Annotated in this window: 46 protein-coding genes, 1 pseudogene and 1 riboswitch (2 of these 48 running past the window's edge); of the genes and pseudogenes, 16 read left to right on the plus strand and 31 right to left on the minus strand. The window is 72.1% G+C overall.

Going from position 1 to position 57,671, the window contains the following annotated elements:
* The 3 genes from pulA to C1729_RS06810 all read right to left on the minus strand — a co-directional run.
* Positions 1-2,687, minus strand: the start of a protein-coding gene (gene pulA / locus C1729_RS06795) for a pullulanase-type alpha-1,6-glucosidase (protein WP_242493745.1). 4,573 nt of this gene lie to the left of the window's left edge; 2,687 of the gene's 7,260 nt are visible here — the first part of the coding sequence; it begins with the start codon at positions 2,685-2,687; its stop codon lies off the left edge, out of view.
* Positions 2,688-2,962: 275 nt separating this feature from the next.
* Positions 2,963-3,955: a malate dehydrogenase gene (locus C1729_RS06805; RefSeq protein ID WP_102509270.1), complete on the minus strand. Its 993-nt coding sequence runs from the start codon at positions 3,953-3,955 to the stop codon at positions 2,963-2,965.
* Between the two features lie 140 nt (positions 3,956-4,095).
* The gene (locus C1729_RS06810) at positions 4,096-5,313 is read right to left on the minus strand and encodes an NADP-dependent isocitrate dehydrogenase (RefSeq protein WP_102509271.1); all 1,218 of its coding nucleotides are present in this window, start codon (positions 5,311-5,313) and stop codon (positions 4,096-4,098) included.
* 235 nt (positions 5,314-5,548) lie between these two features.
* Between C1729_RS06810 and C1729_RS06815 the strand changes: the two genes are divergently transcribed.
* The gene (locus C1729_RS06815) at positions 5,549-6,505 is read left to right on the plus strand and encodes an MIP/aquaporin family protein (RefSeq protein ID WP_102509272.1); all 957 of its coding nucleotides are present in this window, start codon (positions 5,549-5,551) and stop codon (positions 6,503-6,505) included.
* Positions 6,506-6,712: 207 nt separating this feature from the next.
* Here C1729_RS06815 and C1729_RS06820 read toward each other — a convergent pair whose 3' ends face one another.
* Complete coding sequence (locus C1729_RS06820; RefSeq protein ID WP_129590685.1) at positions 6,713-7,156, minus strand: DUF3017 domain-containing protein; 444 nt, start codon at positions 7,154-7,156, stop codon at positions 6,713-6,715.
* An 84-nt stretch (positions 7,157-7,240) separates the two neighbouring features.
* Here C1729_RS06820 and C1729_RS06825 point away from each other — a divergent pair, with 84 nt between their 5' ends.
* Positions 7,241-8,680: an FAD-dependent oxidoreductase gene (locus C1729_RS06825; protein ID WP_102509274.1), complete on the plus strand. Its 1,440-nt coding sequence runs from the start codon at positions 7,241-7,243 to the stop codon at positions 8,678-8,680.
* A 557-nt stretch (positions 8,681-9,237) separates the two neighbouring features.
* On the opposite strand, the gene purH is transcribed toward C1729_RS06825, so the two are convergent.
* Positions 9,238-10,857 (minus strand): bifunctional phosphoribosylaminoimidazolecarboxamide formyltransferase/IMP cyclohydrolase, encoded by a 1,620-nt coding sequence (gene purH / locus C1729_RS06830; protein WP_102509275.1) that lies wholly within the window; start codon positions 10,855-10,857, stop codon positions 9,238-9,240.
* A 35-nt stretch (positions 10,858-10,892) separates the two neighbouring features.
* Positions 10,893-10,983, minus strand: a riboswitch (ZMP/ZTP riboswitch).
* A gap of 110 nt (positions 10,984-11,093) precedes the next feature.
* On the opposite strand from purH, the gene C1729_RS06835 reads away from it, so the two are divergent.
* Positions 11,094-11,612, plus strand: coding sequence for a ferritin (locus tag C1729_RS06835; protein ID WP_102509276.1), 519 nt, complete (start codon positions 11,094-11,096; stop codon positions 11,610-11,612).
* Between the two features lie 168 nt (positions 11,613-11,780).
* Here the strand turns inward: C1729_RS06835 and C1729_RS06840 are convergent, their stop codons facing one another.
* The 9 genes and pseudogenes from C1729_RS06840 to C1729_RS06885 all read right to left on the minus strand — a co-directional run bounded on the left by C1729_RS06840 (position 11,781) and on the right by C1729_RS06885 (position 22,554).
* Positions 11,781-12,326 carry a hypothetical protein gene (locus C1729_RS06840; RefSeq protein WP_102509277.1) on the minus strand — a complete coding sequence of 182 codons (546 nt, stop codon included), beginning with the start codon at positions 12,324-12,326 and terminating at the stop codon, positions 11,781-11,783.
* 258 nt (positions 12,327-12,584) lie between these two features.
* On the minus strand, positions 12,585-13,244 hold the full coding sequence (gene purN, locus C1729_RS14945) for a phosphoribosylglycinamide formyltransferase (protein ID WP_102510569.1): 660 nt from the start codon (positions 13,242-13,244) through the stop codon (positions 12,585-12,587).
* A gap of 1,229 nt (positions 13,245-14,473) precedes the next feature.
* A pseudogene (locus C1729_RS14950) lies at positions 14,474-15,775 on the minus strand (acyltransferase family protein); the annotation flags it as partial.
* Between the two features lie 203 nt (positions 15,776-15,978).
* Positions 15,979-18,498, minus strand: coding sequence for a DNA helicase PcrA (pcrA, locus tag C1729_RS06855; protein ID WP_102509279.1), 2,520 nt, complete (start codon positions 18,496-18,498; stop codon positions 15,979-15,981).
* A gap of 120 nt (positions 18,499-18,618) precedes the next feature.
* Complete coding sequence (locus C1729_RS06860) at positions 18,619-19,101, minus strand: DUF456 domain-containing protein (RefSeq protein WP_102509280.1); 483 nt, start codon at positions 19,099-19,101, stop codon at positions 18,619-18,621.
* A gap of 56 nt (positions 19,102-19,157) precedes the next feature.
* Entirely contained in the window at positions 19,158-19,787 is a 630-nt protein-coding gene (locus C1729_RS06865) for a hypothetical protein (protein WP_165375444.1), read from the minus strand.
* Positions 19,788-19,985: 198 nt separating this feature from the next.
* On the minus strand, positions 19,986-20,348 hold the full coding sequence (locus tag C1729_RS06875; protein ID WP_102509283.1) for a hypothetical protein: 363 nt from the start codon (positions 20,346-20,348) through the stop codon (positions 19,986-19,988).
* A gap of 77 nt (positions 20,349-20,425) precedes the next feature.
* A complete protein-coding gene (locus tag C1729_RS06880; protein WP_102509284.1) occupies positions 20,426-21,097 on the minus strand; it encodes a LuxR C-terminal-related transcriptional regulator in 672 nt (223 codons plus the stop codon).
* A gap of 104 nt (positions 21,098-21,201) precedes the next feature.
* Positions 21,202-22,554 (minus strand): ATP-binding protein, encoded by a 1,353-nt coding sequence (locus C1729_RS06885; protein ID WP_242493746.1) that lies wholly within the window; start codon positions 22,552-22,554, stop codon positions 21,202-21,204.
* A gap of 136 nt (positions 22,555-22,690) precedes the next feature.
* Between C1729_RS06885 and C1729_RS06890 the strand changes: the two genes are divergently transcribed.
* Together C1729_RS06890 and C1729_RS06895 are read left to right on the plus strand one after the other, a co-directional pair.
* The gene (locus tag C1729_RS06890; protein WP_102509285.1) at positions 22,691-24,082 is read left to right on the plus strand and encodes a PspC domain-containing protein; all 1,392 of its coding nucleotides are present in this window, start codon (positions 22,691-22,693) and stop codon (positions 24,080-24,082) included.
* Positions 24,079-24,504 carry a hypothetical protein gene (locus tag C1729_RS06895; RefSeq protein WP_102509286.1) on the plus strand — a complete coding sequence of 142 codons (426 nt, stop codon included), beginning with the start codon at positions 24,079-24,081 and terminating at the stop codon, positions 24,502-24,504. Before C1729_RS06890 ends, C1729_RS06895 begins: the two co-directional genes overlap by 4 nt.
* 77 nt (positions 24,505-24,581) lie before the next feature.
* Here the strand turns inward: C1729_RS06895 and C1729_RS14955 are convergent, their stop codons facing one another.
* The 3 genes from C1729_RS14955 to C1729_RS06910 all read right to left on the minus strand — a co-directional run bounded on the left by C1729_RS14955 (position 24,582) and on the right by C1729_RS06910 (position 27,549).
* Positions 24,582-25,181: an aromatic ring-opening dioxygenase LigA gene (locus tag C1729_RS14955; protein ID WP_242493747.1), complete on the minus strand. Its 600-nt coding sequence runs from the start codon at positions 25,179-25,181 to the stop codon at positions 24,582-24,584.
* 318 nt (positions 25,182-25,499) lie between these two features.
* Positions 25,500-27,077 (minus strand): glutamine-hydrolyzing GMP synthase, encoded by a 1,578-nt coding sequence (guaA, locus tag C1729_RS06905; protein ID WP_102509287.1) that lies wholly within the window; start codon positions 27,075-27,077, stop codon positions 25,500-25,502.
* A gap of 49 nt (positions 27,078-27,126) precedes the next feature.
* Complete coding sequence (locus tag C1729_RS06910) at positions 27,127-27,549, minus strand: DUF3817 domain-containing protein (protein ID WP_242493748.1); 423 nt, start codon at positions 27,547-27,549, stop codon at positions 27,127-27,129.
* Positions 27,550-27,607: 58 nt separating this feature from the next.
* Here C1729_RS06910 and C1729_RS06915 point away from each other — a divergent pair, with 58 nt between their 5' ends.
* Both C1729_RS06915 and C1729_RS06920 read left to right on the plus strand, forming a co-directional pair.
* Positions 27,608-29,374 carry an ABC transporter ATP-binding protein gene (locus C1729_RS06915; protein WP_102509288.1) on the plus strand — a complete coding sequence of 589 codons (1,767 nt, stop codon included), beginning with the start codon at positions 27,608-27,610 and terminating at the stop codon, positions 29,372-29,374.
* A complete protein-coding gene (locus C1729_RS06920; RefSeq protein WP_102509289.1) occupies positions 29,371-31,113 on the plus strand; it encodes an ABC transporter ATP-binding protein in 1,743 nt (580 codons plus the stop codon). Before C1729_RS06915 ends, C1729_RS06920 begins: the two co-directional genes overlap by 4 nt.
* A 155-nt stretch (positions 31,114-31,268) precedes the next feature.
* On the opposite strand, the gene C1729_RS06925 is transcribed toward C1729_RS06920, so the two are convergent.
* The gene (locus C1729_RS06925; protein WP_102509290.1) at positions 31,269-32,168 is read right to left on the minus strand and encodes an SURF1 family protein; all 900 of its coding nucleotides are present in this window, start codon (positions 32,166-32,168) and stop codon (positions 31,269-31,271) included.
* A 398-nt stretch (positions 32,169-32,566) separates the two neighbouring features.
* Here C1729_RS06925 and pta point away from each other — a divergent pair, with 398 nt between their 5' ends.
* Both pta and C1729_RS06935 read left to right on the plus strand, forming a co-directional pair.
* A complete protein-coding gene (gene pta, locus C1729_RS06930) occupies positions 32,567-34,648 on the plus strand; it encodes a phosphate acetyltransferase (RefSeq protein WP_242493749.1) in 2,082 nt (693 codons plus the stop codon).
* A 38-nt stretch (positions 34,649-34,686) separates the two neighbouring features.
* Entirely contained in the window at positions 34,687-35,913 is a 1,227-nt protein-coding gene (locus tag C1729_RS06935; protein ID WP_102509292.1) for an acetate kinase, read from the plus strand.
* 105 nt (positions 35,914-36,018) lie between these two features.
* Here C1729_RS06935 and C1729_RS06940 read toward each other — a convergent pair whose 3' ends face one another.
* Both C1729_RS06940 and C1729_RS06945 read right to left on the minus strand, forming a co-directional pair.
* A complete protein-coding gene (locus tag C1729_RS06940) occupies positions 36,019-37,692 on the minus strand; it encodes a succinic semialdehyde dehydrogenase (RefSeq protein WP_102509293.1) in 1,674 nt (557 codons plus the stop codon).
* 132 nt (positions 37,693-37,824) lie between these two features.
* On the minus strand, positions 37,825-38,949 hold the full coding sequence (locus C1729_RS06945) for a GuaB3 family IMP dehydrogenase-related protein (protein WP_102509294.1): 1,125 nt from the start codon (positions 38,947-38,949) through the stop codon (positions 37,825-37,827).
* A 75-nt stretch (positions 38,950-39,024) separates the two neighbouring features.
* Between C1729_RS06945 and C1729_RS06950 the strand changes: the two genes are divergently transcribed.
* A complete protein-coding gene (locus C1729_RS06950) occupies positions 39,025-39,504 on the plus strand; it encodes a nucleoside deaminase (protein ID WP_102509295.1) in 480 nt (159 codons plus the stop codon).
* 104 nt (positions 39,505-39,608) lie between these two features.
* Here C1729_RS06950 and aceB read toward each other — a convergent pair whose 3' ends face one another.
* Together aceB and aceA are read right to left on the minus strand one after the other, a co-directional pair.
* A complete protein-coding gene (gene aceB, locus C1729_RS06955) occupies positions 39,609-41,255 on the minus strand; it encodes a malate synthase A (RefSeq protein ID WP_102509296.1) in 1,647 nt (548 codons plus the stop codon).
* A gap of 65 nt (positions 41,256-41,320) precedes the next feature.
* A complete protein-coding gene (gene aceA / locus C1729_RS06960; RefSeq protein WP_422917655.1) occupies positions 41,321-42,655 on the minus strand; it encodes an isocitrate lyase in 1,335 nt (444 codons plus the stop codon).
* A 232-nt stretch (positions 42,656-42,887) separates the two neighbouring features.
* On the opposite strand from aceA, the gene C1729_RS06965 reads away from it, so the two are divergent.
* Both C1729_RS06965 and C1729_RS06970 read left to right on the plus strand, forming a co-directional pair.
* Positions 42,888-43,676 carry an exonuclease domain-containing protein gene (locus C1729_RS06965; RefSeq protein WP_422917643.1) on the plus strand — a complete coding sequence of 263 codons (789 nt, stop codon included), beginning with the start codon at positions 42,888-42,890 and terminating at the stop codon, positions 43,674-43,676.
* Entirely contained in the window at positions 43,673-44,827 is a 1,155-nt protein-coding gene (locus C1729_RS06970; protein WP_102509297.1) for an SGNH/GDSL hydrolase family protein, read from the plus strand. Before C1729_RS06965 ends, C1729_RS06970 begins: the two co-directional genes overlap by 4 nt.
* 71 nt (positions 44,828-44,898) lie before the next feature.
* Here C1729_RS06970 and C1729_RS06975 read toward each other — a convergent pair whose 3' ends face one another.
* Both C1729_RS06975 and C1729_RS06980 read right to left on the minus strand, forming a co-directional pair.
* A complete protein-coding gene (locus C1729_RS06975; RefSeq protein ID WP_102509298.1) occupies positions 44,899-45,549 on the minus strand; it encodes an SAM-dependent methyltransferase in 651 nt (216 codons plus the stop codon).
* Between the two features lie 46 nt (positions 45,550-45,595).
* A complete protein-coding gene (locus C1729_RS06980; protein WP_102509299.1) occupies positions 45,596-46,423 on the minus strand; it encodes a GPP34 family phosphoprotein in 828 nt (275 codons plus the stop codon).
* A gap of 173 nt (positions 46,424-46,596) precedes the next feature.
* Between C1729_RS06980 and C1729_RS06985 the strand changes: the two genes are divergently transcribed.
* On the plus strand, positions 46,597-47,307 hold the full coding sequence (locus tag C1729_RS06985; RefSeq protein ID WP_102509300.1) for a hypothetical protein: 711 nt from the start codon (positions 46,597-46,599) through the stop codon (positions 47,305-47,307).
* A 6-nt stretch (positions 47,308-47,313) separates the two neighbouring features.
* Here the strand turns inward: C1729_RS06985 and C1729_RS06990 are convergent, their stop codons facing one another.
* The 3 genes from C1729_RS06990 to C1729_RS07000 all read right to left on the minus strand — a co-directional run bounded on the left by C1729_RS06990 (position 47,314) and on the right by C1729_RS07000 (position 50,941).
* A complete protein-coding gene (locus tag C1729_RS06990) occupies positions 47,314-48,186 on the minus strand; it encodes a pseudouridine synthase (protein WP_242493750.1) in 873 nt (290 codons plus the stop codon).
* Positions 48,187-48,259: 73 nt separating this feature from the next.
* Positions 48,260-49,786 carry an IMP dehydrogenase gene (guaB, locus tag C1729_RS06995; RefSeq protein ID WP_102509302.1) on the minus strand — a complete coding sequence of 509 codons (1,527 nt, stop codon included), beginning with the start codon at positions 49,784-49,786 and terminating at the stop codon, positions 48,260-48,262.
* Between the two features lie 72 nt (positions 49,787-49,858).
* Positions 49,859-50,941 (minus strand): MerR family transcriptional regulator, encoded by a 1,083-nt coding sequence (locus C1729_RS07000; RefSeq protein WP_102509303.1) that lies wholly within the window; start codon positions 50,939-50,941, stop codon positions 49,859-49,861.
* A gap of 275 nt (positions 50,942-51,216) precedes the next feature.
* Between C1729_RS07000 and C1729_RS07005 the strand changes: the two genes are divergently transcribed.
* Positions 51,217-51,510: a WhiB family transcriptional regulator gene (locus C1729_RS07005; protein WP_102509304.1), complete on the plus strand. Its 294-nt coding sequence runs from the start codon at positions 51,217-51,219 to the stop codon at positions 51,508-51,510.
* Between the two features lie 101 nt (positions 51,511-51,611).
* Here C1729_RS07005 and C1729_RS07010 read toward each other — a convergent pair whose 3' ends face one another.
* From C1729_RS07010 to C1729_RS07020, 3 genes are all read right to left on the minus strand, one after another.
* Positions 51,612-52,274, minus strand: a complete 663-nt coding sequence (locus C1729_RS07010) for a GNAT family N-acetyltransferase (protein WP_102509305.1) — start codon at positions 52,272-52,274, stop codon at positions 51,612-51,614.
* Positions 52,275-52,386: 112 nt separating this feature from the next.
* On the minus strand, positions 52,387-52,683 hold the full coding sequence (gene groES / locus C1729_RS07015) for a co-chaperone GroES (RefSeq protein WP_102509306.1): 297 nt from the start codon (positions 52,681-52,683) through the stop codon (positions 52,387-52,389).
* Positions 52,684-52,911: 228 nt separating this feature from the next.
* On the minus strand, positions 52,912-53,709 hold the full coding sequence (locus tag C1729_RS07020; RefSeq protein ID WP_102509307.1) for a magnesium transporter: 798 nt from the start codon (positions 53,707-53,709) through the stop codon (positions 52,912-52,914).
* A 349-nt stretch (positions 53,710-54,058) separates the two neighbouring features.
* Here C1729_RS07020 and C1729_RS07025 point away from each other — a divergent pair, with 349 nt between their 5' ends.
* Positions 54,059-55,315 carry a class I SAM-dependent methyltransferase gene (locus tag C1729_RS07025; protein WP_102509308.1) on the plus strand — a complete coding sequence of 419 codons (1,257 nt, stop codon included), beginning with the start codon at positions 54,059-54,061 and terminating at the stop codon, positions 55,313-55,315.
* Position 55,316: 1 nt separating this feature from the next.
* Positions 55,317-56,453 (plus strand): glutamate--cysteine ligase, encoded by a 1,137-nt coding sequence (locus C1729_RS07030; RefSeq protein ID WP_102509309.1) that lies wholly within the window; start codon positions 55,317-55,319, stop codon positions 56,451-56,453.
* Positions 56,454-56,863: 410 nt separating this feature from the next.
* Here C1729_RS07030 and tsaD read toward each other — a convergent pair whose 3' ends face one another.
* A protein-coding gene (tsaD, locus tag C1729_RS07035; RefSeq protein ID WP_102509310.1) for a tRNA (adenosine(37)-N6)-threonylcarbamoyltransferase complex transferase subunit TsaD crosses the window boundary here: on the minus strand, positions 56,864-57,671 show its 3' portion. 236 nt of this gene lie beyond the right edge of the window; 808 of the gene's 1,044 nt are visible here — the last part of the coding sequence; its start codon lies off the right edge, out of view; it ends in the stop codon at positions 56,864-56,866.

The following is a 57,671-nucleotide window of genomic DNA, read 5'->3' on the forward strand; positions in this document are numbered from 1 at the left end:
GGGTCGAAGAAGAACGTCACCGGACCGCCGGCGTGCGTGTAGGAGTAGTTCTTCTGGCCCCCCTGCGCGCCGCCGGGACCGTAGTCGTTGCCCCACGTGGTGCCGTACGCGAACTTGAAGTCGTACGTGCCGGCAGCGATGTCGAACGTGCCCTGGAACGTGCCGTCGGCCTGCAGGGTGAGCGCGGTCGACTCGCAGCCGGGCGTCCAATCCGCGCAGCCGCCGATCTCGGTGCCGTGCGAGCCGGGGATCGTGAGCCGCTGCAACTCGTCCGAGCCGGCCGCGTAGCCGAGGCCGTGGTCGTCGCCGACGACCGCGGTCATGACGGTCTGCGTGAGCTCGCCCGCGGCGTCGCGTGCAACGGCCCGCAACTCGAGGAGCGAGCCGGGCGCGTAGTCGTCGGTGTCGAGGTAGATCCGCGGCGTCGTCGTGTCGTCCGTGCCGAGCAGCGTCCACTCGTCCGCACCCGCGAGGCGCGCCCAGAACGTCGTCTCCGCATAGCGGTCGGTGCCGAGGTCGACAGTGATCGCACCTTCGTCGCGGACGCCGCCGCCGGCGGCGGGCGACGTGAAGACGGGCACGACGGGAGCGTCGTCGGCGACGACCGGGGTCGTCGCGCGCAGGACGATCGCAGACAGGGCGGGGACCGTCACCGTGACGGTGCCGTCGGAGGCCGACGTGACGTCCGTCGTCGTGCCGGAGAGCCCGGCGAACGTCGCGCCGGGAGTGAGCGCCGTGAACGTCGCGCTCTTCTCCGTCGTCGCGTTGTTGACCGCGACGACGTACTCGTGCGGCGCCGCCGCGGTCTCGTCGACGCGCGAGAACGCGTAGATGCCCGCGGCCGAGTCGGCGTGCTGCTCGATCTGCGCGCCTGCGGACAGGGCACGGTGGTCGGCGCGGAGCTTCGCGAGGTCGGCGATGTGCGTGTAGAGCGCCGCGTCCGTGTCGTAGCGGTCGACCGAGCCGGCCACCGTTCCGTCGAGCAGCTTCTGCGTCGTGAACTCCTCGACCTGGGACGCGAAGAGCGACTGCCGCGCCGCCTTGTCCTTGCCGTCGTCCCCGGAACCGACGAAGCCCTGCTCGTCGCCGTAGTAGACGACCGGCTGGCCGCGGGTGAGGTACATGAGCGAGTGAGCGAGCCCGGAGCGCTTCTCCGCGTCGTCCTCGTTCCGCACGAAGTAGCCGATGCGACCGATGTCGTGGCTGCCGAGGTACGTCGGCAGCGAGTGTGCGTTCTTCGTCGCCGTCGTGTAACGGTCGTCGCCCGCGAAGAGCGTCGAGAGGTTGGACGCCTTGCCGCCGCCCGCGAAGACGGCCGCGGCGTCCTGGAACGTGAAGTCGAGAACCGAGTCCATGTCAGAGTCGCGGAGGTAGGGCGAAAGCTTGACCGGGTCGGCGTCGTAGACCTCGCCGAACATGAAGAAGTCGGGGTTGCTCGCGGTCGCAGCCTTGATGGCTGTCGTCCACTGCTGCCAGAACGAGAAGTCGACGTGCTTGGCGGTGTCGATGCGGAAGCCGTCGATGCCGCTCGTCGCCCACGCCTCGTAGATGTCGATGAAGCCCTGGACGACCTCGGGCTTCTTCGTGTCGAGGTCGTCGAGGCCGTTGAAGTCGCCGAGCACCGCTGACTCGCCCTGCCACGTCGAGTTGCCACGGTTGTTGTAGAGCGAGGTGTCGTTGAGCCAGGCCGGGACCTTGATGTCCTCGAAGCCGACGGGGATGAACGGCGTGTACGGCTCGCCCGGCGTCGGGCGGTACGTGTAGACGCCCTCCTCGTAGTCGATGATGTCCGCGGTGTGGTTGACGATGATGTCGAAGTACACCTTGATGCCGCGCGCGTGCGCGTCGTCGATGAGGGCTTCGAGCTCGGCGTTCGTGCCGAGGTGCGGGTCGACCTGCGTGAAGTCGGTGACCCAGTAGCCGTGGTAGCCGGCGGACTGGTCCGTGCCGGTGCCCCCGACGGCGCGGTTCTTGAAGGTCGGCGTGAGCCACAGCGCGGTCGTGCCGAGGCCCTCGATGTAGTCGAGGTTCGCGCGCAGACCGGCGAGGTCACCGCCGTGGTAGTACGCCTTGTCGGCCGGGTCGAAGCCGTGGGCGGAGCGGTCGCCTTCGACGCCGCCGGTGTCGTTGCTCGGGTCGCCGTTGGCGAAGCGGTCCGTGAGCACGAAGTAGAACTGCTCGTCGGAGCCAGCCTGGCGCACGGGCCGGGGCGCGTCGGCGTCGGTCGGCGCAGCGACGTTCGTTCCGGTCGGCACGACCTGGACGAGACCGTCGGCCGAGTCGAAGACGAAGCGGAAGGTGGAGTCGCCGCCCGTCGTCAGGCGGATGTTCTTGGCGTCAGGTCCGGTGGAGCCGGCGCGACCCCAGGCCTGGGCGTCCCAGGTGCCGCCCGCGAGGACCTTGAACTCGTAGGAGCCTGCGGGCAGCGGGGTCTCGAGGGTCCACGCGCTCGTGTCACCGACCTGTGCGAGCGCTCCCAAGTCGCAGCCGGGGAGCCAGTCACCGGCATTCTCCCCGCCCGTGCAACCGAGCTCAGACTGGAGGTCCCCGATGAGCCGGTAGGCCTCGGGGTCGGCGGCGAAGGCGGGGGCTGACCCCGCCACGACGCCCGAGGCCGCGAGGGCGAAGGTCGAGAGGTAGGCGGCGGCTCGCCGCCTCCTCACCCCGGGCTGACGACGTTCCTGCATCTCATGACTCCTTCGTCGGTGCGACCGCTGTGTCGCTGCTCACATCTGCGCCGAGGGTAGCCGTTGCTGAAACTTGCTGCAACAGTGGAAACACCGGCCTCAACATGGGATGACATTCGAGGCGCAAAGGCCCCACAAAGGGACGAGAGCGGCCGTGTTCTTGCAGAAGAGATCACGACGAGGTCTCGGCCGCGGACACCAAGTCCACGCACGACGACGCCGCCCCGCCGACCGGGAAGGTCGACGGGGCGGCGCAGACGTACGAGACGAGAAGGTCAGACGAGTCCGAGGCCTGCGACCGCGTCACGCTCCTCAAGTAGCTCGGCGACCGACACGTCGATGCGCTCGCGCGCAAGGTCGGAGACCTCGAGCCCCTCGACGACCTTCCACTCCCCGCCGCTCGACGTCACCGGGAACGACGAGACGATGCCCTCCGGCACGCCGTAGTGCGATCCGTCCGACATGATCGCCGCGCTCGTCCACTCCCCCTCCGTGGTGCCGAGCACCCAGTCGTGCACGTGCTCGATCGCCGCGTTCGCCGCCGAGGCCGCGCTCGACGCGCCGCGCGCCTCGATGATCGCCGCACCACGCTTCGCGACCGTCGGCACGAACTCGTCGAGGTACCACGCCGCGTCCGCCGCCAGCTCCGCACCCGGACGCCCCGCGACGTCCGCGTGCGCGATGTCGGGGAACTGCGTCGCCGAGTGGTTGCCCCAGATCGTCACGTTCCGCACCTGCCCGACGGGTACCCCGCCACGCGCCGCGAGCTGCGAGAGCGCACGGTTGTGGTCGAGACGCGTCATCGCCGTGAACCGGCTCGCCGGGACGTCGGGCGCATGCTTGGCCGCGATGAGCGCGTTCGTGTTCGCGGGGTTGCCGACGACGAGCACACGCACGTCGTCCGCCGCACCCGCGTTGATCGCCGCACCCTGCGGACCGAAGATCCCGCCGTTCGCGGCGAGCAGGTCGCCGCGCTCCATACCCTTCGTCCGCGGCCGCGCGCCGACGAGCAGAGCGACGTTCGTGCCGTCGAACGCCGCCGACGCGTCGTCCGTCACGTCGATCGACGCGAGCAGCGGGAACGCGCAGTCGTCGAGCTCCATCGCGGTGCCCTCCGCGGCGCGCACGCCCGCCGGGATCTCGAGCAGCCGCAGCCTCACCGGGGTGTCCGGTCCGAGCATCTGGCCCGACGCGATCCTGAAGAGCAGCGCATAGCCGATCTGGCCCGCAGCGCCGGTCACCGTCACTGTCACGGGTGTCGCAGTCATCGTCCCAACTCCTTCGTCGTCAGCTTCCTGCGTTCGTCCTCTGGTGCGTCACCAGCGACGACGTCGCACAGGACCATCGTGCACGACGGCCCGCCAGGATCTGTCCTGACGGGCCGTCGAGACCACGTGCCGAGCGCTTCTCAACCGAGACGTGCGGCGAGGTTCTCGTCGAGCGCAGCGAGGAACTCCTCCGTGGTGAGCCACGGCTGGTCCTTGCTGATGAGCAGCGCGAGGTCCTTCGTCATCTTGCCCGACTCGACCGTCGCGACGACGACGTCCTCGAGCGTCTGCGCGAAGTTCACGACCTCGGGCGTGCCGTCGAGCTTGCCGCGGTGCATGAGTCCGCGCGTCCACGCGAAGATCGACGCGATCGGGTTCGTCGACGTCGGCTTGCCCTGCTGGTGCTGGCGGTAGTGACGCGTCACCGTGCCGTGCGCAGCCTCGGCCTCGACGGTCTTGCCGTCAGGCGTCATGAGGACCGACGTCATGAGGCCGAGCGAGCCGAAGCCCTGCGCGACCGTGTCCGACTGGACGTCACCGTCGTAGTTCTTGCACGCCCAGACGTAGCCGCCCTCCCACTTCATGGCCGAGGCGACCATGTCGTCGATGAGACGGTGCTCGTACGTGAGGCCGGCAGCGTCGAACTGCTCCTTGAACTCCGCGTCGAAGACCTCCTGGAAGAGGTCCTTGAACTGGCCGTCGTACGCCTTGAGGATCGTGTTCTTCGTCGAGAGGTACACGGGGTACTGGCGCTGGAGGCCGTACGCGAACGAGGCGCGCGCGAAGTCCTTGATGGACTCGTTGAAGTTGTACATGCCCATCGCGACGCCACCCTCCTCAGGGAACGTCACGACCGTCTGCTTGATCTCCTCGGAGCCGTCAGCAGGCGTGTACGTGAGCGTGAGCGTGCCGGCGCCGGGAACCTTGAAGTTCGTCGCCTTGTACTGGTCGCCGTGCGCGTGGCGGCCGATGATGATCGGCTTGTTCCAGCCCGGCACGAGGCGCGGGATGTTCGAGATGATGATGGGCTCGCGGAAGACGACGCCACCGAGGATGTTGCGGATCGTGCCGTTGGGCGAGACCCACATCTTCTTGAGGCCGAACTCCTCGACGCGCGCCTCGTCGGGCGTGATCGTCGCGCACTTGACGCCGACGTTGTACTGCTTGATCGCGTTCGCAGCGTCGATCGTCACCTGGTCGTCGGTCGCGTCGCGGTTCTCGATCGACAGGTCGTAGTACTTGAGGTCGATGTCGAGATAGGGGTGGATGAGGCGGTCCTTGATGAACTGCCAGATGATGCGAGTCATCTCGTCACCGTCGAGCTCGACGACCGGGTTGACGACCTTGATCTTGCCCATGGGCGCAACGCTCCTGTGCTGTATGAGGGGTGTCCGCCCGCCAGGATACCGGATTTCTTGATGTCAAGATAGTTGCCCGCGGCGTGACAACCGCCTCGAAGGCCGCGCCCGCAGGTGGCACACTCAGGGAGCACCCAGGCTGCGGCGGGAGGATCCTCACGAACGGCCGCACAGGGCCCGGAACCTTTCCGACGGCATCCCGCCGCCGGCCCCCCACGAGACGGACAGGACCACCATGTCGCTCACCGACGCCTCCGCGCACGACGCCGCGGACGCCACCTTCGAGGACCTCGACCTCGAGCCCGCCCAGCCCTCCCTGCTCCTGCGCGCAGGAGCCGAGGTCTTCGGAACCTTCATCCTCGTCCTCCTCGGCGTGGGAGCTGCGCTCTACACGACCTGGGTCGGGGGCAACGCCCTCGCGACCTGCCTCGCGTTCGGCCTCGGCGCCATGGCGGCGATCGCCATCATCGGCAACGTCTCGGGCGGCCACATCAACCCCGCTGTGACGCTCGGCGCGGCGATCGCCGGCCGCCTCCGCTGGGCCGACGTCCCCGTCTACTGGCTCGCCCAGGTGCTCGGCGCGACGGTCGCCGGCGCCGTCCTGCGCGCAGTCCTTCCCACGGGGTTGCCTGCCGCGACCGGGAAGGACTCGGCGGCCGCGCTCTTCTCGACGGGCGCGAACGGCTACGGAACGCACGCCGGCCTCGGCGCGGCCTCCGGGGGCGCGATCGACGTCACCCTGACGAGCGCGCTCATCATCGAGGGCGTCCTCACGATGATCCTCGTTGCCGTCGTCCTCGCCGTGATGACCACGCGGGCCGCGAGCAACCTCACGCCCCTGTGGGTCGGCCTGACGTTCACCGCGACGCTCCTCGTCGCGACGCCGTTCACGGGTGGCTCGGTCAACCCCGCCCGTTCGCTCGGCATCGCGTTCTTCGCCGAGCCGTGGGCCCTCAAGGAGGTGTGGGTCTTCGTCGTCGGGCCGCTCGCCGGTGCGATCCTCGCAGGCCTCGTCGCCCGCATCATCGCGCTCGGCGCCGCACCGATCGCGGTCGAGGACGCTCCGTATGACGTCGTCGAGATCGTCGAGATCTCCGAGGACGGCAAGCTCACCGCTGCGTCGGACGAGACCGCGTCGGACGACGCGTCGTCTGACGACACCGACGAGGAGTCCGCGCCCGCGCGTTCCTGACCGGACGGCGATGGCCCGGTGCCCCGCGAGACCTCTCGGGGCAGCGGGCCATCGTCACGCCCCACACCACACCGACTCGTAGGTCCCCAGCACCATCGAACGGTGCTCCAGCCCTACCAGTCGCACCATCCCACCGACTCGTAGGTCCCCAGCACCATCGAACGGTGCCCCAGCCCTACCAGTCGACGGGAGGGGACTGCGGCACCGTCAGTCGAGCGGGGCCGTGAGCGCGAGCGCGACGAGGACGAACGCCGCACCGAGGTAGAACGTCACGTCGAGCCAGCGGCTCCGCACCTCGAGCCCGGCGACGGGCTCCCGGACCACAAGCCGCACGAGGCCCGCGAGTGTCGACTGCGCCGCGAGCGCGAGCGCGGCGACCTTCGGCCCCGCCACCAGGGCTAGCACGCAGACGACAGCGACGAGGCCGACGTTCACCCAGATCCACACGTTGCGGCGCGGCGCGATCGCACGGGCCGCCTGCTCGGCGTCGTCGAAGTGCGCGGGCACGACAGCGTCGTCGGGAACGAGCGTCGTGCCCTCGTCCCCGTGGTCAGTCTCCCCACGTCCCGCCGGTGCGGCAGGGTCGCGCGCGACCGTCGGCCCCTGCCCGGGCTGCTCGCCCACACCCATCGGTCCTCCCAGTGACGTCACGACGTTCGAGCCTACCCGCGTCGCACGGTGCGGACGTGCCGCACCCACGTCGCACGCTCGGCCGCCGCGACTACCGTGGGAAGCGTGACCGCAACCCACACGTCCCGTCCCGGCCCCTCGTCACCAACGCCGCTCCCGAACGACGCGTCGGTGCTCGTCGTCGGTGCGGGCCTCGCGGGCCTGCGCACCGCTGCACTGCTGCGCGAGCACGGGCACGCAGGCCCCGTGCACCTCGTCGGCGACGAGCCGCACGCGCCCTACGACCGGCCGCCGCTCTCGAAGCACCTGCTCGACGACGGCTGGCACGTCGACCTCGGCGCGGATCTCGACATCGACCTCGACGCGCTCGACGTCGACGTGCGCCTTGCGACGCGGGTGACGCGGATCGACGTCGACGGCGATCGGTTCCGTGCGGAGCTCGTACCGACGGACCGCGTTGACGGGACGACGGACCGCCCGGAGACAGGCTCGTCCGGCGAGGTCGTCGTCGACGAGGTCAGCGTCGACGCCGTCGTTCTCGCGACGGGGTCGCGTGCCCGCACCGTCGTGGGGTGGGAGCACGCGCTCACGCTCCACACGCACGACGACGCGGTCCGTCTGCGCGAGCTGCTAGGCGCGCGCGAGCGGCCGCGGCTCGTGTGCATCGGCGCGGGATGGATCGGCTCGGAGGTCGCCGGCGTGGTCGCTGCGGCGGGCGCCGACGTCACCGTCGTCGAGGCGGCCCCGTATCCGTTGGCCTCGGCGCTCGGCGAGGACGGCGCGCTCGTCGCTCCGTGGTTCGCTGCGGCCGGGGTGACGCTGTTGCTCGACACGCAGGTCGCTGCCGTCGAGGCCGACAGCGTCGTCCTCGACGACGGGCGCCGGATCGACGCAGACGTCGTCCTCGCGGCGGTCGGCGCACGTCCCGCACCTGTGCCAGACGGGACGCTCGCCGACCTGCTCGCGACGGCGTTCGACGGAGACGTCGTCGTCGACGGCGCCATGCGTCCGCTCACCCGGGGGGTCGAAGCCGCGGGAGTGACTGTCCCCACGTACCTGCCCACGACGTCAGGGCCCCTGGCGCGGGTCCGCGTCGTCGGCGATGCCGCGGCGCGCGCTGCACGCTGCGGGTTCGTCCGCGGCGGGCACTGGGACGCGGCCCTCACGACGCCCGAGCTCGCGGTGCGTTCGCTGCTCGACCCGGCTGCCGACCTCGCAGATCCGGCCCCGTACGTGTTCTCGACGATGCTCGGGCACGAGGTTGCGATGTACGGCACGCGCCCGCCAGCCGCACGACCCGTCCTCCGCGGCGACCCCGCGGGCGACGACGGGTGGGCGGCGCTGTGGTTCGTCGACGGGACGGAGCCGTCGGACGCCGACGCCGGAGCGAGCTCTGCGCGCGACGACGGTCTACGGACGCTCGCGGGGATCCTCGTCGTCGACCGCCCACGCGACGCCGCAGCCGCACGCCGCCTCTTCCGCGCGACGCCCCGCCCCCGCCTCGACCCGACCCGTGCCGCCGACCCGTCGGTGCCGCTGCGCTGACCCGACTCCCCTGTCAAACCAGCCGCCTGCTACTCCCCTCCTCGTTCCGATAGCCGATCCGGCCGCTTCTCGTGTGCGGATCCGCTATCGAGCACGAGGACTCGCCGACCCCACCCGGCCCTGACTGCATCCCGCACTCATCGATAGCGGATCCGGACATCCGAGGTGAACAGATCCGCTATCGAGCAAACGCGTCAGTGGCTCGATAGCCGATCGGGCCACCTCACGTGCATGGATGGGCTATCGAGCCACGACGACGCTGGGCACGACGAGGCGCAGGACACGACGACGCTGGGCACGACGAGGCTCGGGACACGACGAGACTCTGGGCACGACGAGGTGCAGGACGCGACGAGACTCTGGGCACGACGCGGCTCAGGACACGACGAGACTCTGGGCACGACGAGGCGCAGGACACGACGGGACTCTGGGCACGACGAGGTGCAGGACACGACGAGACTCTGGGCACGACGAGGCGCAGGACACGACGACGGCGCGGGGCGCGACGACGGCCCTCCCGCGCGCAGAGCGCGGGAGGGCCGTCGTCGCGGAGCGGCTCAGTGCGCGAAGTGGCGCGTGCCCGTGAGGTAGAGCGTCACGCCGGCGGCGGCCGCGGCGGCGATGACCTCGTCGTCGCGCACGGACCCACCCGGCTGGACGACCGCGCGCACGCCGGCGTCGAGCAGCACCTGAAGGCCGTCGGCGAACGGGAAGAACGCGTCCGACGCCGCGACAGCCCCGGCCGCGCGCTCGCCCGCACGCTCGACCGCGAGGCGGCACGAATCGACGCGGTTGACCTGGCCCATGCCGACGCCGACCGACGCGCCCCCGGCCGCGAGGAGGATTGCGTTCGACTTCACGGCACGCACCGCGCGCCACGCGAACGCGAGGTCCGCGAGCGTCGCGTCGTCGGCCGCCTCGCCGGTAGCGAGCGTCCAGGTCGTCGGGTCGTCGCCCGCCGCGTCGAGGCGGTCGACGGCCTGGACGAGCAGCCCGCCGGAAATGGGGCGCGTCTCGACGGGTGCGGACGGCTCCGCGTCGACGAGCAGGAGACGCACGTTCTTCTTGGCGCGCAGGATGTCGAGGGCCTCGGGCTCGTAGCCAGGCGCGACGACGACCTCGGTGAAGACCTCCGCGATCTGACGCGCGGCCTGCGGCGAGACGATGTCGTTGAGGGCGATGACGCCGCCGAACGCGGACAGCGGGTCGCACGCGTGCGCCTTGGCGTGCGCATCGGCGATGTCGGTGCCGACCGCGATGCCGCACGGGTTGGCGTGCTTGATGATCGCGACGGTCGGCTGCTCGCCGTGGTCGTGCGCGGCGCGCCACGCAGCGTCCGCGTCGACGTAGTTGTTGTAGCTCATGGCCTTGCCGTGCAGCTGCGTGGCCTGCGCGAGGCCGTCCGTCGAGCCGTCGATGTAGAGCGCCGCGCGCTGATGGGGGTTCTCGCCGTAGCGCAGGACGTCGGCGCGCGTCCATGTGCCGCCCAGCCACGACGGGAAGCCCGTCGAGACCTGCGCGCCGTCGACCTCGACGGCGTCGTTCGGAGAGACGACCGAGCCCATCCACGAGGCGACGGCGACGTCGTACGACGCCGTGTGGATGAACGCGGCGGTCGCGAGCGCCTTGCGCTCCGCGTACGTGAAGCCGCCCGCGCCGAGCGCGGCGACGACCGAGCCGTACTGCGCCGGGTCGGTGACGACGGCGACCGACGGGTGGTTCTTCGCGGCCGCGCGCACCATCGTGGGGCCGCCGATGTCGATCTGCTCGACGCACTCGTCGGGGCTCGCCCCGGACGCGACGGTCGCCGTGAACGGGTAGAGGTTGACGATGACGAGCTCGAACGGCGCGACACCGAGCTCGTCGAGCTGCGCGAGGTGGTCGTCCTTGCGGGTGTCCGCGAGGATCCCGGCGTGGACGCGCGGGTGGAGCGTCTTGACGCGCCCCTCGAGGCACTCGGGGAAGCCCGTGAGGTCCTCGACGCCCGTGACGGCGATGCCCGCGGCGGCGATCGTGCCAGCGGTCGAGCCGGTCGAGACGATCTCGACGCCCGCGTCCGCGAGCGCGCGGGCGAGTTCGATGAGGCCGGTCTTGTCGTAGACGGAGACGAGAGCGCGACGCACCGGGCGTCGAGCGTCGTCCGCAAGCGCGGGGGCGGGGGTGTGAGCGGCGGACATGAGGGGCTCCTCGGGGTTCGCTGACGGCGGGTGTGCCGGGACGCCCAGGCGGGCGGCGTACCACGATCGCGTTCCTCGGCCGCTCCCCGGTGGTTCACCCCACCTGCGCCAGTCACGACCGGGACCATCCTAGCGGGCGAGGCTCCGACGCTGCAGAGATGCGCGTCACGTCCGGGCGACGTGGCTGCGGTGCGTCTGCCTGGTGCGGGCGCCGCGCCGCGGCTAGCGTCGTCAGTATGAGCATCGACCCGCGTTTCGCCGCCGCCCTCGCCGACCAGATCACGCTCGAGCTCGAGTCGTCGATCGCCTACCTCCAGCTCTCGATCGCCCTCGAGAACCATGACCTGTCGGGCATGGCCCGCTGGATGCGCCTGCAGTCCGACGAGGAGCGCGTCCACGCCGCGAAGTTCACCGCGCACGCGACCGACCGCGGCCTCGCACCGCAGATCGGCGCGATCGCCTCCCCCGTCATCGACACATCGAGCGTCGTCAAGTGCTTCGAAGCGTCCCTCGCGCACGAAAAGAAGGTCTCGGAGTCGATCCGCAACCTCTACCGCCTCGCGCAGGAGGTCGGCGAGATCGACGTCATCCCGCTGCTCCACTGGTTCATCGACGAGCAGGTCGAGGAGGAGGCGAGCGTCGGGGAGATCCTCGGCCGCCTGCGCCTCGTCGGCGACGACGGCTCGGGCCTGCTGCGCATCGACGACCAGCTCGGCTCGCGTGCGGGCGCCGACGCGGCGGCCGAGACGCACTGACCGGCTCCGGCTCCCGCTCCCGCGACGCAGCACCTTCCGAGAACGACTCGTAGGCCCTCAGCACCGTTCGATGGTGCTGAGGGACTACGAGTCGAAACCCTCTGACGGCTCGTAGCACCGTTGCACACTCCGCCGCGCACACCGCGTGCGCGGGAGCGTGCAGGGACGCTACGAGTCGAGGGGGTCGGGGGTTGCGAGAGCGCCGAACGACGTCGCGAGATCGTCGGGGAGACCGACGACAAGGAGCCCGTCGTCCAGCGGCACCTCCGTCACCGCGCTCCGGCGACCGTCCGTCACCGTGACCCGCGCGACCGCTCCCGCACGCAGCTCGACATCCCGACGGATCGACACGAGCCGCAGCCCTGGACGCACACGGCCGAGCATCTCGTACCAGCCGCCGAGGTCGTCGAGCAGCTCGACCCACTTCTCGCGCGGCGTGATCGGCTCCTTCGGGAACCGCTTCGGCGTCCACACGCGCGGCGCCACCGGACCCAGTGCACCGGACACCGCCGCCTCGAGCCCGGCGTCGCTCACCACCAGAGGGACGACGACGGTGCGGCCTCCGACGAGCGCGAGGGTCGCGATCGAGCCACGTGCGTGGTTCGGCACCGCCTCACCGACGTCGACGGCCACGACGACGGGCTCGGCCTGACCGCGTTCGAGCGCCGCAAGGCGCAGCAGCAGTTCACCGGGCGCGAGTTGGCTCTCGCCCATCGTGCTCCTTCGGTCGTCGGTCTGCGGTTCACGCTACGCCGGTCGCGGACGGTAGGCGGGTCACCGCCACGGCGCTGACCTGGCTGAGCTGGGCGGGTGGTCGGTCCCGTCCGGCCACCCCGCCCCGACTCGTAGCATCCCTGCACACTCGAACACTGCCCATGCAGTGTGCACACGCGCTACGAGTCGACTCGCTGGGATGACTCGTAGGGCCCCAGCACCATCGAACGGTGCTGGGGCCCTACGAGTCGGAACGAGTCAGCGGCCGATGCGCGTGCGGCGCCCATCGACGACGAGGCCTTCCCGTGCAATACGCCCGACCTTCTCGACGAGCATCGCCCGCTCGACGACCTTGATGCGCTCGTGCAGCGTCTCCTCGGTGTCGTCGTCGGTGACGTCGACCGCGACCTGGGCGACGATCGGCCCCGTGTCGACCCCGGCGTCGACGAGATGCATCGTGGCCCCCGTGACACGAGCACCGCCCGCGAGCGCGTCGCGCACGCCGTGGGCGCCCGGGTACGACGGCAGCAGCGCGGGGTGCGTGTTGAGGGTGCGGCCGCCGAAGCGGGCGAGAAACGCCGCCCCGAGGATCTTCATGAAGCCCGCCGAGACGACCCAGTCGGGAGTGAAGACGCCGACGGCCTTCGCGAGCGCCGCGTCCCACTCCTCGCGCGAGCCGAAGTCGGTGACCTGCACGACCGCGGTCGGCACACCCGCAGCCCGCGCATGGTCGAGCCCGCCGATGCCCGGCCGGTCCGCCACGACACCGACGACGCGTGCTCCGTAGGCCGGGTCGTCATGCGCGTCGAGCAGCGCACGCAGGTTCGACCCGGTCCCCGAGACGAGGACGACGAGGCGGACGGCGTCGGTCCGTCCGGCGGCGGAGGGGTGAGGAACGAGGCTCTCGGAGTCGGTCACGGCACCACGGTAGCGGCGGCGCCGCGCCTCGGCAGCGTCGTCCGCGGGCGTCGCTGACACCCGTGCTCCGCGCCCACCACGACCCGGCGCGCGCACCGACGGGTCCGTGCGTCGTGCGACGGGTCTCAGTCGGCCGACGGGGCGCTCGCGCTCGTCGTACCGCTCGCGGTCGAGGTCGTCGAGCCGCCGGACGTCACCGTGCGGGTCGTCGGCGTCGTGAGGGTCGTGCGCGCCGTCCGGGCGCTCGGGCCCGTCCGCGGCGTCGCCGCCGTGCCCTGCCCCGTCGTGCCCTGCCCCGTCGTGCCCTGCCCCGTCGTGCCCTGCCCCGTCGTGCCCTGCCCCGTCGNTGATGTCTCGACGTCGAGACATTCATGCCGGTCGAGGGAAGGACGAAGCAGGGTGGACCTGTTCGAATACCAGGCGCGCGACATCTTCGAGAAGCACGGCGTCCCCGTGCTCGGTGGCGTCATCGCCCGGAGCGCGTCGTTCGACGCGTCGACCCAGCGGCTCACGCCGACGATCGTCACGAGGACGACAGGTCGGTCCGGCCCGACGGCCGCGAGCGTCTCCCGCAGCGCGGCCTTCTGTGTGTCGTCGTGCAGGCCCGCGTTCGTGCCGAAGACGAGCACGACGTGGTCGCGCAGCGTGCCCGCCTCGGCGTGCGCGCGCACGAGACCGACCGCGTCCGGCCACTGACGGATCGGCTTCGCGTCGATCGCGATGCCCGGCATCTCCGCGAGGACGCCCGGGGCGACACCCGAGAGCACGGAGTCGCCGAAGGCGGAGACGACGCGGCCGTCGACGGGCCCCTTCGTCGCAGCGTTCGGCGGGGTCGTCGTGGGCTTCTCCGGCGGAGTCGGGTCCTCGGTCGGAGTGCCGGTCGGCTTCGTCGTCGGCTTCTCCGTCGGTGTGCCCGTCGGCGTCGGGGAGTCCGTCGGCGTCGTCCCGCCCCCGCCCGTCGGACCGGGCGCCGTCGGCGCCACCGGCGGCGGCCCCTGCGCCGCGAGCCCCTCCTCGATCATGCGCTGGGCCGACGACATCGTCGGCGCAGTGACGAGCACGACGACGAGCGCGAGCGTCCACACGACCGGCAGCCCGACCGCGACCCGTGCGAACGCCGGACGCGCCGCGACGAGCCGCTCCCGCACCGCACGCCACGCACCCCGGTAGCCGAGCGCCCGCACGGGCGTCTCGACGAACCGGAACGAGAGCTCCGTGAGCAGGACCGTCACCGCGAGCGCGAGGACCGCCGCGACGTGCCAGCGTGCCGTCCCCGGCGTCGCGTCGAGCGCGGCCGTGACGACGAGCAGGACCGGCCAGTGCCACAGGTAGAGGCCGTACGAGCGCTCGCCGACGATCCGCAACGGCGTCGCGTCGAGCGCGCGGGTCCACCGCCCGGGGCGCGTCGCACCGAGGACGACGACGAGCGCGAGGACGGACACGACGGCGATACCCCCGCGGTACGTCCACAGCGCGTCGTCGCGGACGACGACCATCGCGACGACGACACCCACGAGCGCGGCCGGCGGCGCCCACGGCGGGACGAGCGGCCGGCCGCGCACCGCCCGCCACGCGAGTGCCCCTGCGACGCCGAGGAGCACCCCGAAGATGTGGGTGTCCGTGCCGTAGTAGACACGCGTCGGGTCCGCTCCGTCGACGAGCACGGCCATCGCGACCGCGGACGCGACCGCGGCCGCGCCGACGAGCACGGCCCTCCCCCGCCACGTCGGGACGACGACGAGCAGCAGGACGAGCACGAGCGGCCACAGGACGTAGAACTGCTCCTCGATCGCGAGCGACCACAGCGGTTGCAGGAGCACGGGTGCGGTGCGGTCGAAGTAGCTGCCGCCCGACGCGATCTCGAGCCAGTTCGTCGAGAACGTCGCGGCCCCGAGCACCTGCCGTCGGATGCCGACGAGCAGGTCGCGCTCGACGAGCGCGGCCGCCACCGTGCTCACCGCGACGACACCCACGAGCGCCGGCAGGAGCCGGCGCGCACGGCGCAGCCAGAAGCGCGGCAGGTCGATCTTCCCGTGGCGCTGCGCCTCGCGGAGCAGCAGCGTCGTGATGAGGAAGCCGGAGACGACGAAGAACACGTCGACGCCGAGGAACCCGCCCGGCAGCGTGCCGGGCCACAGGTGGTAGACGAGCACCGCGACGACCGCGACCGCACGCAGCCCGTCGAGCCCGCCGAGGTGCTGCGACCCGGCCGGTTGCACGTCCGTCGGGCCGCCGTGCGTGCGCGGCGTACCCCAGGCAGGAGCCGGCACGGCGGTGCGCACGGCGGTGCGCGGCGGAGGCAGAGGCACCGGTCCTGGCCGCGCAGGCCGCGGGTCGGCGTCGTGCAGTTCGTCGTCGCGCACGCTACCTCCGTCCCGGGCAGTGTCCTCCGATGATCTCCCCACGATTGTCACCCTCAGTGCCCCGACGCCGTGCGCGCGGCACGCCGTCCGGCGGCGCCCCTCGCCTAGGTCCTCACCCCGGCCCGCGCCGCTCCTCATCGGAGGCGCCCGACGGATATCACGGACCATCGGCCCCACCGGAGGGGGACCTTCGCCCCGCAGTCACGGCACTCGCCCGCCAGCTGGGGCAGCCTCGAGCTCCCCCACCGCACGTTCATGCCGCCCATGGGCACGCACACGGCGCTGCCTGACGGAAGGCTGCACCCCCGGCTCGTAGGTCTGGAGCACCGTCGAACGGTGCTCCAGACCTAAGAGCCGTGCGGGAGGGTCGGCTAGAGCTTCTCGACCGGGGCGTAACGCAGCAGCAGTCTTTTGATGCCGTCGGCACCGAAGTCGATCTTCGCGACCGCGTTCCTGCCGGTGCCCTCGACCGTGACGACCTTGCCCATGCCGTACGTGTCATGCGTGACGCGGTCACCGACCGCGAGGTCCGGCGCGGGGCCGTCGTTCTTGGTCCCGGAGCCGAACGACGGCGAAGGCGGGTCCGCACGGCGTGACGTCACGACGCTCGAGCGCGCGCCCGAGCCGCCCGGACCACCGCCGTCGCCCCAGCCGCCTCGGTAGCCGTCGGAGTCCCGGCGTCCGCCGTACGAGGAGCCGCCGTAGAGCGAGCCGCCGCGCAGCGTCGACATCGACGACTCCTTGCGACGCCAGTCGAGCAGCGGCTCGGGGATCTCGTCGAGGAAGCGGCTCGGCGGGAACTCCTGCGCCTGACCCCACGCCGAGCGCACCGCGGACCGCGTGAGGTAGAGCCGTTCGCGGGCGCGCGTGATGCCGACGTACGCGATGCGACGTTCCTCGGCGAGCTCGGCGTCGTCGTGGAGCGACCGCAGGTGCGGGAAGGTGCCGTCCTCCATGCCGGTGAGGAACACGACGGGAAACTCGAGCCCCTTGGCCGTGTGGAGCGTCATGAGGGTGACCATGCCCTGCTCGACGACGGGCGCACCGTCGCGGTCGCCCGCGGCGTCGTCGGCCGACGGGATCTGGTCGGAGTCCGCGACGAGCGAGACGCGCTCGAGGAAGTCCGCGAGGTCGCCCTCGGGGTCGAGCTGGCTGAACTCGGTCGCGACCGCGTGGAGCTCGGCGAGGTTCTCGACGCGCGTCGCGTCCTGCGGGTCCTCGCTGCCCCGCAGCTCGGCGAGGTAGCCCGTGCGGTCGAGCACGGCGGCGAGGACGTCGGCGGGCTTGGCGCCCGACTCGGCGAGCGCACGCATCTCGGCGAGAAGCTCGGCGAACGCTGCGAGCGGCTTCGTCGTGCGGCTCGTAAGGCCCGGGATCTCGTCCGCGCGGGCGAGTGCCGCGCCGAACGAGATCCGTTCACGCGCTGCAAGGTCCGCGACGACGGCCTCGGCGCGGTCGCCGAGGCCGCGCTTGGGGACGTTGAGGATGCGCCGAAGGTTGACGTCGTCGTCCGGGTTCGCGATGGCGCGCAGGTACGCGACCGCGTCCTTGATCTCGCGACGCTCGTAGAAGCGCGTGCCGCCGACGACCTTGTAGGGGATGCCGACGCGGATGAGCACCTCCTCGAGCGCGCGCGACTGCGCGTTCGTCCGGTAGAAGATCGCGACGTCGCCCGGGCGGACGCCCTCGGAGTCGTGGAGGCGATCGATCTCCTCCGCGACGAAGCGCGCCTCGTCGTGCTCGTTGTCCGCGGTCCATCCGACGATCTGCGCGCCATCGCCCGCGTCCGTCCAGAGCTTCTTGGGTCGGCGGTCGGCGTTGCGTGCGATGACGGCGTTCGCGGCCGAGAGGATCGTCTGCGTCGAGCGGTAGTTCTGCTCGAGGAGGATCGTGCGCGCCTGCGGGTAGTCCTTCTCGAACTCGAGGATGTTGCGGATCGTCGCGCCGCGGAACGCATAGATCGACTGGTCGGAGTCGCCGACGACCGTGAGCTCGCCCGCGGGCAGCGCGTGCGGGTGCTCGGCGTCCGGGCCGGTGCCCGTGAGCTCCTTGACCAGCACGTACTGGGCGTGGTTGGTGTCCTGGTACTCGTCGACGAGGATGTGCCGGAAGCGCCGCCGGTAGTGCTCGGCGACGGCCGGGAACGCCTGGAGCAGGTGGACGGTCGTCATGATGATGTCGTCGAAGTCGAGGGCGTTCGCGGCCTGCAGGCGCGCCTGGTACCGCGTGTACGCCTGGGAGAGCACCGAGTCGAACGCGCCGCCGGACGTCGAGTCGTCCTCGCGGCCTGCGCGCGAGGCGAAGTCGTCGGGGTCGACGAGCTCGTTCTTGAGGTCCGAGACCCGGTTGAGGAGCTGGCGCGGCGGGAACTTTTTGGGGTCGAGGTCGAGCTCGCGGCACACGAGCGTCATGAGCCGCTGGGAGTCCGCCGCGTCGTAGATCGAGAAGCTCGAGCGCAGCCCCGCGTGCTCGTGCTCGCGGCGCAGGATGCGCACGCACGCCGAGTGGAACGTCGAGACCCACATGCGGCGCGCATCCGGCCCGACGAGCGCCTCGACGCGCTCACGCATCTCCGCCGCCGCCTTGTTGGTGAACGTGATCGCGAGGATCTGCGACGGGTACGCACGGCCGGTCGCGAGCAGGTAGGCAATGCGGTGCGTGAGGACGCGCGTCTTACCCGAGCCTGCGCCCGCGACGATGAGCAGGGGCGACCCGCCGTGCTCGACGGCCGCGCGCTGCTCGGGGTTGAGCCCGACCAGCAGGTCGGCCGGGTCGGGGCCTGCGAGCGCGTCGTCGTGCTCCGGCTCCGTCCACGTGCGCGGCGCGACCGACGGCAGGCGCGCGGAGTCGTCGAAACCGGGCAGGGCGAGGGAGTCGAAGAGTGAGCTCATAGCGGCACCAGCCTAAGCCGCGCCACCGACATCGGGGCTCGCGGCCGCCCCTCTCCGGAGAATCCGCGCAGATGGCGACCGGGAGTGACCATCTGCGCGGATTCTTGGCTGTCGGGATCGCTAGGTGACGGCGAGACCCACGATCCACGCGACCGTCGCGACGATCGCCCCCGCGAGCTCGACGAGGATCGACAACCCCGTCGCCCTGAGCGCGACGAGCGTCGCCCGCCACGCCGCCGTCGTGTCCCAGTCACGCTTCGTCGCCTCGGCGACGTAGACGCCCAGCGGGAACCCGACGAGCATCCCGACGACGGGGATGACGAAGAATCCGATGATCCCGCCGACGACGCCCCACCAGAGGGTCGAGGACCTCACGTCGTTGCGCAGCATGTACCGCCCCGCGGCGAAGTACTTCCCGACGGCGGCCGCCACCGTCGCGAGCGCCGCGACGGCGAGCACCGCCCACGCGACCCCTCCGGTGAAGATCGCCCACACGAGGATCGCGCCGAGCACGACGAACCCTCCGGGCAGCACCTGCACAAGAACGCCGAACAGGCCCAGCACGATGACGAGGCCGACGAGCAGCTCACCCCAGAGTTCCATAGGACGAGGCTACGGCCCGAGGCCGGTCGTCAGCGAAGCCCGCGGGCGCAGGTCGCTCAGCCCTTGGCCGGGACCTCGACGATGTCGATCGAGTCGCGGACCTTCGTCGCGAGCTCCGGGTCGACCGTGCCCGTGGCGCTCAGCGTGACGACGACGGTCTGGTCAAGCTCGTCGTCGTGCAGGCCCCACGCCACGAGGTTGTAGGCGCCGTCGCCGTAGACGACGTCCCAGACCCACATCTCGCGGCCGTCGCCCCGCTCGACCTCACTCATGTTCGTGGGGGTGTCGGGGATGATCCCTGCGAAGTCACGGATGTCGTTCAGTGCGCCGCGCGCGGTGCGCGCCTCGTTCCGGGTCCCGGCGAGCAGGCGCACCGCGAAGCCGTCGCCCGCGGCGTCCTGGCGGGCGATCGCGTAGAAGCCCGTCGGCGTTCCCTCGACCCAGGTCGACGGCACGGCGACCGACGTGCTGTCCTCGACGACGCGCACGAAGCCGTCGGGGGTCGGGGCGTCGGGCGTGCCGCACCCTGCGAGCGCGGCGACGAGTGCGACGACGGCCCCGAGCGCGGCGGCGCGTCGCCACGGCGCCCGCGTCGCCGACGGTGCGGCGGCAGGACCGGGTGCGACCGCGGAGCGCGCGGGCAGCCCCGCCGCGGCAGGCACGTGGGCGAGGGATCGCCGTCTCACGGTCGCATGACCTCCTCAGGTCCGAGCATCGGTCGCCCGCCAGACTCTCCCGGGAGGAGGCGGGCCGCAACCGGACGCGGCGCGCGAGGGCGCACGGCGGGCCGGCGACCGCGTCCCGGTCCGTCGTGGGGGGGGGACGCCGACGGCCCCGGTCGCGCCGAGGGGCGCGGCCGGGGCCGTCGGGTGCTGCGTGGCCGATCAGGCCTCGACGCCGTGCTTCTCGCCCCAGCCAACGGCGAGCGACACGTTGAGCACGACGAGCGCGAGGAGGCCGACGAGGTAGCCCTTCGTCACGCGCTCGGGCTTCTTCTCGCCGAGGATCGTCATGACGACGACGGCGATGGTGACGAGCGTCTTGATGCCGATCTTCATGTGGTTGACCTTGCCGTCGCCCATCTCGGCCAGGCCGACGAGCAGAAGACCCGTGACGAGGGCAGTGAGCGCGGCGTGCATCGTGCCCTTGGCGAGGCGCGGCTCCTTGAGCGTGACGATGACGCCGCCGAGGATCATGGCCCAGCTGACGACGTGGAGGATGAGGAAGATCTTGTAGACGAGGTCCATGCCGTCATCGTAGGGATGACGGGCATGACGGTGCGACCCCGAAGCGACACGTCGTCACGAAATGGCGGTGAGGTCCCTCACAGGAGCCGCCGGGCCGCCGCCCAGCGCGTGAGCTCGTGCCGTGACGAGAGCTGCAGCTTGCGGAGCACCGACGACACGTGGGTCTCGACGGTCTTCACCGAGATGAAGAGCTCGGAGGCGACCTCCTTGTACGCGTAGCCGCGTGCGATGAGCCGCATGACCTCCTGCTCGCGCGCCGAGAGTCGGTCGAGCTCGTCGTCGTGCACGGCCGTGTCCGCGGCAGCCGTGCCGAACGCGTCGAGCACGAACCCCGCGAGGCGCGGGGAGAAGACCGCGTCGCCCCCGGCGACGCTCACGACGGCGTCGCTGAGCGCGGGTCCCTCGATCGCCTTGGTGACGTAGCCGCGAGCGCCAGCCCGGATGACCTCGACGACGTCCGCAGCCGCGTCAGAGACGCTCAACGCCAGAAAGCGCGTCGACTCACGCAGGTCCGCGCAGCGCCGCAGCACCTCGGCCCCTCCCCCGCCGGCCCCGCCGGGCAGGTGGACGTCGAGCAGAACGACCGCGGGACGCAGACGCGTGACGACGTCGACCGCCGCGTCGACGTCCGCGGCCTCGCCGACGACGTCGACGCGCGCGTCGAGGCTCGCCCGCACGCCAGCGCGGAACATGTTGTGGTCGTCGACGAGGACGACGCTCACAGGACCGTCGGGCTCGGGCACGTTCATCTGGGGCTGTCCTCCCGGCGTCCGCGCGGACGCCTCCGGGGACCATCGTGCCCTACCACCCTCGCTCGCGGGACAGAGCCCGGTCCCGGACCGGGAGGAGGCGCCTACGCCTCCGCGGTGCTCGGCGTGGCCGTGCCCGTGGCCGCCGAGCCCGATGTCGCCGAGCCGGACGTCGCGGCCGGGGCGTCGGGCTCGGCTCGCGGCACCGAGAGCCGCACCTCGGTGCCCGCGCCCTCGCGCACGACGATCTCCGCCGTGCCGCCGCGCCGCCGCACGCGTCCGAGGATCGACTCGCGCACCCCGAACCTGTCCGTCGGCACGGCGTCGAGGTCGAAGCCCTCGCCGCGGTCCCGCACGAACGCCTCGACGCGGTCGTCACGCACCTCGAGGAACAGCGAGACGGGCGGCGCACCGTGGGTCACCGCGTTGACGAGCGCCTCGCGCGTCGCCTGGAGCAGCGCCGTCGTCGCGGGCGACGGCACGCAGTCCCCGACGACCACCGTGTCGACCGTCCGCGCGGGCGCGTCCTCGCCACCTCGGAAGTGCCCGTCCTCGATCTGCCCGACGAGCCGCTTGAGCTCGGCTGCGACGCTCGTGCCCTCCTGCGGCCGATCGTCGTAGAGCCACTCCCGCAGCTCACGCTCCTGCGCACGCGCGAGGCGGGCGACCTTTTCCGAGTCATCGGCGCCGCGCCGGATGAGCGCGAGGGTCTGGAGCACGGAGTCGTGGAGGTGCGCCGCGATGTCGGCGCGCTCCGCCTCGCGCGCCCGCGCCTCGCGCTCCGCGCCGAGCTGGCGCGTGAGCCGCAGCCACCACGGCGCCGCGACGAGCGCGAGCCCCGCGAGCATGACGAACGCCGCGACGAGCGACGTCCCGAGCTCCCCTGCGGAGAGCTCGGGGCCAAGCAGGAGGACGACGCCGACGATAACGAGCAACGCACCGCCCGCGATGCGCAGCAGCGCGCCGGGCGTCCGGCCGCCCGAGCGCGCGAGCAGCCGACCGCGGTCGACGTCGTCGAGCTGGCTCCACGCGAGCAGCGCCCCAACGACGATGACGAGGACGGGCAGCACCCCTTCGACACCGACGTGCCACCCCGTCCTCAGCCCGATGAGCAGCACTGCGCCGGCGACGAGCAGGACGCCGATGAGGATGTCACGGACTGGCAGCCGTCGCAGCGTCGCGGCGGGGCCACGACTTAGCCGCGCCCGCGACGCCGGGAGCGCGTCGCCCGCGGCACGCACAGGGTCGCCCGCCGGCACGAGGAGCCAGCAGAACACGTAGATCGCGACGCCGATGCCGCCGACGAACGACAGCCCGATGAGCGCGAGACGCACGTGCCGGACCTCGAGCCCGAGGTGCGCGGCAAGACCGGCGGCGACGCCGCCGACGAGGCGCCCCGCGTCTGGGCGCAGCAGCGGCAGCCGCTCGGGCGGCGTCGCGGGCAGGAAGGGGAGCACACCCCCATCCTCGCCGACGCACACGACCCTGGGGAGGCTCCGCGGCGAGGATCAGGGTCGTCCCGTGCAAGAACCAGGGTCCGCTCAGGGTGACACCCGATGGTCCCGGGCGCCGCCGCCGGGCGAGGCTTGAGCCATGGACACGACACCGCACCCCCAGGGACCGGGCCCCACCCCGCCGCCCCAGCCCTCCGGGACCGACCGCTTCTTCGACTCGATCCGTGGCTGGGGAGTCTTCCGGGCGCAGGACCGGTGGATCGGTGGCGTCGCGCACGGCCTCGCCCGTCGCTGGGGGCTCGACCCCGTCGTCGTGCGGGCGCTCTTCGTCGCGTCGATGCTCCTCGGCGGCATCGGGCTCGTCGCGTACGCGCTCGGCTGGGCGTTCCTCCCCGAGGAGGCCGACGGTCGCATCCACGCGCAGCAGCTCGTGCGCGGTGACTTCGACGTCGCGATCGTCGGTGCGTTCCTCATGCTCGCGACCGGCTTCTCGTGGCTCGGGCCGTGGCGGCTCCTCGGCAGCTGGGGCGACGGCCTCACCGGCGCGTTCTGGGTGCTCGCGATCATCGGCGTCGTCGTGTGGATCGCGACGACGCGCCAGCAGCGCACGACGCCGCGTCCGCCTGCCTCGCCCGGCGCCGCTCCGGGGTCGCCGACATGGACGGGTGCGTCCTCGTGGTCGGGGCCGACGCCGCCCGCGCCGGCTCCCGCGTCGACCGGCTGGTCGTCGACGAGCTCGGCGAGCGCCGCGGGGCCGGCGGCCCCCGCGGCCCAGGGCCCGGCCTGGTCGACGCCCCGGACGTCGACCGCTCCCCCGGCTCCGCCCCAGCCCGTCCCAGGGTGGAAGGCTCCGAGAGGGCCCGTCGTGCTCGGCGCAGGTGCCGTGTCGGTGAGCCTCGTCGTCGGACTCACGGCACTCACCGTCGCAGGGCTCATGATCGCGCAGCGCTTCTCCGCGTTCGACGGCCCGCTCCTGCTCTCGGCGCTCGCGGTGCTCGTCGTGCTCGCTGGCGTCGCGACGATCGTCGCGGGCGTCCGTGGTCGCTCGGCCGGCTCGCTCGGCACGCTCGCGGTCCTCGCTCTCGTCATCGGCGCCCCCGCCGCGCTGTGGAACGGAGCGGGGTCACCGCTCGACGTCCGCACCGCCGAGCGCCTCGTGCTCGGCGACCGGACGAGCGCGCCGAACGACCGTGTCGTCGCCGGCCACGGCTTCGTCTTCGGGGCGGGCAGCTGGGACATTGACCTCTCCGACGTGCCGCTGAGCTCCGAGCAGCTCGTCGTCCCCGTGTCGTTCGGCATGGGCGACGCGACGATCACCCTGCCCGAGGGCGCCGCCTGGGTCGCCGACGTCCAGCTCGGCGCGGGCGACATCGAGTCGCACCTCAGCGACGGTACGACGACGTCCGTCGACGGAGTCGGCATCCGCCGCACTGTCGAGTCCGCCGCCGTCCGCGACGGCGCGACCCCCACCCTTCGTCTCGACCTCCGGGCGGGCCTCGGCTCCGTCTCGCTCACCGAGGAGTCAGCATGACCACCGATCCCACCCAGCCGCTGCCCGTGACGCCCGACGACTCCGTGACTCCTCAGGACACCGTGACGGCCGACGACACCATGGCAGACGACACGCCGCACACCGTTCCTGGTGTCGAGCCCGACGCACCGTCCGCGGGGTACACCCCGTCGGCCGAGGCCGCGACCGCCTACCCACCTCCCGCGTGGACCGCTCCGCCCGCCGATGCACCGCGCGAGGTGTCGACGAGCGTGCGCACGGGAACGATCGTCTGGGGTGCGATCCTCGTCGTCGCGGGCGTCGTCCTCGCGGCGTCCGCTGCCGGGTTCACGCTCGACGTCGGGCTCGTCGCGATCGTCGCGCTCGCCGGAGCGGGCGTCGCGCTCCTCGCCGGGGCGCTCACGACGTCCGTGCGACGCAGCCGCCGGGAGCGTGCACGCTGACACAACCCCGAGCACGACGAAGGGCCTCACCCACCGGGTGAGGCCCTTCGTCGTCGTGCGCTGCGCTCAGCGCGGCGTCACTCCTTGGTGACGGCGGCGGCCGGCGCGGGGACCGACGCGATGCGGTTGAACGCGAAGCCGAAGGCCAGCATCATGACGCCGAGGCCCATGACGAGGGCGGAGACGCCGTACGCGATGACCGAGGAGAAGAGCGACGCGCGGAGGAACGAGCCGTTCATCACCGTGGTGCGCTGGCCCTGGGCCTTCGCGGCTGCCTCGGTGTTCGTGATGACCTCGGGGGCGGCGTTGAGCTGCGTGAGGGTCGCGATGTCCAGCTTGTCAACGGCGGCGGCGATGTCCTCGGACTTCGTCGTGTCAGCAGCCTTCGCGGCCGCCTTGAGCTCGCTGACCTTCGCACCGAGCTGGGCGTAGGTCTGCCCCTCGGAGCCGGCGAGCGCGTGCTTGTTGATGACCTCGGCCTGCGCGTAGGCGGTGAACGGGCCGCCGACCTTCTTGCCGGCGAGCATGTCCGCGTCGGCGGAGATCGTGATCTCCTCGGCCTTGAGCTGGCTCGTGATCATGCCCCAGACGACACCGCCCGCGACGATGAGCACGGCGCCCGCGACGAACGACAGGATCGCGACGATCGAGACGGACTTCTTGACGTTGGCGTTCATTGGTTTCTTTCCCCTCAGGTGCCGGCCCGGGGATCCGGTCCGGTCGGTGGTTCTTGCCTCGACTCCTAAATTACGGACTGCGGAAGCCGTGATCTTGGGACCTTCGGCCACCTTTTCACGGCGGCGCCGGGTTCTTCCGTCAGAAACGCCGACTCCCGTCGCCGCAGGCTGATGCGGGTGCAGCGGCGCCCCTACCACCGCTCCGTGGCCGCGTGTCAGGACGTCGGTCCCGAGCTTCGAGGCGGGCTCCCGCACGACGACGACGGCCCGCCACCTCCGCAGAGGTGACGGGCCGTCGTCATGCCGCAGGACTGCGGCTCACTCCCACTCGATGGTGCCCGGCGGCTTGCTCGTGACGTCGAGGACGACACGGTTGACCTCGGGAACCTCGTTCGTGATGCGCGTGGAGATCTTCGCGAGGACCTCGTAGGGCACGCGCGACCAGTCCGCGGTCATCGCATCCTCGGACGAGACGGGACGCAGGACGATCGGGTGGCCGTACGTGCGGCCGTCGCCCTGGACGCCGACCGAGCGGACGTCCGCGAGGAGCACGACAGGGCACTGCCAGATCTCGCCGTCGAGGCCCGCGGCCGTGAGCTCGGCGCGCGCGATCGCGTCGGCGGCGCGCAGCAGGTCGAGCCGCTCGGCCGTGACCTCACCGACGATGCGGATGCCGAGGCCGGGGCCCGGGAAGGGCTGGCGCGCGACGATCTCCTCGGGAACGCCGAGCTCGCGGCCGACCGCGCGCACCTCGTCCTTGAAGAGGTCGCGCAGCGGCTCGACGAGTTCGAACTGGAGGTCGTCGGGCAGGCCGCCGACGTTGTGGTGGCTCTTGATGTTCGCAGCGCCCTCGCCGCCGCCCGACTCGACGACGTCGGGGTAGAGAGTGCCCTGGACGAGGAACTTCACCTCGGTGCCAGACTCGCCGGCCTCCTCGACGACCTGGCGCGCGGCGTCCTCGAAGACCCGGATGAACTCGCGGCCGATGATCTTGCGCTTGGTCTCCGGGTCGGTGACGCCGGCGAGCGCGGTGAGGAACCGCTCCTTCTCGTCGCGGACGATGAGGCGCACGCCCGTCGAGTCGACGAAGTCGCGCTCGATCTGCTCGACCTCACCGGCCCGCATGAGCCCGTGGTCGACGTGGACGCAGGTCAGCTGGTCGCCGACGGCCTTCTGGACGAGCGCAGCCGCGACGGCGGAGTCGACGCCGCCTGAGAGCGCGCAGATGACGCGTGCGTCACCGACCTGCTCACGGATCGCGGCGACCTGGTCGGCGATGACGCTGCCCGGGGTCCAGTCGCCCGCGAGACCGACGCCCTCGTAGAGGAAGTTCTCGAGGGCCTTCTGGCCGAGCGGGGAGTGCTTGACCTCGGGGTGCCACTGCACACCGAAGAGCGCGCGGTTGCGGTCCTCGAACGCCGCGACGGGCGAGCCGGGCGAGGTCGCGAGGACCTCGAAGCCCGCGGGCGCGGCGTGAACGGCGTCACCGTGGCTCATCCAGGTCGTCTGCGTGGGCGGCGAGCCAGCGAGCAGCGTACCCGTCCGGTCGATCGCGACGTCGGTGCCGCCGTACTCCCGCGTGCCCGTCCGTGCGACGGTGCCGCCGAGGGCCTGCGCCATGGCCTGGAAGCCGTAGCAGATGCCAAGCACGGGGACGCCGGCGTCGAAGATCGCCGGGTCGACCGTGGGCGCGCCCTCCTCGTAGACGGACGAGGGCCCGCCGGAGAGGATGATCGCCGCGGGCTTCTTCTCGAGCATGCGCTCGACCGACCAGGTGTGCGGGACGACCTCGGAGAACACCCGGGCCTCACGCACGCGGCGCGCGATGAGCTGGGCGTACTGAGCTCCGAGGTCGACGACGAGAACGGGTCCGTCGGGGTTCGGGGTGTTGGTCACCGGACAAGGATAGACGCCTGCGCGGCCGGGCCGCGGCGGTGCCCGCGGCTCAGGACGCGGTGCTGCCCGACGCTCCCGTGCTGCCCGGCGTCTGCGACGTGCCGGCCGCCACAGCGCGCTCCGCGCCGTCGAGCAGCGCCGTGGCCTCGGCGTGGACCTTCTTCTCGACGACGAACGACATGACAGGCACGACGCCCGCGAGGACCATCGTCGCGAGCCGTCCGGTGCCCCAGCGCATCTTCACCCACAGGTCGACGACCGTGACGAGGTACACGACGTAGACCCAGCCGTGAGCGAAGGGGATCCACGCGATCCACGCCATGAGGTCGTCGGGCGCCCGCAGCACGTACTTGACGATCATCTCGACGCACAGGACGAGCAGGAACACGCCCGTGACGAGCGCGAGCACGCGGTAGCGCGCGAGCGCGGCGCGGGTCTTCGCGATGCGGTCCGTGAGGTCTGGCGTCGGCACGGGAAGCTCCTGAAAAAAGCGTTCGGGGAATGTCGGTGGCCCGGTCCATGCTAGTCGGGTGCGTTCACTCCCCCTCGACTCCCCCGGCATCCCGGACACCCGGTCCCCGGGCCGCTTCCTCTGGTGGCAGGCCCGCCAGCAGAAGGGCCCGCTCGCGCTCGCGCTCATCCTCGGCGTGCTCACCTTCGCCTCCCAGACGGTCATGCCGTACGTCTTCGGTGTCGCGCTCGACTCGGGGCTCGAGCAGGGACTGACCTCCGAGCTCTGGCGGTGGGCGGGCATCCTCCTCGCCGCGGCTGTCGTCCAGGTCGTCACGGCCGCGTGGGGCCACCGCGCGGACGTCGTCAACTGGCTGCGCGCGTCGTTCGCGTCCTCCGAGCTCATCGGCAACCGCATCGTCGAGTCCGGCGACGCAATCAGCGAGGAGCTCCCCACGGGCGAGGTCGTCGCGACGGTCGCCTCCGATGCGCTACGCATGGGCGACATCTACGCGAACGCCGCGCGCCTCGTCGGCTCGCTGTGCGCGTACGTCGTCGTCGCCGTCATCATGCTCAACATGTCGCTCCTGCTGGGGCTCGTCGTGACCCTCGGCCTGCCGATCGTCTCGGGCATGCTCGTGCTCCTCGTCAAGCCGCTCCAGGCGCGCCAGGCGGCGCAGCGTGAGGCGCAGGGCCGCCTCACGACGCTCGGCGCGGACACCGTCTCGGGCCTGCGCATCCTGCGCGGCATCGGTGGCGAGAAGGTCTTCGCGGACCGCTACAGGGCGCAGTCGCAGAAGGTCAAGGTCGCGGGCGAGCGCGTCGCGGTCACGCAGTCGTGGCTCGACGGCCTCCAGATCCTGCTGCCCTACCTCATGCTCGCGCTCGTCCTGTGGCTCGGTGCGCGTGAGGCCGTCAAGGGCAACATCACGGCCGGTCAGCTCGTGACGTTCTTCGGCTACGCCTCGTTCCTCACGTGGCCCATGCAGAACATCGTCGAGGTCATCCAGTTCGTCACACGCGCGTTCATCGCGTCCCGCAAGATCCTCAAGGTCCTGCAGACGGTCTCGGCGACGCCCGCGTCGTCGTCACCGGCGGTCATGCCTGCCGAGGGTGCCGAGCTCGTCGACGAGGCCTCGGGCCTCGTCGTCGAGCCGGGACGGCTCGTCGCGCTCGTGTGCCAGGACCCGGACGCCTCGGCGGCCGTCGCGACCCGGCTCGGCCGGCTCGACGACGAGCTCGAGGATGCGACGCCCGTGCGTCTCGGCGGTGTCCTCCTGCGCGACCTCGACAAGGGGGCCCTGCGCCGCCGGATCGTCGTCGGCGAAGCGACGCCCCACCTCTTCACGGGGTCGCTCCGCGCGGGTCTCGACGTCCGCGGCGGCGCGTCCGATGAGCAGATCCGCGCGGCCATGCACGTCGCGGATGCGGCCGACGTCCTCGACTCGACGCCCGACGGGCTCGACGGCGAGATCACGGAGAAGGGCCGCACGCTCTCGGGCGGGCAGCGTCAGCGCGTCGCGCTCGCGCGCGCGCTCCTCACGGACGCCGAGATCCTCGTGCTCGTCGAGCCGACGAGCGCGGTCGACGCCCACACCGAGGCGCGCATCGCGGAACGTCTCGCGGCCGCGCGCCGCGGCCGGACGACGGTCCTCGTCACCGCGAGCCCGCTCGTCCTCGAGCACGTCGACGAGGTCGTGCTGCTCGAGGGCGGCACGATCGTCGCGCGCGGCCCCCGCCGCGGCCTCGTCCCCGACACGGGCGAGGACGGCCGCCGCTACCGCGCGGTCGTCGACCGCAACATGGACACCCACGACTCCCAGACCCCCGCGGAGGTGACCCGATGAGCGGGCGCAAGCTTCCCGTCGCCGACGGTCCGACGACGCGTCGGCACACCGCGGCGCTCCTGCGCCGTCACAGCCGTCCGCTCGTCGGCATCACGGTGCTCCACACGATCGCGGCCCTCGCCGGTCTCGTCGGCCCGCTCCTCGTCGGCCGTCTCGTCGACCAGATCGTCGCGGGCGCCTCCCTCGCGGTCGTCGACCAGGCGGCGCTCATCTTCGTCACGGCGATCGTCGTGCAGTCCGTGCTCGTGCGCTTCGCCCAGCGCAAGGCTCGCGTCTACGGCGAGACGATGTTCGCCGAGCTCCGCGAGGACTTCGTCGACGCCGTCACGGCGCTGCCCCTCTCGACCGTCGAGTCGGCCGGCACGGGTGACCTCGTCGGTCGCACGACGAACGACGTCGACCGTGTGCAGTTCGCCGTGCGCTTCGGCGTGCCGCGCGTCCTCGTCGCGATCATCACGATCGTCGCGACCCTCGTCGCGGCGTTCATCATCGCGCCGCAGGTGACGGTCGTCATGGTGCTCACCGCGCCGATCGTCATCATCGTCTCGCGGTGGTACCTCGCCCGGGCCACGCCCGGCTACCAGCGCGAGTCCGCCGCGTACGCAGCGCTCAACGGGACGATCACCGAGTCCGTCGAGGGTGCGCGCACGATCGACGCCCTCGCGATCGAGCAGACACGCCGCGACCGGCTGCGCGCCGACCTCCGCGAGGCCTTCGAGGCCGAGCGGTACACGCTCCGGCTGCGGACGGTCCTCACGCCCGGCCTCGACACGCCCTTCATGCTCGCGCCGATCATCCTGCTGCTCTGGGGCGCGTTCCTCATCAGCCACGGCTGGACGACGGTCGGTGACGTCACGACGATCATCCTCTACATGCGGATGATCATCGGCCCCATCTGGGAGCTCGTCTTCTGGCTCGACGAGATCCAGGTCGCGATGACGTCGCTCGGGCGCCTCTTCGGCGTGCGGCTCGTCGAGCCCGATCGCACGACGTCGGGCGTCGAGCCCACGGACGAGGTCGTGCGCACCGAGGCCGTGCGCTACGCGTACCGCGAGGGGCACGACGTCCTCCACGGCATCGACCTCGACCTGCGCCCGGGCGAGCGCCTCGCGGTCGTCGGCCCCTCGGGCGCCGGCAAGTCGACGCTCGGCCGCATGATCGCGGGGATTCACCCGCCCACTGGCGGGGCGGCGACGGTCGGCGGCGTGCCGCTCGTCGACCTTCCGCTCGAGGACCTGCGCGGCCACGTCGCGCTCGTCACGCAGGAGCACCACGTGTTCGTCGGCACGCTCGCCGACAACCTGCGCCTCGCCGACGTCACGGCAAGCGACGAAGCCCTGCTGGGGGCGCTCGACGCGGTCGCGGCGCGCACGTGGGTCGACTCGCTGCCGGACGGCATCGAGACCGAGGTCGGCTCAGGCGGTTATCCGCTCACCCCGGCGCAGGCCCAGCAGGTCGCGCTCGCGCGCCTCGTGCTGCTCGACCCGCACACGCTCATCCTCGACGAGGCGACGAGCCTCCTCGACCCGCGGGCCGCCCGCGAACTCGAGACGTCGCTCGGCGCGGTCCTTACCGGCCGCACGGTCGTCGCGATCGCGCACCGCCTCCACACGGCGCACGACGCGGACCGCGTCGCGGTGGTCGACGGTGGCCGCATCAGCGAGATCGGCCCGCACGCCGAGCTCGTCGCGGCCGGCGGCGACTACGCCGCGCTGTGGCACTCCTGGCAGAGCGAGTAGCCGAGCAGCACACTCACGCGAACCGGCCGCGACCCACCGAGATCGCGGCCGGTTCGCGTCCGTCGTCTCCCCGCCAGCCGGGACGCTCTGCCAGCCGCAGCACTCCACCAGCCCAGCGCTCCGCCAGGCGCAGGACTCTCGCGGGGCGAGGGCCGCTAGGGCGCGGGCTGGAACTGCTCCCAGCCCGTGAACGCGCCCGGATCGGCCTCGGCCCGGGCCTCGTCGCGCAGCATCTGGACCCACAGCCCGATCGCGAAGAGCCCGAAGATCCACCACTGCAGCGCGTAGAAGAGGTTCTGCATGTTGACGCCCTCACCGCCCTGGACCGTCGGTCGCGGCAGGAGCGTGAGCGCGCCGGAGTCGGCGGGCGTCGTCGACGACACGACGAGGTAGCCCGTGTAGATCGGACCGCCCCAACGGTTCGTCAGCTGGCCCGATGCGATCGAGTCGGTGACCCCGTCGACGACGGCACCGTCCCCGACCGCCTCGGACGACTGCAGGTAGCCGACGACCGCGACCTCGCCGGTCGGGGCCGTCGGGGCGTCTGCGGGGGATGCGACCCACCCGCGCACGACGGGCAGGACGGGCGCGCCCGAGAGCCCGGACCACGAGGCGCCGCCGCTGCCGTCGTCGCTCACGCGCAGGGGCGTGAGCACGAGGTAGCCGATCTGGCCGTCGACCGCGCGCCCGGAGACGAGCAGCTGGTCCTCCTCGAAGGTCCCCGTCACGGCGACACTCGCGCCGACGGCAGCTCCGGGGAACGGCCGCTGCGGCTCGAGGACATCGGCGAGGTCTCGCGGCCCGGCCTGCGCGAACTCGTCGAGCCGGTGCTGCTCCGCCTGCGTCCCCCGCTCGTAGGCGCGTGAAAGCTGCCAGATGCCGAGGTTCGCGCAGACCGCGACCGCGGCGACCATGACGACGAACATCACGACGACGCGCGGCACGAAGGCCGCGCGCACGATGTCGGCGACGGACACGCGCCTGGTGGTCGCCGCCGGCGCGTCCGCGGTCGGGACTGCAGTCTCGGTCGAGGCGTCGGGGGCAGGCTCGTGCATGGGCCCACGCTATCGCGGGCGTCGGAGGTGGCTGGCGTCGCGGGTCCCCGGCGGCGGTCGCGCGCTCTCCGGGAGCTCCGCCGGCGCGTACGAGCTCGTCCCGGTGGCAGCCCGCCGTCGCTGCCGGACCGCGTCGGGAACGCCCCGCAGTGACGGATGTCTCGTCGCTGGAGGTACCGGTTCCCGTGACGTCGGGCGCCCTGGGATGCGACCCTGTGGTGAGCCACACACGGCTGCGCGGAGGACGCGGGACCTCGGTCCCCCGTTTACCCGTCGACCGCCGTGTTTGGTGGAACGGGAGCCCGCCGCACGCGGGCTCAACCCGCGGACCAGCGACGACGCAGATGTCGCTCCGCGACCGGCGGTCCGGAGGGGCCGCCCGCACAGGAGGCGAGCTAGTGACAACGTCGGCCCGGAACATCTACATCACGTCCGCCGAGGGAGCGACCGGCAAGTCGACGCTCGCCCTCGGCGTCGTCGACCTGCTCACGCGGCGCGTGCAGCGCGTCGGCGTCTTCCGTCCCGTCGCACGGTCGACGGAGGACCGGGACTACGTCCTCGAGCTGCTGCTCGCGCACGACGGCGTGGACCTCTCCTACGAGGAGTGCGTCGGCGTCACGTACGACGAGCTCCACGCGGACGCCGAGGCTGCGCTGTCGACGATTGTCTCCCGCTACCACGCGGTCGAGGCCAAGTGCGACGTCGTCGTCATCGTCGGCACGGACTACACGGACGTCGCGGGCCCCACAGAGCTCGGCGTCAACGCGCGCATCGCCGCGAACCTCGGCGCCCCCGTGCTCCTCGTCGTCTCCGGTGCCCGCCGCACGCCCGAGGCCGTCCGCCAGAGCGCGGACGTCGCGATCGCGGAGCTCGCGGCGCACCACGCGCACGCGATCGCGGTCGTCGCCAACCGGTGCGCCCCCGAGCAGACGGCGGCGGTCGCCGCCGCGCTCGACGGTCCGCTGCCGAGCTGGGCCGTGCCGGAGGAGCCGTTCCTCTCCGCGCCGACGATGGGCCAGCTCGCCGATGCCGTCGGCGGCCGCCTGCTGCTCGGCGATCCTGCGCTCCTGGGCCGTGAGGTGCTCGACGTGCAGGTCGGTGCGATGGGCGTCGAGCACCTGCTCGGCCGCATCAAGGAGGGCTCCGTCGTCATCGCCCCCGGCGACCGGTCCGACATCCTTCTCGGTCTTGTCATGGCGAACTCCGCGGCGGGCTTCCCGAGCCTCTCGGGCATCATCCTCAACGGTGGCTTCACGCCGCCCGAGACGATCGCGCGCCTCGTCGAGGGTCTTGACCAGCGACTGCCGATCGTCGCGACGGACCTCGGGACGTTCCGTTCGGCGTCGGCCGCGTACGAGACGCGCGGCATGGTGACGAAGGACGCCGAGCTCAAGGTCGCAGCCGCGCTCACGCTCTTCGAGCAGCACGTCGCGGGCGACGCGCTGCTCGACCACCTGCAGTTGTCGCGGACGGACGTCGTCACCCCGCTGATGTTCGAGTACGAGCTGCTCGACCGGGCGCGCAACGACCGCAAGCACATCGTCCTGCCCGAGGGCAACGACGACCGCATCCTGCGGGCGGCGGCGCAGCTACTGCAGCGCCAGGTCGCGGAGCTGACGATCCTCGGCACGCCGCGCGACATCCAGGCGCGTGCAGCCGAGCTGGGACTCGACCTCTCCGAGGCGCACCTCGTCGACCCGTCCGAGGGCGAACTCTTCGAGCGGTTCGCGCTCGAGTACACGGAGCTGCGCAAGCACAAGGGCATGACGGTCGACCGCGCGCGGGAGATCGTTCGGTCGGTGTCGTACTTCGGCACGATGATGGTCCAGCTGGGCCTCGCTGACGGCATGGTCTCGGGCGCTGCGCACACGACCGCGCACACGATCAAGCCGTCGTTCGAGATCATCAAGACCGTGCCCGACGTCTCCGTCGTCTCGTCGGTCTTCCTCATGTGCCTTGAGGACCGCGTGCTCGTCTACGGCGACTGCGCCGTCAACCCGGACCCTACGGCCGAGCAGCTCGCGGACATCGCGATCTCGTCGGCCGCGACGGCCGCGCAGTTCGGTGTTGAGCCGCGCATCGCGATGCTCTCGTACTCGACCGGTGAGTCGGGCTCGGGCGCGGACGTCGACAAGGTGCGTCGGGCGACGGAGATCGTGCGGGAGCGTCGCCCTGACCTCTCGGTCGAGGGCCCGATCCAGTACGACGCTGCGGTCGACGCGTCGGTCGCGCAGACGAAGCTGCCGGACTCGGCGGTCGCGGGTCGTGCGACGGTCTTCATCTTCCCGGACCTCAACACGGGCAACAACACGTACAAGGCCGTGCAGCGCTCGGCCGGCGCGGTCGCGGTCGGCCCGGTCCTCCAGGGCCTGCGCAAGCCGGTCAACGACCTCTCGCGGGGCGCGCTCGTGCAGGACATCGTCAACACCGTGGCCATCACGGCCATCCAGGCCCAGGGCGACGCGCCCACGGGCGCGTGACCGCGCACGACGCGGAGAAGCAAGGAGCTGCTCAAACCATGACCCATCCGTCCGTCCTCGTCATCAACGCAGGTTCGTCGTCGATCAAGTACCAGCTCGTCGACACGGTCGACGGCGAGGCGATCGCCTCCGGCGTCGTCGAGCGCATCGGCCAGTCCGAGGGCATCGTCACGCACAAGCACGCGGGCGAGCAGACGCGTCTCGACGAGCCGGTCCCGGACCACGCGACGGGTCTGCGCCGCGTGCTGGACCTCTTCGCGGAGCACGGTCCGGACATCGCGTCGGCGAACGTCGTCGCCGTGGGGCACCGGGTCGTCCAGGGCGGCTCGCTGTTCTCGGGCCCGACGCTCGTCACGGACGAGGTCGTCGAGCAGATCCGTGGCCTCGTGCCGCTCGCTCCCCTGCACAACCCGGGGCACGTCGCGGGGCTCGAGGTCGCGCGCGAGCTCCTGCCGGACGTCCCGCACGTCGCGATCTTCGACACGGCGTTCTTCCAGACACTCCCGGAGGCCGCGTTTACGTACGCGATCGACCGTGAGGTCGCGGCGGCAAACCAGGTGCGCCGGTACGGGTTCCACGGCACGTCGCACGACTTCGTCTCGAAGGCCGCCGCGGAGTTCCTGGGCCGTCCGCTCGCGGACCTGCGGCAGATCATCCTGCATCTCGGCAACGGCGCGTCGGTGTCGGCGGTCCGGGGCGGGGTCGCGGTCGAGACGTCGATGGGTCTGACGCCGCTCGAGGGTCTCGTCATGGGGACGCGCTCGGGCGACATCGACCCGGCGGTGATCTTCCACCTGCACCGCACGGCGGGCATGAGCGTCGACGAGATCGACACGCTGCTCAACAAGCGCTCGGGCATGCTCGGGCTCACGGGCGAGTCGGACTTCCGCGCGATCCACGAGCTCGTCGAGCAGGGCTCCCAGGATGCGCGTCTGGCACTGGACGTCTACGCGCACCGGCTCAAGAAGTACGTGGGTTCCTACCTCGCTGTGCTCGGCGGCGTCGACGTCATCACGTTCACGGCGGGCATCGGCGAGAACGACGACGTGGTGCGCGGGCTCGCGCTCGCGGGTCTCGCCGAGCTCGGCATCGAGATCGACCCGGTGCGCAACGCGGGTCGTAAGAAGGAGCCGACGATCATCTCGACGGACGCGTCGCGGGTCACGGTGCTTGTCGTCCCGACGAACGAGGAGCTCGCGATCGCGCAGCAGAGTGTCGCGCGTGTCACCGAACTCGCGGCAGCCCCCACCGCCACACCTCTCTGACTCTCTGCCCCGCGCGCAGGAATCCGCGCGGATGGTTGCTCCGAGCAGCCATCTGCGCGGACACCCATGTCGGACGGGCGTCTTCTACACGACGCCCCTGACCGCTCACGGCATGCGCAGCGACCGCAGGACGCGCAGCCCCGTCGTGAGGAGCGCCTGGCCCTTGCCGTCGGGGAACTTGAAGAGCTCGTCGAGGCTTGCGCCGTGGCCGACGAGCCGCTGGACGACGATCGTCTGCGACTCGGTCATCGCCTCGATGCTCTCGCGGCCGTGGCGGCGGCCGAGGCCGGACTGCTTGAAGCCGCCCATGGGCGCGGCGACGGAGCCCCACGCGGACGCGTAGCCGTCGTTGATGCCGACGGAGCCGGCCTCGACGCGCGCGGCGAGCTCACGTCCGCGGCGGGCGCTCGTCGTCCAGATGCTCGCGTTAAGGCCGTAGTCGGTGTCGTTCATGTGGCGCACCGCTTCGTCGTCGTCCTGGACGACGCGCAGCGTGACGAGCGGCCCGAACGTCTCCTCGCGCGCGCACAGCGCGTCGTCCGGGACGTCGGTGAGGACGGTCGGCTCGTGGAAGAGCGGGCCGAGGTCGGTGCGGTGGACGCCGCCGACGAGCACGCGCGCACCGCGGCTCAGCGCGTCGTCAACGTGCTCGGTGACGCGCTCGAGCTGCGCGGAGGTCGTGAGCGAGCCGACGTCGTGCGTGTAGTCGAGGCCGGGGCCGACACGCAGCTCGCGCACGCGCGCGACGAACGCGGCCGTGAACTCCTCGGCGACGTCGGTGTGGACGTAGAGACGCTCGATCGACATGCACAGCTGGCCCGTGTTGCCGAAGCACGCGCGGACCGCGCCGAGCGCGGCAGCGTCGACGTCCGCGTCCGCGGCGACGTAGAGGGGGTTCTTGCCGCCGAGCTCGAGGGTTGCGCCGACGAGGCGGCCCGCGGCCTGTGCCGCGACCTTGCGTCCGGTCGCGGTCGAGCCCGTGAAGACGACGTGATCGACGGCGTCGACGAGCGCGGCGCCGACCTCTCCCCCGCCCGCCACGACGCGCAGGACGCCGCGCGGCAGCCCCGCGCGCAGCAGAGCCTCGGCAGCCCACAGCGCCGTGAGCGTCGTCTGCGGGTCCGGCTTGAGGACGACGGCGTTGCCGGCGAGCAGCGCGGGCAGGGCGTCGGACAGGGCGAGCGTCAGCGGGTAGTTCCACGGCGCGATGACACCGACGACCCCGACGGGTCGGCGGTGGACACGCGCGGACGTGAGGACCGGCAGCATGCCGGGCACGCGCCGGTCGCGCAGGTAGGAGGCCCCGCGGACGCCGTAATGACGCGTCACCTGCGCGAGGTCCGCGACCTCCTCGAAGGCGCTCGCACGCGACTTGCCGTTCTCGAGCTGGACGAGGTCGAGCACGTCGGACTGCTCCGCGAGCACGATGTCCCCGAGCGCGAGCAGGACGCGCGCACGGTCGGCGACGGTCCGCCGCGACCAGGCGCGCTGCGCAGCCCGCGCTTCTGCGACCGCGCGTGCGACGTCCTCGGGCGTCGAGACGGGCACGGACGCGAGCGGCGCACCCGTCTGGGGCGAGCGCACGAGATCCTCCCGCGCGCCGGGCGTCACGACGAGCTGCCGCAGCAGGTGCGTGAGGTCGTCCGGCTCGAGCAGGTACGTCGACCCGACGTCCTCGGGGTCGAGCGGGCCGTGGGCCGCCGCAGCGGCCTGTCCGGGGGTGTGCGGGGTCTCCTCGTGTCCGGCGTCGTCGGCGGGCACGTGCGGCTCGGGGCTCATGCTCCGAATCTACGTCCTGCCCCTGACAGTCCGCTGGGATTCACCTCTCCGCGAACCAGGGAACCACCCCGGTACGTCACGGCCCGCCGACGCGGGGAGCGTCGGCGGGCCGTGGCGTACGTGCGGGAAGGATCAGTGCGGCTGGTAGGGCGAGACGACGACCTCGACGCGCTGGAGCTCCTTGAGGTCCGAGTAGCCCGTCGTCGCCATCGAGCGGCGCAGCGCCCCGACGAGGTTGAGCGTGCCGTCGGCACGGTCGGACGGGCCGAAGAGGATCTGCTCGAACGTGCCGGCCTGGCCGACCTCGACGCGGTGACCGCGCGGCAGCTGCAGGTGGTGCGCCTCGGAACCCCAGTGGAAGCCCTTGCCGGGAGCGTCGGTCGCGCGGGCGAGCGCCGCACCGACCATGACGGCGTCCGCGCCGCACGCGACGGCCTTGACGAGGTCGCCCGAGCGTCCGATCGCGCCGTCGGCGATGACGTGGACGTAGCGGCCGCCGGACTCGTCGAGGTAGTCACGACGCGCCGCGGCGACGTCGGCAACCGCCGACGCCATGGGCGCGTGGATGCCGAGCGTCGTGCGCGTAGTGTGCGCGGCACCGCCGCCGAAGCCGACGAGGACGCCCGCGGCACCCGTGCGCATAAGGTGGAGCGCAGCCTGGTACGTCGCGGCGCCGCCGACGATGACGGGCACGTCAAGCTCGTAGATGAACCGCTTGAGGTTGAGGGGTTCGGCGTTCGCGGAGACGTGCTCGGCGGAGACCGTCGTGCCGCGGATGACGAAGAGGTCGACGCCAGCCGCGAGGACGTCCGCGTAGAACTCCTGCGTGCGCTGCGGGGTGAGGGCACCCGCGACGACGACGCCCGCGTCACGGATCTCCTTGAGGCGCGCCTTGATGAGCTCGCCCTTGATGGGCTCGGAGTAGATCTCCTGCATGCGCGTCGTCGCACGACCGTCGTCGAGCGACGCGATCTCGTCGAGGAGCGGCTGCGGGTCCTCGTAGCGCGTCCACAGCCCCTCGAGGTCGAGGACGCCCAGGCCGCCGAGCTTGCCGAGCGCGATCGCGGTCGCGGGGCTCATCACCGAGTCCATGGGCGCCGCGATGATCGGCGTCTCGAAGTGGAAGGCGTCGATCTGCCAGCTGACGGAGACGTCCTTCGGGTCACGCGTGCGCCGCGAGGGCACGATCGCGATGTCGTCGAAGGAATATGCGCGGCGTCCGCGCTTGCCACGGCCGATCTCGATCTCGTTGCTCACGGGTCCCAGGGTACCGCGAGGGGATGCCGTCGCCCGCGACTGTCGTCCCAGGAGCCGTTGCGGCAGGGGGAGGGCATGGTCACCGACGACGACCTCACCCACCTGCGCCGCTGCGTCGAGCTCGCACGCGAGGCCCTCGACGACGGCGACGAGCCCTTCGGCTCGGTGCTCGTCGACGCCACGGGTCGGGTGCGAGCCGAGGACCGCAACCGCGTCAAGGACGGTGACCGCACGCGTCATCCCGAGCTCGAGCTCGCGCGGTGGGCCGCTGCCCACCTCGCGCCGGCCGAACGCGCGGGCGCGACGGTTTACACGTCGGGCGAGCACTGCCCCATGTGCGCGGCCGCGCACGCGTGGGTCGGGCTCGGCCGCATCGTGTACGTCGCGAGCTCGGCGCAGCTCACGGAGTGGCTCACCGCTTGGGGCGTGCCGCCCGCACCGGTGCTGCCGCTGGCCGTGCAGGACGTGGCGCCGGGCGTCGTCGTCGAGGGCCCCGTGGCGGAGCTCACGGGCGAGGTCCGCGCGCTCCACGCGCGCCTCCACGGCGAGGGTTGAGCCAGGGGCGTCGCCGTACGACGACGCGCGCACACTGTCGCCGACCGAAGGCGAACCGACGGGGATCGTGGTCGCGGCCACGATCCCCGTCGGCATGCGACGGCTCAGTCGAGCCGCGCGTACGCGCCGATCGTGAGGAACGTCGGGAACTCGTCCCCGCACGCGACGTCACGGAAGATCTGTGCGGCCTCGTCGATCCTGTCGCCCGCGGTGCGCGGCAGGTCGTCGACGATCTGGGCGAGGAGCGTCTCGACGCGCTCGACCGTGATGAGCGCCCCGCCCTGCGTGCGCGTGCCGTTGTGGATCCACTGCCACACCTGCGAGCGCGAGATCTCCGCGGTCGCCGCGTCCTCCATGAGGTGGTCGATCGCGGCGGCGCCCGTGCCCCGCAGCCACGAGGCGACGTACCGGACGCCGACGGAGATGTTCGTGCGCAGCCCCTCCGCCGAGACTCCCGCACCGGCCGACGCCGACGAGACGTCGAGCAGGTCGCGCGCCGTGACGTGGACGTCCTCGCGCAGACGGTGACGCTGGTCGTCGCGTCCCTCGAGGACGGCCTCGAACTCCTCGCGGGCGAACGGGATGAGGTCGGGGTGCGCGACCCACGTGCCGTCGAACCCGTCGGTCGCCTCACGTCGCTTGTCCGCACGGACCTGCTTCTCCGCGCGCTCGGTGACCTCGGGACGACGACGGTCCGGGATGAACGCGCTCATGCCCCCGATGGCCTGCGCGCCGCGCTGGTGGCAGGTCGCGACGAGCAGCTCGGTGTACGCCCGCATGAACGGGACGGTCATCGTCACGGACCCCCGGTCTGGCAGGACGAAGAACGAGCCTCGACGACGGAAGTTCTTGATCATCGAGAAGAGGTAGTCCCACCGGCCGGCGTTGAGCCCCGCGCAGTGGTCGCGCAGCTCGTAGAGGATCTCCTCCATCTCGAACGCCGCGGGCAGCGTCTCGATGAGGACGGTCGCTCGGATCGTGCCGTGCGGCAGGCCCAGACGCTCCTCGGAGTACGAGAACACCTCGTCCCACAGTCGCGCCTCGCGCCGCCCCTCGAGCTTGGGCAGGTAGAGGTAGGGGCCGCGGCCGCGCGCGACGAGCTCGCGGGCGTTGTGGAAGAGGTAGAGGCCGGCGTCGACGAGCGACGCCGACGCGGGCGTCTCGGTGCCTGCGCGGTCGACCGACCGCAGGTGCTTCTCGATGAGGTGCCACCCGCGCGGCCGGAACACGATCGTCGGCAGGTCCGTGAGCGTGCTCGACGGCAGCCGGTACTCCTTGCCCCCGGGAGACGTGAAGCGGAGCGTGCCGCGGATGCCGTCGTGGAGCGCGACCTGCCCGCCGACGATGTTCTCCCACGTGGGGCTCAGCGCGTCCTCGTGGTCGGCGAGCCACACGTTCGCCCCGGAGGACAGGGCGTTGATCGCCATCTTCGGGTCGGTCGGGCCGGTGATCTCGACGTGCCTGCGTTCGAGGCCCGGGCCGGGGCCGGCGACGCGCCACGTGCGGTCGTCGCGGATATGACGGGTCTCGGGCAGGAAGTCGGGGTCGATGCCGTCCTCGATCATCTGCCGGGCGCGCTGGCGCTCGACGAGGAGTTCGTGGCGACGGGCCGCGAACCGGTCGTGGAGCTCGGCGACGAAGTCGAGGGCGTCGGGCGTGAGGATCTCGTCGCCGCGGGGGCCAGCGTCGCGCGTCGGGCGGATCGTCGGGCGCGTTCGCGGCGGGGACGTCGTGTCGGTCGTGAGGGTCATGAGGTGCTCCTTCGGGGACGCCGGCGCGGGCCCGGTGGGCCCGCGCCGGTACGTGCGGGGTGGGGTCAGAACTGCTCGGTCTCGGTGGACCCGACGAGCGCGAGGGTGGCGCTGTCGGGGTTGAGCACTCCTGCGACGCGGTCGAAGTAGCCGGTACCGACCTCCCGCTGGTGGCGGGTCGCGGTGTAGCCGTCGGCCTCGGAGGCGAACTCGGCCTCCTGGAGCTCGACGTACGCGCTCATGCCGCGGTCGCGGTAGCCGCGGGCGAGCTCGAACATCGAGTGGTTGAGGGCGTGGAAGCCCGCGAGGGTGATGAACTGGAACGCGTAGCCGTGGCTCGCGAGCTCACGCTGGAAGCGGGCGATCTGCGCGTCGTCGAGATGCTTCTTCCAGTTGAACGACGGCGAGCAGTTGTAGGCGAGCATCTTGCCGGGGTGCTCGGCGTGGATCGCCTCGGCGAACTCCCGGGCGAGTCCGAGGTCGGGCTCGCCGGTCTCGACCCAGATGAGGTCGGCGTAGGGCGCGTATGCGAGGCCGCGCGTGATGACGGCCTCGAGGCCGGGGCGCGTGCGGTAGAAGCCCTCGGAGGACCGCTCGCCCGTGAGGAGCGGACGGTCGCGCTCGTCGATGTCGCTCGTGATGAGGTCGGCGGCGAGAGCGTCGGTCCGTGCGATGACGATCGTGGAGGTGCCGGCGACGTCGGCGGCGAGGCGCGCGGAGGAGAGCGTGCGCACGTGCTGCTGCGTCGGGACGAGGACCTTGCCGCCGAGGTGGCCGCACTTCTTCTCCGACGCGAGCTGGTCTTCCCAGTGCACGCCGGCCGCGCCTGCGGTGATCATCTGGTGCATGAGCTCGTACGCGTTGAGGGGGCCGCCGAAGCCGGCCTCGGCGTCGGCGACGATCGGAGCGAGCCACTCGCGGGCCGGGCGGCCGAGCTCGGCGGTCTCGATCTGGTCGGCGCGCAGGAGCGCGTTGTTGATGCGGCGCACAACGGCGGGGACGGAGTTCGCGGGGTAGAGCGACTGGTCGGGGTACGTCTGTCCGGAGAGGTTGGCGTCGGCCGCGACCTGCCAGCCCGAGAGGTAGATGGCCTTGAGGCCCGCGCGGACCTGCTGGACGGCCTGGTTGCCGGTGAGGGCGCCGAGGGCCGCGATCCACTCCTCCGTGTGGAGGAGGTCCCAGAGTCGCTCGGCGCCGCGGCGGGCGAGCGTCGCGTCCTCGCGGATGGAGCCGCGGAGCATGATGACGTCCTCGGCCGTGTAGTCGCGGCGGATGCCGGCCCAGCGGGGGTTGGTCGCCCAGTCGTGGGCGAGCTCGGCGGCAGTCTGGGTCTGGTCGCCGGGCAGGCCGCGTGCGGAGGCGACGATCTTCTCGCCCGTGCCGTCGGCGGCGGTGTCCAGCGGGGTGAAGGTGGTCGTGCTCACGGTGTCCTCCTTGGTCTGCGGCCCCTGAGTGGTGCCGTGAATCAAGGTTCTTCCGCTCTGCAGACGCTGAGAAGACCCCTTTCCGCGTAAAGATCAAGCGATCTTTACAGGCTGTGAAGTTCCTCGCCGCTGCGCGCAGATTCTCTGCCCGACGGGCCCGGCGGGGCCGCGCCGAATGTCGGAGGCACCTGCAAGGATCGTCCCGAGCGTGAGCACCACGCTCAGGACCGACGACGAACGGGCGATCATGACTGATGTGAACCGCGACGCAGCACCCGACCTCTTCTCCGACTCGTGGGCCTCCGGCCCCCTGCTCGGCTTCGACACCGAGACGACGGGCGTGAGCACGTCCTCCGACAGGATCGTCACGGCGGCGCTCGTGCGCCGCGACCCCTTGCGGGGGACGACGGTCGACACGTGGCTCATCGACCCGGGTGTGCCGATCCCCGAGGCCGCGTCCGCGATCCACGGCATCACGACCGAGCACGCCCGGATGAACGGCGTCTCGCCGTGGGTCGCGCTCGAGGAGATCGCGGCACGTATCGCCGCCGACCTGCGCGCAGGCATTCCTCTCGTCGCGTTCAACGCGACGTTCGACGTCTCGATCCTCGAGGCCGAGCTCGTCCGCCACGGGCTCCCGACACTCACCGACCGGCTCGGCAGCCCCATCGTCGGCGTCATCGACCCCCTCGTCATCGACCGCAAGGTCGACAGGTGGCGCAAGGGCAAGCGCAAGCTCGTCGACCTGTGCGGCGTCTACGGCGTCGACGACGCGGTCGACCTCCACACCGCGGACGTCGACGTCATCGCGACCCTCGACGTCCTCGCCGCGATGGTCGAGCGTCATCCTGGGCTCGCCGAGATGTCGCTCGCGGACCTCCACGGCTTTCAGCAGGAGGCGCACCGCGAGTGGGCTGCAAGCTTCAACGCGTGGCGCACGTCCAAGGGGCTCGACGGCCCCGGCGCGGGCCTCGAGTGGCTGGTCGACGCACGATGACCGCCGTCGTTCCGCTCACGCCCGCCTTCGTCCGTGGTGCCCTGCGCCTCGAGCCGACCGCGCGCGGCGTCGCGCCGCACCGCCTGCCTGCGTGGGCGCTCGCGCAAGCGGCAGACCCCCAGCTGTCGATGGTCGAGGCCCAGGGCGCGGGCGTGCGTATCGCCATGCGCACCGCGGCGACGTCGGTGACGCTCACGGCCCACCGCACGCGCGTCACCTACGCTGGCGCCCCCGCGCGGCCCGACGGCTCGATCGACCTCATCGTCGACGGGGACGTCGTCAGACGCACGCGCACGTCGGGCGGCACGACGACCGAGCTCGACATGGTGACAGGCCAGCCGACGGTCATCCCGGGCGACGACCTCGTCGCGACGTTCGACGGTCTACCTGCCCGGGTCAAGGACGTCGAGATCTGGCTGCCCCACAACGAGACGCTCGAGATCATCGAGGTCACCGCGGACGCACCCGTCACCGAGGCGCCCCTCGTGGGCCGTCGCTGGCTCCACCACGGCTCGTCGATCAGCCAGGGCTCCAACGCGGCCCGCCCGACGGGCACGTGGCCCGCGGTCGCGGCCCGGCTCGGCGGCGTCGAGCTGCAGAACCTCGGGTTCGGCGGCGCCGCGCTGCTCGACCCGTTCGTCGCCCGCGTCATGCGTGACACCCCGGCGGACCTCCTCTCGGTGGCGCTCGGGATCAACCTCGTCAACTCCGACCTCATGCGGCTGCGTGCCTTCCGCGCGGGCCTGCACGGCTTCCTCGACACGATCCGCGACGGCCACCCGAGCACACCGCTGCTCGTCGTCACGCCCCTCCACTGCCGCATCCACGAGGCCACCCCCGGCCCCGGGGCCTTCGACACCGAGGCGATCGCCGAGGGCCGGCTCGCCTTCATGGCGACGGGCGACCCCGCCGAGGTCCCCGCCGGTCGGCTCACCCTCGAGTCGATCCGTACCGAGACCACGCGTCTCGTCGCCGAGCGGCAGGCCACCGACCCGCACCTCTTCCTGCTCGACGGCCTCACGCTCTTCGGCGCCGCCGACGAGGCCGCCCACCCGCTGCGCGACGCGCTCCACCCCGACGCCGAGACGCACCGCTTCATCGGCGAACGCTTCGCGCAGCACGTCTTCACGCACGGCCCGTTCACGAGCTGAGCGCAGCAACCGCCCCGCGGATCAGGGGCCCGCTCCCGTCCGGGGCACCGGGACCTCGTGGTGGGGTCCACTCACCCCCGCCGCAGCACGACGACCGAGTCGTCGAGCTCGGCGTGCGTGCCGTCCGGCCCGACGGCCGCGCGCCGGCGCACCTCGGCGACCTCGACCGTCCATCCCTCGCCGTCGAGCCCGATCTCCGCGACCTCCGAGGCAGGCGTCGGGAACTCACCGTGGCCCGCGTGCTCGGCCGACATCCACGGCGGCGGGGCGGCGTGCGCGACGACGACGAGCCGCCCGCCCGGCGCGAGGTACGACGCGAACCGTCGGAGGATCTCCCCGCGCGAGAGCTCGACGGGCGACTGGAGAAAGCTCGCGGTGACAAGGTCGACCTGCCCGTCGGGCTGCCACGTCGTGAGGTCCCCGACGACGAACCGCGCCCGGTCGCGCAGCCCCTCGGCGGCCGCCGCCTCGGTGCCGCGCTGCACGGCCGTCGGCGAGACGTCGACGCCCAGCGCGTCCCACCCCTCGCGTGCGCACCACAGGACGTCACCACCCTCGCCGCAGCCAAGGTCGAGCGAACGGCCCGGTGCGAGCCCGCGGACGACGTCCGCCGTCGACGCGTTGACCCTGCCCGACCACCGGCGGCCGCTCTCGGCGTACATCTGCTCCCAGAACTCGGCGGGCGACCGCTCGTCGGAGCCGTGTCCGTGTGCATCGGTCATGGCGTCAGCGTGCGCCGTCCCCGTCGCCCGGCGCAAGCCGGGAAGGTCAGTCCGTGCCGGGCCAACCCGTCAGTCGCGGACCCTCCGGACGGGGCGCGCCCGGCCGCACGGGGTACGGCGTGACCTGCGGTCCGACGAGCAGCCCGCGGTAGCGCATCTGCGAGTAGCCACGCCCGCCCAGGACGAGCCGGTAGTGAGCGTCGTCCCACGGGAGCGCTTGCTCCTGCTCGAAGCACCAGCGCAGCTGCACCGCGACCGGGTCGTTCCCGACGAGCGTGGCCACGCGCGCCTCGACGAGGTCCGCCGGAACGCCGTCCCTCGCCAGAAGTCCCTCGGCCCGCCCCGACCACAGGGCGACGAGGAGGATCCGTTCGAAGAGCGTCGGGGCGCGGCCCGACATCACCGTGGCGGCCAGGTCGGCGCGGTGCCGTGCGGGCCGGGTCGGGTCGGTCGACGTCCAGCCGAGCGGCTTGAGCGTCGTCACCACGGTCTTCGCGACGTCGGGCCGGTCGACGAGGCCGAGCGCGGCGAGCCGAGTCCCGATGACCTGGACGAGCGACCCGTCGAGCCCACCCGGAGTCTCCGACAGTCCGAGTGGGTCGATCGCTCGGATCGCGTCCGCGGGGACGAGCGGGACGTCGACGCGCACGCGGGACGCGGCGGTGTCGAGCAGCTCGTCCCCCGTCGCGACGACCTTCCCCGCGAGGACGATCGGGCGCCCGTGCGGCTCGAGGACGACGCGCAGCGCGTCGCGTGCGACAAGGTCGACGAGCACGGCCGCCGACGTCATGCGTTCGACGTCGAGCATCGTCCGCTCGACGCGACCGGTGGCCTCGTCGACGAGCAGCAGCGGCACGAGCTCGGCGGGGATCACAGCACGCACGCTAGCCGAGCCGGTGCCGCACGGCGCCCCGGGACACGAGGCCGCTTGCCGCTTCCCGACGCACGTCCGTAGCATGTGAGCACCTCACCACGATCCGGACGGGACGGACGATGATACCGACCAGGCCTCGCCGCCGCCTTCGCGCCGTCGCTGCCGTCGCGGTCGTGACAACCGCGCTGTCGGCATGTTCGTTCTCGTTCAACGTGGGGCAGGGCGACGAGACCACGACGCCCGACGGCGTGCTCGGCGGCCTGCGGATCAGCTACGAGATCGGCGCGCGCAACAGCGATCACCCCCACGGGGCGGGCCCCCTGCGCATCGGGGACCCCGACATCCTCCGTGACACGTACCGCGACGCAGGCCGGACCCCCGCCAGGTGGTCGGTCCGCTACAGGTTCCCCGTCCCAGTGACCGACACCGAGGGCCGCACCTGGGAGGTCCAGGGCGTCACGGACGACGCGGCCGCGTTCTTCGACCCGGCGTTCTCCGAGGACGGCCCGGTCGCGGTGACGGCTGGCCTCGACGGGCCGGTGACGCTGCTCATCCCGGATCTCGCGGACGACGGCGACGCGGCACCGCGGACGGTGCACGTCCGGTCGGTCACCTCCGAGTTCGAGTCGTCGCTCCGCGACCGTCCGGAGCACCCGCGCCTCTTCGTCGACGCCGCGACCTTCGGCGCGTTCGTCGAGCAGGCTGGCGGCACGCCCTGGTACCAGATCGTGCACGCGGGCCCCGGGCAGGGAGGCCCGGCCGAGCCGACGATCGTCGACGTCTGGGTCGACCACGACGACGCCCAGGGGCGGTCGTCCGAGGCGTGGGACTTCGACGCGGCGCTCGAGGACGCGGGCTTCGACGTGCCGTCGCACCTGGGCTGACGGCGGTCAGTCGCCCGTCGCGTCGAGGGTCCGCCGCGACACGAACTGCCGCCGCTCCCCCGTGAGCGGGTCGTCGAACGCGATCGATCGCGCGAGGAGCTGGAGAGGGGCGGAGTAGTCGTCTGGCGCCACCTCACGCTCGACGGGGTAAAGGTCGTCGCCGACGATCGGGGCGCCAAGCCCTGCGAGGTGCACGCGCAGCTGATGGGTGCGTCCGGTCTCGGGCCGCAGCCCGACGAGCGCACGCCCGCCAGGGAGCTCACGCTGCAGCGTCACGTGCGTGATCGCGTTGACCTCCCCCGGCACGGTCCGTGCCTGGTGGACACCGTGCTGCTTGACAATGCGCGAACGCACCGTCGTCGGCAGGTCGAGCCCCGCAGGCAGCGTCACGACGGCCTCGTAGACCTTCTCGACCGCGCGTCGCGCGAAGAGCTCCTGGTACGCACGGCGCACCTCGGGTCGTGTCGTGAGGACGAGCACGCCCGCGGTCGGCCGGTCGAGCCTGTGCGCCGGCGAGAGCGCCGGCAGGTCGAGCGCTCGGCGCAGCCGCACGAGCACCGTCTCCGTCACCCATGCTCCGCGCGGCGTCACCGCGAGGAAGTGCGGCTTGTCGACGACGACGAGGTCGTCGTCGCGGTGGAGGATCCGCGCGTCGAACGGCACACGCGCCTCGGGCGCGACGTCCCGGTAGAGGTAGGCGAGCCCGCCCGCGGGGTACGGGGAGTCGAGCGCGAAGGGTCGCCCGAGCTCGTCGACGACCTCACCCGCCGCGACCTGCTCACGCAGCCGCGGGGCGTCCGCAGGGAACCGTGCCTCGAGGTAGGAGACGAGCGAACCCCACGCCTCCTCGCGCGGCAGCGCGAGGCGCGTGGGGTTCAACCCGTCCCGCACGGGCAGGGGCGGCGGGCGCCGCCCGCGCCGGCTCACGTGCGCCCCGCGTGCGGAAGGCGCATCAGCGGCCCGTGTAGTTGGGGGCCTCGACCGTCATCTGGATGTCGTGCGGGTGCGACTCCTTGAGCCCCGCCGCGGTGATCCGCACGAAGCGGCCGCGCTGCTGGAGCTGCGGGATCGTGTGCGCACCGACGTAGAACATCGACTGGTGCAGGCCGCCAACGAGCTGGTGCGCGACGGCGCCGAGCGGGCCGCGGTACGGGACCTGGCCCTCGATGCCCTCGGGGACGATCTTGTCGTCCGAGGCGACGTCCGCCTGGAAGTAGCGGTCCTTCGAGTACGAGACCTTCTTGCCGCGCGACGCCATGGCACCGATCGAGCCCATGCCGCGGTAGAGCTTGAACTGCTTGCCGTTGACAAAGACGAGATCGCCGGGCGACTCGTCACAGCCTGCGAGCAGCGAACCGAGCATGACGGTGTCGGCACCTGCGACGAGCGCCTTCGCGATGTCGCCCGAGTACTGCAGGCCACCGTCGCCGATGACGGGCACGCCCGCGGGGCGGCACGCGAGGGACGCCTCGTAGATCGCGGTGACCTGCGGCACGCCGACTCCTGCGACGACGCGCGTCGTGCAGATCGAGCCGGGGCCGACGCCGACCTTGACGGCGTCGACGCCCGCGTCGACGAGCGCCTGGGCGCCCGCCCGCGTCGCGACGTTGCCGCCGATGACCTGGACGCCCGCGAAGAACGGGTCGGCCTTGAGCTTGCGCACCATCTCGAGGAGGAGGCGTGCGTGACCGTTGGCGGTGTCCGCGACGAGCACGTCGACGCCGGCCTCGGCGAGCGCGCCCGCGCGCTCGTAGGCGTCGCCGAAGAAGCCGATCGCGGCCCCGACGCGCAGGCGACCCTCGCCGTCCTTCGTCGCGTCCGGGTACTGCTCGGTCTTCACGAAGTCCTTCACGGTGATGAGGCCCTCGAGGCGCCCGTCGGAGTCGACGAGCGGAAGCTTCTCGATGCGGTTGCGGCCGAGCAGGTCCGCGGCCTCGGCGCGCGAGATGCCGACGGGCGCCGTGACGAGCGGCATGGGCGTCATGACCTCGGCGACGCGACGCGACGCGAACTCGGCCGGGTTGACGAAGCGCAGGTCACGGTTGGTGATGATGCCGACGAGACGACGGTCGTCGTCGACCACCGGCAGGCCGGACACGCGGTAGCGGCCGCAGAGGTCGTCGAGCTCGGCGAGCGTCGCGTCGGGGCCGACGGTGACCGGGTCCGTGATCATGCCGGACTCGGAGCGCTTGACGAGGTCGACCTGACCGGCTTGCGCCTCGATCGAGAGGTTGCGGTGGACGATACCGATGCCGCCCTGGCGCGCCATGGCGATCGCCATGCGGGCCTCGGTGACGGTGTCCATCGCGGCGGAGAGCAGCGGGACGCTCATCGTGATGTCGCGGGTGAGGCGCGCGGTCGTGTCGACCTCGGACGGGATGACGTCAGTCTCGTTCGGCAGGAGCAGGACGTCGTCGTACGTCAGGCCCTCGAAGGCGAAGGGGTGGGGGACGTCGGCGAGGAAGGCAGGCTCGGTCACGCGGCCATCGTACGTCCGCGCGCGCGGTCCTCGCGGTGACGTCCGTCTCCTGAGCGGGGGCCGCTCCGGGCCTCAGGACAGACGTGAGGCGAACGCCTGGACCTCGTAGAAGAGCCCGGAGAACGAGCGAACCCGCTGGACGTTGGGCGCGAGGGGAACGTTCGCCGCAGTCGCGTCGTCAGCGAGGCCGACGAAGATCGGCAGCTCGGGCTCGTTCGTGTGGACGGTCTCGACAATGCCGAGGTCCGGCGACGAACTGAGCGCGACGAGGGCGACGGCCACGGGCCGGACCATCGCGACGATCTCCTGGACGCGGTGCGGGTCGGTGCGCCCGACGACGACGCGCGCCATGACGCCGCGCGCCGTGAGGGCGGACGCGAGCGTGTGCGCGGCGAGCGGGTGCGGCTCGCCCGGGGGGATGAAGACGAGGACGATGCGACGCATCTGGCTCGGGTGCGGCGTGCCGAACTCGGTCTCGTGCGCGACCTGCCGCGCGCGGAGCGCCCGCAGGCCTGCGGCGACGAGGGGCGGCAGGAAGGACTCCCCCGGCTTGGCGAGCACCGTGCGCTCGGAGAGTTTCGCGAGCGCGGGGACGACGAGGTTCGTCCACCACGTGAGGATGTCGTCCGTCGGCCCGATCGTGAGGATCTGCGTGAGGCGGTCCTCGTCGAAGGTGAGCGCGGCCTCGACGACGTCAGACGGTCCGACCTGGGCGGGGGTCGCGTCGGAGCGCGGCGCGAAGTGGACGACTCGCGGCTCAGGACCGGTGGAGGCGCCGGACTGCGAGGCGCGGCGCCGCGCCTCCTCCTGCTCGATGACTGCGCGGTCTCGGTTCGCCCGTTCGACCTCGAGGTCGGCCTCGAGAGCGGCACGGGCCGCGTCCGCGGGCGCGACACCTTCGATCGTGAGCCGCTGCATGACGAGGAGGCGCAGGACGTCGTCGCGGGTGTAGCGACGGTGCGACCCTGCCGAGCGTTCGGACGGGCCGAGCCCGTAGCGGCGGTCCCACGTGCGGAGCGTCGCGGGCGCGACACCCAGTCGCTTGGCGACGACGGCGACCGCGACGCCGGGCTTGGCTGCGCGGACGGCAGCGAGCTCGACGGGCGCGTCGGGGACGTCCACGGCGTCGTCGGCGACGCCTCGCTCACTGGTCATGACTCGATTCTGCCCAGCGTCGCGCAACCGCGCCAACCGGGGCGGAGCGCTTGCGGTCTGCCGCACGCGCCGGACGCCGGAACCGCGCCACCCCCCGGTCGCTGGCGCGATTCGTCGGCGCACCCCGCTCACGAAGCGTTGCACCGGACGGGACTTGAACAACTTCTGACCAAGTTGTAGCGTTCATGCAGCGCACGGGCCTCCGAGGGGGAGGGACACCAACGTGCGGAGGGGACCGGTCGCCTCGGCGGCCCGCAACAGAGGAGCTACTGACCATGACTGAGATCTCTCGTCTTCCTGGCCCTGTGATGGACCTGTGGGAGTGGCAGTACCAGGGCAGCTGCCGCGACGCTGACGACACCCTCTTCTTCCACCCCGAGGGTGAGCGCGGCAGCGCACGCCGTCGGCGTGCGGAGGCGGCCAAGGCCATCTGCCACTCGTGCCCGGTGCTCCAGCAGTGCCGTGAGCAGGCGCTCCGCATCCGCGAGCCGTACGGCGTCTGGGGCGGCCTCTCCGAGGACGACCGTGCCGCGATCCTCGCGGACCCGCGCCGCGCGCAGGCGGTCTGACACGTCTCCCCGGCGAACCCCGCACCCCCGGAAGGGTGCGGGGTTCGCCGCGTCCGGAGGAGGTCTGCGGCACCAGAGCGGAGCACTGACGCCACCGGACATCATCCGAGCGGGACCCCGAGCTGTCGGCGCACGCCCTCAATCCCGTGGATCGCGACCTCAGGACGCTCGGACGCGAGCCACGTCGCTCGGGTGAGCCGGTAGCGCCGTGCCTCGACGGCCTCCTCGCCGCGGGACGTGCGGTGCGCTCCGTTCGCGGCGTACCCGACCTTCTCGCTCACGCGCTGCGAGCGAGGGTTGTCGGCGAAGACCTCCGAGGTGACGTCGTGGGCCCCGAGACCGGCGAACGCCAGGTGGACGACTGCGCGCCGCATGCGCGTGCCGATGCCGCGTCCCTGGTGCTCGAGGCCGAGCCACGATCCCGTCTCGACGGTCCGGCGGACCGGGAAGCCGCGCGCGAAGACCGCCTGCATGCCGACGGGCTCACCACCGACGAGCACGGCGAGCTCGATGTTCCACGCGTCTGGCGAGAGCGCTGCGCGCGCACCCCAGTGGTAGGCGAGGAAGCCGTGTCGGACCGCAGCAGGATCGCCCTGCGTCCACGGGACGAGGAACGGCATGGCGTCCGGTGCGTGCACGCCTCGGACGGCGAGGTCGGCAAGCTGCAGGAGCAGGTCGTCGTCCGCGAAACGCAGCTCGAGGTCCCCCTCGGTGACGCGCAGGGCTGCGACGGGCCAGGCCTCGGTGAGCAGTGTCGTCGTCATGCCAGGACGCTACCGGTCCGCTCAGCGTCGGCACAAACAGATTGTCCGGAGACGACGGGACCCCGCCGCCCCACGAGGGGGCGACGGGGTCCGGCGCGTCGCTGGGCTGGGTTCAGCCGGCGACGACGGCGAGGATGTCGCGCACGGAGAGCACGAGGTACTCCTCGCCCGCGTACTTGACCTCGGTGCCGCCATACTTCGAGTAGATGACCTTGTCACCCACTGCGACGTCGAGCGGGATGCGGTTGCCCTTGTCGTCGACACGGCCGGGGCCGACAGCGAGGACCTCGCCCTCCTGCGGCTTCTCCTTGGCGGTGTCCGGGATGTAGAGACCGGAGGCGGTGGTCGTCTCAGCCTCGATCGCCTTGATGACGATCTTGTCCTCGAGCGGCTTGATGGGGACCGACACGTCGGACCTCCCCTTCACGTTGTGGCTACGGATGGATAGGGGTGGACGGGGTGTCACGGGCGCCGTCGCGGGGGTCGCACCGAGTCCTCGTCCCATCTCACGCGGAGATGTTGCAGCACCAAATCTAGGCCCGGGTTAGCACTCGGTCAACATGAGTGCCAGTTCAGTTGCCGGTGTCCGCCACGGGCGGACATCCCTGCGACTCGGCCGCTGAGCTGCGTGACGAGCTCAGCCGCCGAGCTGCGTGACGAGCGCCGTCGCGACCGAGAGATAGATGACGAGCCCCGTGCCGTCGACAAGAGTCGTGATGAGCGGCCCCGAGACGACCGCCGGGTCGACCCCGAACCTCCTCAGCACGAACGGCAGCGTCGACGCGAGCAACGCCGACCACAGGACGATGAGCACGACCGCGACCGACACCGTGAGCGCAATGTCCTGGCCGACCCCAAGCGTGAGCGCCCTCAGCCACGCGATCCCCGCGATGCACGCCGCGAGCATGACGCCCGTCGTCATCTCCTTGCGGAGGACCGCCCACAGGTGACGTCCCCGCACCTCGCCGAGCGCCATGGCCCGCACGAGCGTCGTCGTCACCTGCGTGCCCGTGTTCCCGCCCGTGCCGATGAGCAGCGGGATGAAGAACGTCAGCGCGACGACCGTCGCAAGCGTGTTCTCGAAGTGCCTGAGCACCGTGCCCGTGTACATCTCGGCGACGAAGAGCACCGCGAGCCAGCCGACGCGCCGTCGCCACAGGAGCCACGGCGTCGCCTCGAGGTACGGCACGTCGAGCGGCGTCGAGCCGCCCTGCCGGTCGGCGTCCTCGGTCGCCTCGGCGTCGGCGGCCGCGGCCGTCGTGGCCCGCAGGTCCGCGACGCTGAGGTCGTGCACGCTCCCGTCGGGCAGGGTGAGGCCGACGCGCGCGCGAGGATCCTCAAGCAGCGCCGCGAGCGCGACGTCGACCGTCGCGGCGGGAACGGCCGGAACGGTGGGAACAGCGGGAACGGTCGGGGTGGTGGTCTGGGAACGCATGCGTCCGCCTCTCCTCGGCCGGGCGCACGGCGGCGCCCGGGCTGCGGGTTCGTGGGCGGGGCGTCGGGGACGCCCGTCGTCGTGCGCGCACGGGGGGCACGCACGGGGCGACGGCAGGGTCGGTACGACCCTGGGCGCTCAGCGGGAGCGCACGGGCAGCGCACGGGGACGGGCCGTCGCAGGGGACGGAGAATGGCTGGGGGGCTCCACGACGGTCACCTCCTCGGTGCAGGGCTGCGGGCTGCAGGCCACCCCACCCTAGGTGAGCGAGACCCCCACGGCCAGGACCCTCGTCACGTCCCGTCGGGCCTCCGTCGCCCACGCGTGCGCGTCGTGGAAGTATTCAGACATGGACCGCGCCGCTCTCACCCTGCTCCTCCAGCCCGAGGGGTGGGCCCTGCTCAGCGCGCTCCCGCCATACGACGAGGCAACCGCGATGCACCTGTCCGAGCGCCTCCGCGCGGACGGCACCGACCCGGCCCTCGTCGCGGCGGTGCTCACGCAGTCACGCCTGCGCACGAAGGCCCGGGAGAAGTTCGGCGAGTTCGCCGACGGCATGCTCTTCACGCCCGACGGTCTCGAACAGGCGACCCGGCTGCCCGTCGCGGCGCGGCACGCGCAGCGCTTCCTCGCGGCGGGCGTCACGAAGGTCGCCGACCTCACGTGCGGGCTCGGCGCCGACTCGATGGCCTTCGCGGCCTCGGGCCTGCGCGTCCTCGCGGTCGAGCGTGACGAGGAGACGGCGGCCCTCGCGACCGTCAACCTCCGTCACTTCCCCGAGGCCGAGGTCCGCCTCGGCGACGGGCTCGCGCTCGACCTCGCTGCGGAGGGCGTCGACGGCGTCTACGCGGACCCGGCCCGCCGAACGGGCACGGGCACGCGCATCCTCGACCCGCGCGCGTACGCGCCCCCGCTCGACGACGTGTGGCAGCTGCGCGCAACGGTCCCGGCCGTCGGCATCAAGGTCGGGCCCGGCATCCCGCACGCGGGCATCCCCGCCGACGCCGAGGCGCAGTGGGTGTCGCTCGACGGCCATGTGCTCGAGGCCGGGCTGTGGTTCGGCCCGCTCGCCGAGGCACCGGGCAGGTCGGCGCTCGTGCTGCGCACGCGCCCCGACGGGTCCGTGAGCGCCCGCGCGCTCGCTCCGGTCGTGTCCGACGACGACGTCGAGGTCGGCCCCGTCGGCGCCTACCTCTTCGAACCCGACGGTGCCGTCGTCCGCGCCGGACGCGTCGCGACCGCGGCGCGCGAGCTCGGCGGACGGCTCGTCGACCCGACGATCGCCTACGTCACGACGGACGCGATCCCGCAGGCCTGGGCCGAGGCCCGTGCCGCAGGCGAGGCGACCGTCGCAACCGGCTACCGCGTCCTCGACACCCTGCCGTTCTCCCTCAAGCGCCTCAAGGCCTACCTCCGCGAGCGCGGCGTCGGTCGCCTCACGATCAAGAAGCGCGGCACCGCCGTCGTCCCCGAGCAGCTGCGCAAGCAGCTCGCGCTCCACGGCCCGCACGAGGGCCACATCGTCCTCACGCGCGTCGCAGGCGCGCAGACGGTCCTCATCGTCGAGCCCCTCACCTCCCCTGCCGCCACTGGGACGGAGCACTGACATGCCCCTGCCATTCGCGCCGTCCGAGCGCTCGACCGTCGGCATCGAGTGGGAGCTCGCACTCGTCGACAAGGATTCGGGCGACCTCCGCCAGGTCGCGCAGACCGTCCTCGACGCCGTCGAGCCCGCGGGCGGCGGCCAGCACCCGCACATTCGCCAGGAACTCCTCCTCAACACCGTCGAGGTCGTCTCGGGCGTCAACCGCACCGTGCGGGGCGCGGGCGACGACCTCGAGCGCGCGATCGACGAGATCCGCGAGGTCACCGACCCCCTGCGGGTTGAGCTCATGTGCGCGGGCACGCACCCCTTCGCGCGGTGGGCGCAGCAGAAGGTCACAGACAAGGAGCGGTACGCGACGCTCATCGACCGCACGCAGTGGTGGGGCCGGCAGATGCTCATCTACGGGGTGCACGTGCACGTCGGCATCGAGGACCGCGACAAGGTCCTGCCGATCGCGCGCGGCATGCTCGCGTACTTCGGGCATCTCCAGGCACTGTCCGCGTCGAGCCCGTTCTGGGGCGGCAAGGACACGGGATACGCGTCGAACCGGGCGCTCATGTTCCAGCAGCTGCCGACGGCCGGGCTGCCGTTCCAGTTCGAGACGTGGTCGCAGCTCGAGGGGTACGTCGACGACATGGTGCGCACGGGCGTCATCGACGCGTTCGACGAGGTTCGCTGGGACCTGCGCCCGTCGCCGCGGTTCGGGACGCTCGAGACACGGATCTCCGACGGCACGTCGAACATCACCGAGGTGCTCGCGCTCGCCGCGCTCACGCACTGCCTCGTCGAGCACCTCTCGACGCTGCTCGACGAGGGCAAGGAGCTCCCGACGCTGCCGCCGTGGTTCGCGCAGGAGAACAAGTGGCGCTCGGCGCGCTACGGCATGGACGCGATCCTCATCCTTGACTCCCGTGGTGAGGAGGAGCTCGTGCGGGACGCGGTGACGCGGCTGCTCCACGAGCTCGAGCCGACGGCGGCGCGGCTCGGCTGCGTCGACGAGCTCGACCAGGTGCGCACGATCCTGCGCAAGGGTGCGGGCTACCAGCGGCAGCGGGCGGTCGCGCGCCGCAACGGTGGTGAGCTGGGTCCGGTCGTCGAAAACCTCGTCGCGGAGCTCCGTGCAGGCCGGCCCCTCTGATTCGCCTCGGGCCGGCCGCTCTAATTCGCCTCGATAGCCGATTGGACCACCACACCCGTACCGATCCGCTATCGAGCAACGGATAGTCGCGTTCCGACCATCGAACGGGCGGAAGCCATCAATCCGTCGTAAGTGTTCTGATAGCCGATCGGGGCGCAGCACGCGCCCCGATCGGCTATCGAGCCCAAGAGCCACGCCCGACGACCGCCAGGCACGCCCGCCCGGACCTCTCGATAGCGGATCAGTGCAGTACACCTGTCCCGATCCGCTATCGAGCAGCACTGCGGTGCCCGCCGGCGGAGGTGGGCCCCGGCGTCGGCGGCTCGATCGCGGATCCGGTCACCACATGTGGCCCGATCGGCTATCGGACCACCGGGGAGGCGAGGGTGGGGATGGGTGCCGAGATCGCGTCAGACGTGCGTGAGCGTGAGCGGCATCGAGGAGTCGACCGGGATGTCGAGGCTCGACGGCGCGACGTCCGCGCGCACGAGCGCCGAGCCCAGCGCCGCGATCATCGCGCCGTTGTCCGTGCAGTAGCGGATCGGCGGGATGCGCAGCGTGATGCCGGCCTCCGCGCACCGCTCCGCCGCCATGTCGCGCAACTGCGAGTTCGCGGAGAACCCGCCGCCGACGACGAGCGTGTCGACCCCGTGAAGCTCGCACGCGCGGATCGTCTTCGCCGTGAGGACGTCGGCCACCGCCGCCGCGAACGAGGCCGCGACGTCGTGCAGCGGGATCTCCTCCCCCGCGTCGCGTCGTGCCTCGACCCACCGCGCGACCGCCGTCTTGAGGCCCGAGAACGAGAAGTCGTACGCGTGCTCCGCCTGGTCCTTCGGGAGCGTGAGCGCCCGCGGGAACCGGATCGCCGTCGGGTCGCCCTCACGCGCGAGCCGGTCGATGTGCGGGCCGCCCGGGTAGGGCAGGCCGAGCAGCCGGCCGACCTTGTCAAAGGCCTCCCCCGCCGCGTCGTCGAGCGTCGAACCGAGCTCCGTCACCGACGTCGCGATGTCGTCGACGAGCAGGAGCGAGGAGTGCCCGCCCGAGACGACGAGCGCCATGGCGCGCTCGGGGAACGCCCCATGAACAAGCTCGTCGACGGCCGCGTGCCCGATGACGTGGTTGACACCGTAGAGCGGCTTGCCGAGCGCGACCGACAGCGCCTTCGCGGCCGACGCCCCGATCGTCAACGGCCCCTGGAGGCCCGGGCCCGCGGTCACC

This window comes from Sanguibacter massiliensis (genome assembly GCF_900240335.1).
GTDB lineage: Bacteria > Actinomycetota > Actinomycetes > Actinomycetales > Cellulomonadaceae > Flavimobilis > Flavimobilis massiliensis.

Excerpts from the sequence above, each read along its gene's own strand:
- C1729_RS06805 (WP_102509270.1), bottom strand. The coding sequence starts at position 3,955 with ATGACTGCGACACCCGTGACAGTGACGGTGACCGGCGCTGCGGGCCAG.
- C1729_RS06810 (WP_102509271.1), bottom strand. The coding sequence starts at position 5,313 with ATGGGCAAGATCAAGGTCGTCAACCCGGTCGTCGAGCTCGACGGTGAC.
- C1729_RS06815 (WP_102509272.1), top strand. The coding sequence starts at position 5,549 with ATGTCGCTCACCGACGCCTCCGCGCACGACGCCGCGGACGCCACCTTC.
- purH (WP_102509275.1), bottom strand. The coding sequence starts at position 10,857 with ATGTCCGCCGCTCACACCCCCGCCCCCGCGCTTGCGGACGACGCTCGA.
- C1729_RS06835 (WP_102509276.1), top strand. The coding sequence starts at position 11,094 with ATGAGCATCGACCCGCGTTTCGCCGCCGCCCTCGCCGACCAGATCACG.
- C1729_RS06840 (WP_102509277.1), bottom strand. The coding sequence starts at position 12,326 with ATGGGCGAGAGCCAACTCGCGCCCGGTGAACTGCTGCTGCGCCTTGCG.
- pcrA (WP_102509279.1), bottom strand. The coding sequence starts at position 18,498 with ATGAGCTCACTCTTCGACTCCCTCGCCCTGCCCGGTTTCGACGACTCC.
- C1729_RS06860 (WP_102509280.1), bottom strand. The coding sequence starts at position 19,101 with ATGGAACTCTGGGGTGAGCTGCTCGTCGGCCTCGTCATCGTGCTGGGC.
- C1729_RS06875 (WP_102509283.1), bottom strand. The coding sequence starts at position 20,348 with ATGGACCTCGTCTACAAGATCTTCCTCATCCTCCACGTCGTCAGCTGG.
- C1729_RS06880 (WP_102509284.1), bottom strand. The coding sequence starts at position 21,097 with ATGAACGTGCCCGAGCCCGACGGTCCTGTGAGCGTCGTCCTCGTCGAC.
- C1729_RS06890 (WP_102509285.1), top strand. The coding sequence starts at position 22,691 with ATGGACACGACACCGCACCCCCAGGGACCGGGCCCCACCCCGCCGCCC.
- C1729_RS06895 (WP_102509286.1), top strand. The coding sequence starts at position 24,079 with ATGACCACCGATCCCACCCAGCCGCTGCCCGTGACGCCCGACGACTCC.
- C1729_RS14955 (WP_242493747.1), bottom strand. The coding sequence starts at position 25,181 with ATGAACGCCAACGTCAAGAAGTCCGTCTCGATCGTCGCGATCCTGTCG.
- C1729_RS06920 (WP_102509289.1), top strand. The coding sequence starts at position 29,371 with ATGAGCGGGCGCAAGCTTCCCGTCGCCGACGGTCCGACGACGCGTCGG.
- C1729_RS06925 (WP_102509290.1), bottom strand. The coding sequence starts at position 32,168 with ATGCACGAGCCTGCCCCCGACGCCTCGACCGAGACTGCAGTCCCGACC.
- C1729_RS06935 (WP_102509292.1), top strand. The coding sequence starts at position 34,687 with ATGACCCATCCGTCCGTCCTCGTCATCAACGCAGGTTCGTCGTCGATC.
- C1729_RS06940 (WP_102509293.1), bottom strand. The coding sequence starts at position 37,692 with ATGAGCCCCGAGCCGCACGTGCCCGCCGACGACGCCGGACACGAGGAG.
- C1729_RS06950 (WP_102509295.1), top strand. The coding sequence starts at position 39,025 with ATGGTCACCGACGACGACCTCACCCACCTGCGCCGCTGCGTCGAGCTC.
- aceB (WP_102509296.1), bottom strand. The coding sequence starts at position 41,255 with ATGACCCTCACGACCGACACGACGTCCCCGCCGCGAACGCGCCCGACG.
- C1729_RS06970 (WP_102509297.1), top strand. The coding sequence starts at position 43,673 with ATGACCGCCGTCGTTCCGCTCACGCCCGCCTTCGTCCGTGGTGCCCTG.
- C1729_RS06975 (WP_102509298.1), bottom strand. The coding sequence starts at position 45,549 with ATGACCGATGCACACGGACACGGCTCCGACGAGCGGTCGCCCGCCGAG.
- C1729_RS07000 (WP_102509303.1), bottom strand. The coding sequence starts at position 50,941 with ATGACCAGTGAGCGAGGCGTCGCCGACGACGCCGTGGACGTCCCCGAC.
- C1729_RS07005 (WP_102509304.1), top strand. The coding sequence starts at position 51,217 with ATGACTGAGATCTCTCGTCTTCCTGGCCCTGTGATGGACCTGTGGGAG.
- C1729_RS07010 (WP_102509305.1), bottom strand. The coding sequence starts at position 52,274 with ATGACGACGACACTGCTCACCGAGGCCTGGCCCGTCGCAGCCCTGCGC.
- C1729_RS07020 (WP_102509307.1), bottom strand. The coding sequence starts at position 53,709 with ATGCGTTCCCAGACCACCACCCCGACCGTTCCCGCTGTTCCCACCGTT.
- C1729_RS07025 (WP_102509308.1), top strand. The coding sequence starts at position 54,059 with ATGGACCGCGCCGCTCTCACCCTGCTCCTCCAGCCCGAGGGGTGGGCC.
- C1729_RS07030 (WP_102509309.1), top strand. The coding sequence starts at position 55,317 with ATGCCCCTGCCATTCGCGCCGTCCGAGCGCTCGACCGTCGGCATCGAG.